The sequence below is a fragment of the Sphingobium sp. WCS2017Hpa-17 genome (genome assembly GCF_031843765.1).
GTDB lineage: Bacteria > Pseudomonadota > Alphaproteobacteria > Sphingomonadales > Sphingomonadaceae > Sphingobium.
In genome coordinates, this window is record NZ_JAVTIV010000004.1 from 1 (window position 1) to 57,671 (window position 57,671).

Annotated in this window: 47 protein-coding genes and 2 pseudogenes (1 of these 49 running past the window's edge); 10 read left to right on the top strand and 39 right to left on the bottom strand. The window is 64.1% G+C overall.

The annotated features are described in order from the left end of the window. From RQH62_RS08715 to RQH62_RS08725, 3 genes and pseudogenes are all read right to left on the bottom strand, one after another. Positions 1-412 (bottom strand): annotated as a pseudogene (locus tag RQH62_RS08715) (electron transfer flavoprotein subunit beta/FixA family protein); the annotation flags it as partial. Between the two features lie 97 nt (positions 413-509). Beyond that, positions 510-1,709, bottom strand: a complete 1,200-nt coding sequence (gene sucC, locus RQH62_RS08720) for an ADP-forming succinate--CoA ligase subunit beta (protein WP_311268378.1) — start codon at positions 1,707-1,709, stop codon at positions 510-512. 147 nt (positions 1,710-1,856) lie between these two features. Next, positions 1,857-2,178, bottom strand: a pseudogene (locus tag RQH62_RS08725) (hypothetical protein). Positions 2,179-2,248: 70 nt separating this feature from the next. Here RQH62_RS08725 and RQH62_RS08730 point away from each other — a divergent pair. After that, on the top strand, positions 2,249-2,647 hold the full coding sequence (locus RQH62_RS08730; protein WP_311268379.1) for a low affinity iron permease family protein: 399 nt from the start codon (positions 2,249-2,251) through the stop codon (positions 2,645-2,647). A gap of 9 nt (positions 2,648-2,656) precedes the next feature. Here the strand turns inward: RQH62_RS08730 and RQH62_RS08735 are convergent, their stop codons facing one another. Beyond that, the gene (locus RQH62_RS08735; RefSeq protein ID WP_311268380.1) at positions 2,657-2,830 is read right to left on the bottom strand and encodes a hypothetical protein; all 174 of its coding nucleotides are present in this window, start codon (positions 2,828-2,830) and stop codon (positions 2,657-2,659) included. A gap of 117 nt (positions 2,831-2,947) precedes the next feature. Next, positions 2,948-4,156, bottom strand: coding sequence for a Na+/H+ antiporter NhaA (gene nhaA, locus RQH62_RS08740; RefSeq protein ID WP_311268381.1), 1,209 nt, complete (start codon positions 4,154-4,156; stop codon positions 2,948-2,950). Between the two features lie 161 nt (positions 4,157-4,317). On the opposite strand from nhaA, the gene RQH62_RS08745 reads away from it, so the two are divergent. From RQH62_RS08745 to RQH62_RS08765, 5 genes are all read left to right on the top strand, one after another. After that, entirely contained in the window at positions 4,318-5,706 is a 1,389-nt protein-coding gene (locus tag RQH62_RS08745) for a glycosyl transferase family protein (RefSeq protein ID WP_311268588.1), read from the top strand. Positions 5,707-5,999: 293 nt separating this feature from the next. Continuing rightward, complete coding sequence (locus tag RQH62_RS08750) at positions 6,000-6,776, top strand: hypothetical protein (protein WP_311268382.1); 777 nt, start codon at positions 6,000-6,002, stop codon at positions 6,774-6,776. Positions 6,777-6,833: 57 nt separating this feature from the next. Beyond that, positions 6,834-7,748 carry a sulfite exporter TauE/SafE family protein gene (locus RQH62_RS08755; protein ID WP_311268383.1) on the top strand — a complete coding sequence of 305 codons (915 nt, stop codon included), beginning with the start codon at positions 6,834-6,836 and terminating at the stop codon, positions 7,746-7,748. Then, positions 7,748-8,509, top strand: coding sequence for a TIGR02186 family protein (locus tag RQH62_RS08760; protein ID WP_311268384.1), 762 nt, complete (start codon positions 7,748-7,750; stop codon positions 8,507-8,509). Before RQH62_RS08755 ends, RQH62_RS08760 begins: the two co-directional genes overlap by 1 nt. An 84-nt stretch (positions 8,510-8,593) precedes the next feature. Continuing rightward, the gene (locus RQH62_RS08765) at positions 8,594-9,916 is read left to right on the top strand and encodes a DUF3422 domain-containing protein (protein WP_311268385.1); all 1,323 of its coding nucleotides are present in this window, start codon (positions 8,594-8,596) and stop codon (positions 9,914-9,916) included. A gap of 3 nt (positions 9,917-9,919) precedes the next feature. On the opposite strand, the gene RQH62_RS08770 is transcribed toward RQH62_RS08765, so the two are convergent. The 22 genes from RQH62_RS08770 to RQH62_RS08875 all read right to left on the bottom strand — a co-directional run bounded on the left by RQH62_RS08770 (position 9,920) and on the right by RQH62_RS08875 (position 40,135). Beyond that, complete coding sequence (locus tag RQH62_RS08770; protein ID WP_311268386.1) at positions 9,920-13,246, bottom strand: glycosyl hydrolase; 3,327 nt, start codon at positions 13,244-13,246, stop codon at positions 9,920-9,922. Between the two features lie 20 nt (positions 13,247-13,266). Further along, positions 13,267-13,707 (bottom strand): hypothetical protein, encoded by a 441-nt coding sequence (locus RQH62_RS08775; RefSeq protein WP_311268387.1) that lies wholly within the window; start codon positions 13,705-13,707, stop codon positions 13,267-13,269. Next, positions 13,704-14,612, bottom strand: coding sequence for an alpha/beta hydrolase (locus tag RQH62_RS08780; protein WP_311268388.1), 909 nt, complete (start codon positions 14,610-14,612; stop codon positions 13,704-13,706). Before RQH62_RS08780 ends, RQH62_RS08775 begins: the two co-directional genes overlap by 4 nt. A gap of 13 nt (positions 14,613-14,625) precedes the next feature. Further along, a complete protein-coding gene (locus tag RQH62_RS08785; protein WP_311268389.1) occupies positions 14,626-15,930 on the bottom strand; it encodes a family 1 glycosylhydrolase in 1,305 nt (434 codons plus the stop codon). Positions 15,931-15,958: 28 nt separating this feature from the next. After that, the gene (locus tag RQH62_RS08790) at positions 15,959-16,813 is read right to left on the bottom strand and encodes an alpha/beta hydrolase (RefSeq protein WP_311268390.1); all 855 of its coding nucleotides are present in this window, start codon (positions 16,811-16,813) and stop codon (positions 15,959-15,961) included. A 62-nt stretch (positions 16,814-16,875) separates the two neighbouring features. Further along, positions 16,876-19,236: a TonB-dependent receptor domain-containing protein gene (locus RQH62_RS08795; protein WP_311268391.1), complete on the bottom strand. Its 2,361-nt coding sequence runs from the start codon at positions 19,234-19,236 to the stop codon at positions 16,876-16,878. A gap of 38 nt (positions 19,237-19,274) precedes the next feature. Beyond that, positions 19,275-20,105: a fumarylacetoacetate hydrolase family protein gene (locus RQH62_RS08800; protein ID WP_311268392.1), complete on the bottom strand. Its 831-nt coding sequence runs from the start codon at positions 20,103-20,105 to the stop codon at positions 19,275-19,277. Continuing rightward, positions 20,105-21,013 carry a VOC family protein gene (locus RQH62_RS08805; RefSeq protein ID WP_311268393.1) on the bottom strand — a complete coding sequence of 303 codons (909 nt, stop codon included), beginning with the start codon at positions 21,011-21,013 and terminating at the stop codon, positions 20,105-20,107. The genes RQH62_RS08800 and RQH62_RS08805 overlap by 1 nt, the downstream gene beginning before the upstream one ends. Next, a complete protein-coding gene (locus tag RQH62_RS08810; protein ID WP_311268394.1) occupies positions 21,010-21,441 on the bottom strand; it encodes a heme-binding protein in 432 nt (143 codons plus the stop codon). The genes RQH62_RS08805 and RQH62_RS08810 overlap by 4 nt, the downstream gene beginning before the upstream one ends. Then, positions 21,438-22,937 carry a bifunctional 3-(3-hydroxy-phenyl)propionate/3-hydroxycinnamic acid hydroxylase gene (locus RQH62_RS08815; RefSeq protein ID WP_311268395.1) on the bottom strand — a complete coding sequence of 500 codons (1,500 nt, stop codon included), beginning with the start codon at positions 22,935-22,937 and terminating at the stop codon, positions 21,438-21,440. The genes RQH62_RS08810 and RQH62_RS08815 overlap by 4 nt, the downstream gene beginning before the upstream one ends. 16 nt (positions 22,938-22,953) lie before the next feature. Further along, entirely contained in the window at positions 22,954-24,180 is a 1,227-nt protein-coding gene (locus tag RQH62_RS08820; protein WP_311268396.1) for an amidohydrolase family protein, read from the bottom strand. Between the two features lie 79 nt (positions 24,181-24,259). Continuing rightward, the gene (locus tag RQH62_RS08825) at positions 24,260-25,159 is read right to left on the bottom strand and encodes a LysR family transcriptional regulator (protein WP_311268397.1); all 900 of its coding nucleotides are present in this window, start codon (positions 25,157-25,159) and stop codon (positions 24,260-24,262) included. Continuing rightward, positions 25,159-26,148, bottom strand: a complete 990-nt coding sequence (locus RQH62_RS08830; protein WP_311268398.1) for a threonine/serine dehydratase — start codon at positions 26,146-26,148, stop codon at positions 25,159-25,161. Before RQH62_RS08830 ends, RQH62_RS08825 begins: the two co-directional genes overlap by 1 nt. Before the next feature lie 75 nt (positions 26,149-26,223). Next, positions 26,224-29,409: an amidohydrolase family protein gene (locus tag RQH62_RS08835; protein ID WP_311268399.1), complete on the bottom strand. Its 3,186-nt coding sequence runs from the start codon at positions 29,407-29,409 to the stop codon at positions 26,224-26,226. 81 nt (positions 29,410-29,490) lie between these two features. Further along, positions 29,491-31,731 (bottom strand): TonB-dependent receptor, encoded by a 2,241-nt coding sequence (locus tag RQH62_RS08840; protein WP_311268400.1) that lies wholly within the window; start codon positions 31,729-31,731, stop codon positions 29,491-29,493. A 57-nt stretch (positions 31,732-31,788) separates the two neighbouring features. After that, complete coding sequence (locus tag RQH62_RS08845) at positions 31,789-33,459, bottom strand: amidohydrolase family protein (RefSeq protein ID WP_311268401.1); 1,671 nt, start codon at positions 33,457-33,459, stop codon at positions 31,789-31,791. Further along, complete coding sequence (locus tag RQH62_RS08850) at positions 33,456-34,070, bottom strand: FMN-binding negative transcriptional regulator (protein WP_311268402.1); 615 nt, start codon at positions 34,068-34,070, stop codon at positions 33,456-33,458. Before RQH62_RS08850 ends, RQH62_RS08845 begins: the two co-directional genes overlap by 4 nt. 74 nt (positions 34,071-34,144) lie before the next feature. Continuing rightward, positions 34,145-35,620, bottom strand: coding sequence for a PLP-dependent aminotransferase family protein (locus RQH62_RS08855; protein WP_311268403.1), 1,476 nt, complete (start codon positions 35,618-35,620; stop codon positions 34,145-34,147). Between the two features lie 105 nt (positions 35,621-35,725). Further along, a complete protein-coding gene (locus RQH62_RS08860) occupies positions 35,726-36,436 on the bottom strand; it encodes an SDR family oxidoreductase (protein WP_311268404.1) in 711 nt (236 codons plus the stop codon). Between the two features lie 4 nt (positions 36,437-36,440). Further along, positions 36,441-37,649 carry a membrane dipeptidase gene (locus RQH62_RS08865; RefSeq protein WP_311268405.1) on the bottom strand — a complete coding sequence of 403 codons (1,209 nt, stop codon included), beginning with the start codon at positions 37,647-37,649 and terminating at the stop codon, positions 36,441-36,443. Between the two features lie 117 nt (positions 37,650-37,766). Continuing rightward, positions 37,767-38,213 (bottom strand): Lrp/AsnC family transcriptional regulator, encoded by a 447-nt coding sequence (locus tag RQH62_RS08870; RefSeq protein WP_311268589.1) that lies wholly within the window; start codon positions 38,211-38,213, stop codon positions 37,767-37,769. After that, positions 38,213-40,135 (bottom strand): isoaspartyl peptidase/L-asparaginase, encoded by a 1,923-nt coding sequence (locus RQH62_RS08875; protein WP_311268406.1) that lies wholly within the window; start codon positions 40,133-40,135, stop codon positions 38,213-38,215. The genes RQH62_RS08870 and RQH62_RS08875 overlap by 1 nt, the downstream gene beginning before the upstream one ends. Positions 40,136-40,303: 168 nt before the next feature. Here RQH62_RS08875 and RQH62_RS08880 point away from each other — a divergent pair, with 168 nt between their 5' ends. The 3 genes from RQH62_RS08880 to RQH62_RS08890 all read left to right on the top strand — a co-directional run bounded on the left by RQH62_RS08880 (position 40,304) and on the right by RQH62_RS08890 (position 45,004). Beyond that, a complete protein-coding gene (locus tag RQH62_RS08880) occupies positions 40,304-43,096 on the top strand; it encodes a TonB-dependent receptor domain-containing protein (RefSeq protein ID WP_311268407.1) in 2,793 nt (930 codons plus the stop codon). Between the two features lie 189 nt (positions 43,097-43,285). Next, a complete protein-coding gene (gene epsC, locus RQH62_RS08885) occupies positions 43,286-44,203 on the top strand; it encodes a serine O-acetyltransferase EpsC (RefSeq protein ID WP_311268408.1) in 918 nt (305 codons plus the stop codon). 168 nt (positions 44,204-44,371) lie between these two features. Continuing rightward, complete coding sequence (locus RQH62_RS08890; protein ID WP_311268409.1) at positions 44,372-45,004, top strand: DedA family protein; 633 nt, start codon at positions 44,372-44,374, stop codon at positions 45,002-45,004. Here RQH62_RS08890 and yaaA read toward each other — a convergent pair. From yaaA to RQH62_RS08945, 11 genes are all read right to left on the bottom strand, one after another. Further along, the gene (gene yaaA, locus RQH62_RS08895; protein ID WP_311268410.1) at positions 45,001-45,753 is read right to left on the bottom strand and encodes a peroxide stress protein YaaA; all 753 of its coding nucleotides are present in this window, start codon (positions 45,751-45,753) and stop codon (positions 45,001-45,003) included. The genes RQH62_RS08890 and yaaA overlap by 4 nt on opposite strands. A 67-nt stretch (positions 45,754-45,820) precedes the next feature. Beyond that, positions 45,821-46,618: a thioesterase family protein gene (locus RQH62_RS08900; protein ID WP_311268411.1), complete on the bottom strand. Its 798-nt coding sequence runs from the start codon at positions 46,616-46,618 to the stop codon at positions 45,821-45,823. Further along, positions 46,608-48,239 (bottom strand): AMP-binding protein, encoded by a 1,632-nt coding sequence (locus tag RQH62_RS08905; RefSeq protein WP_311268412.1) that lies wholly within the window; start codon positions 48,237-48,239, stop codon positions 46,608-46,610. The genes RQH62_RS08900 and RQH62_RS08905 overlap by 11 nt, the downstream gene beginning before the upstream one ends. Beyond that, a complete protein-coding gene (locus tag RQH62_RS08910) occupies positions 48,236-49,639 on the bottom strand; it encodes an aldehyde dehydrogenase family protein (RefSeq protein ID WP_311268413.1) in 1,404 nt (467 codons plus the stop codon). Before RQH62_RS08910 ends, RQH62_RS08905 begins: the two co-directional genes overlap by 4 nt. A 10-nt stretch (positions 49,640-49,649) precedes the next feature. After that, entirely contained in the window at positions 49,650-51,839 is a 2,190-nt protein-coding gene (locus RQH62_RS08915; RefSeq protein WP_311268414.1) for a TonB-dependent receptor domain-containing protein, read from the bottom strand. Between the two features lie 12 nt (positions 51,840-51,851). After that, entirely contained in the window at positions 51,852-52,322 is a 471-nt protein-coding gene (locus RQH62_RS08920; RefSeq protein ID WP_311268415.1) for a cytochrome C, read from the bottom strand. Beyond that, complete coding sequence (locus tag RQH62_RS08925; RefSeq protein WP_311268416.1) at positions 52,319-52,768, bottom strand: cytochrome c; 450 nt, start codon at positions 52,766-52,768, stop codon at positions 52,319-52,321. The genes RQH62_RS08920 and RQH62_RS08925 overlap by 4 nt, the downstream gene beginning before the upstream one ends. Next, a complete protein-coding gene (locus tag RQH62_RS08930) occupies positions 52,765-53,310 on the bottom strand; it encodes a methylamine dehydrogenase light chain (protein ID WP_311268417.1) in 546 nt (181 codons plus the stop codon). Before RQH62_RS08930 ends, RQH62_RS08925 begins: the two co-directional genes overlap by 4 nt. 3 nt (positions 53,311-53,313) lie before the next feature. Then, positions 53,314-53,901, bottom strand: a complete 588-nt coding sequence (locus RQH62_RS08935; RefSeq protein WP_311268418.1) for a methylamine dehydrogenase — start codon at positions 53,899-53,901, stop codon at positions 53,314-53,316. After that, positions 53,901-54,389: a MauE/DoxX family redox-associated membrane protein gene (locus RQH62_RS08940; RefSeq protein ID WP_311268419.1), complete on the bottom strand. Its 489-nt coding sequence runs from the start codon at positions 54,387-54,389 to the stop codon at positions 53,901-53,903. Before RQH62_RS08940 ends, RQH62_RS08935 begins: the two co-directional genes overlap by 1 nt. Continuing rightward, positions 54,389-55,558: an amine dehydrogenase large subunit gene (locus tag RQH62_RS08945; RefSeq protein WP_311268420.1), complete on the bottom strand. Its 1,170-nt coding sequence runs from the start codon at positions 55,556-55,558 to the stop codon at positions 54,389-54,391. Before RQH62_RS08945 ends, RQH62_RS08940 begins: the two co-directional genes overlap by 1 nt. A gap of 186 nt (positions 55,559-55,744) precedes the next feature. Between RQH62_RS08945 and RQH62_RS08950 the strand changes: the two genes are divergently transcribed. Further along, positions 55,745-56,359: a TetR/AcrR family transcriptional regulator gene (locus RQH62_RS08950; protein WP_311268421.1), complete on the top strand. Its 615-nt coding sequence runs from the start codon at positions 55,745-55,747 to the stop codon at positions 56,357-56,359. A 58-nt stretch (positions 56,360-56,417) separates the two neighbouring features. Here the strand turns inward: RQH62_RS08950 and RQH62_RS08955 are convergent, their stop codons facing one another. Then, positions 56,418-57,671 carry the 3' portion of an efflux transporter outer membrane subunit gene (locus RQH62_RS08955; protein WP_311268422.1) on the bottom strand. The gene runs 162 nt beyond the window's last position, so 1,254 of the gene's 1,416 nt are visible here — the last part of the coding sequence; its start codon lies beyond the right edge, outside the window; it ends in the stop codon at positions 56,418-56,420.

Below are 57,671 nucleotides of genomic sequence, written 5' to 3' on the forward strand. Positions count from 1 at the left end.
GGGCTGCCAGCATCTGGCCCGTCTGGTTGCTGTCGTCGTCGATCGCCTGCTTGCCCAGGATGATCAGGCCAGCGCCTTCCTCTTCCTGCACCTTGGCGAGCAGCTTGGCCACGCCCAGCGGTTCGACCTCAGAGCCAACATCATCTGGGGTCTGGATCAGGATCGCTCGGTCGGCACCCATGGCAAGCGCGGTCCGCAGCGTTTCCTGCGCCTTCGCCACGCCGATCGACACCGCCACAACCTCGGTCGCCACGCCCTTTTCCTTCAGGCGGATCGCTTCCTCGATCGCAATCTCGTCGAACGGGTTCATGCTCATCTTGACGTTCGCCAGGTCCACACCCGTCCCGTCCGCCTTCACGCGCGGCTTCACATTATAATCTATAACCCGCTTTACGGGCACAAGGATCTTCATATTCAACATCCTCCATTATAAACGCCAATACGGGCACGGGCGGACCGTTCCCGGTCCCCCCGCACCCTTTGGTGTATCGTTCAGGTTCGGTGGCGGATCAGGCCGCCTTCCTCACTTCCGCCACGATCTTCTTGGCCGCGTCGCCCAGATCGTCCGCCGGGACGATCGGAAGACCCGAATTGGCCAATATGTCCTTGCCCTGCTGGACGTTGGTGCCTTCCAGACGGACGACCAGCGGAACCGACAGGTTCACTTCCTTGGCAGCGGCGACGATGCCATTGGCAATGATGTCGCACTTCATGATGCCACCGAAGATGTTGACCAGAATGCCCTTCACCGCCGGATCCTTCAGGATGATCTTGAAGGCAGCCGTCACCTTTTCGGTGGTGGCGCCGCCACCTACGTCCAGGAAGTTGGCAGGGAATTCGCCGTTCAGCTTGATGATATCCATCGTCGCCATAGCCAGGCCAGCGCCGTTCACCATGCAACCGATGTTACCGTCCAGCTTGATGTAGGCGAGGTCGTACTTCGACGCTTCGACTTCGGCCGCATCTTCTTCGGTCAGGTCGCGCAGTTCGGCGATGTCCTTGTGACGGAACATGGCGTTACCGTCGAAACCGACCTTCGCGTCCAGAACCAGCAGGTTGCCCTGCTCGGTCAGCGCCAGCGGATTGACTTCGATCTGCTCGGCGTCGGTGTCGAGGAACGCGGCATAGAGCGACGCAGCAACCTTCGAAGCCTGCTTGGCGAGGTCACCGGTCAGGCCCAGCGCGTTGGCAACGGCACGGCCATGGTGCGGCTGGAAGCCCGAAGCGGGATCGACCGAGAAGCTGTGGATCTTTTCCGGGGTCGAATGCGCAACCTCTTCAATGTCCATGCCGCCTTCGGTCGACACGACGAAAGCGATGCGGCTGGTGGCGCGATCGACCAGCAGCGCCAAATAGAATTCCTTGGCGATGTCGGCGCCGTCGGTGATGTACAGGCGGTTGACCTGCTTGCCCGCATCACCGGTCTGGATGGTGACCAGCGTGTTGCCCAGCATGTCGGCCGAATGGGCCTTCACTTCGTCCAGGTTGAAGGCAAGGCGCACGCCGCCCTTGGCTTCGGGGGCCAGTTCCTTGAACTTGCCCTTACCGCGGCCACCGGCATGGATCTGCGACTTCACGACATAAAGCGGCCCGGGCAGCTTCTTGGCGGCTTCGACGGCTTCTTCGACGGTGAAGGCGGCGTAACCGGCAGCGATCGGCGCGCCATATTTCGCCAGCAATTCCTTGGCCTGATATTCGTGAATGTTCATGGGGCGTGCCCTTTCGCTGAAATCTGATGTCAGCGGCTAAGCACAGGCAAAAGCGAGGCGCCAGAAAATTTCGCAAAATGACTTTGCAAAATTGCAAAGTCTGTAAAGCCCATCATCCTGTTTCCTGCCCCGTTCAGGCGAGCAGGGTCAAAAAGCGCAGGCCAGGGCAGAACGGCTGGTGACCGCGAAAATCTCCGGATCCTGCAAGGCACGGACCTTGTGCAGCAATTGGTCGACGCTCAACTTGCCGCTGTGAGATTTGCGGAGCGATGCAAGCGACTGGAGCTTTCGCAACTGCATCAGGCTCAGCCGATCAGCCATCCTTTGCGCCATGCAACCGGCCATGCGCGGCGACATCCCGGCCTCCTCAAGCCCGGACCGCAGCCGTGATTCGGGGCGAGAGGGACGTGCAGGCGGGAAGGACAAGCAGGGCAGCAGCCAAAGCGGCGCGGAAGGGAGAGGATCGCATCGCCCCGTCCATGGCCTTTTCCGGCTGAACAAGGGATAAATGGCGCAACTGCATAAAGGAAGAATCGCATATGGATCGGATTTTCGCGGCCCTGTCGCACCGCGTCGCCAGTTGGGCGGGGCAGCCCAGCGCCTTCGTCCTGGCCCTTATTACCGTCATCCTCTGGCTGGTGACCGGCCCGCTCTTCCATTATTCCGACACATGGCAACTGGTCATCAATACCGGCACCACCATCGTCACCTTCCTGATGGTGTTCCTGATTCAGAATGCGCAGAATCGCGACGGTTCCGCCATTCAGGCAAAGCTGGACGAACTGATACGCGCCGTGGATGCGGCCCGGAACGATTTCATCGGCATCGAACATCTGACCGAAGCGGAGCTTCAGCGCATCAAGGCCGTATTGGAACGCGAATGCGGTGACGACGAAAATCATCGCCTGGCGATAGAAAGACTGATCGAGCGACGTTGACCCTGGCGGTCAATGCGCCCGAATTATCAGCCGCTCATTTTCACGACGATGCGCATCAATCCGGTCGGTATAACTCTGCGCCAAATTTTCGTAGGCATCACGCCCTTGCTGGGACCGCGAACTTTGCGCCCGCATCAACGACATTTGCTGGCGATGCAGCAGATAATTGACATCCATCTCCATGGTCGCCCTCCTCCCGTACAGTGGAATGTAGAGATTGGTCGATTGGCTGATACCGCGTTAGACTCGCAACATCAGCACACGGAGATTAGCACTTTCACGGCCCCTTGGCGAACCCGCTTATCGCGTCCCCAAGGCGCCCGGACCCGCTATCCAGCGCAACACGACATAGCCCGACAAAGCCGACAGCAGCGACCCCAGCAATATACCGCCCTTGGCCTCCTCCACCAGCATCGCATCACCGGGAAAGGCCAGGGCCCCGATGAACAGGCTCATGGTAAAACCGATGCCGCACAGCATCGCCATGCCATAGACCTGCCCCCAGCTTGCGCCGGCCGGCCGCTCTGCGACGCCCAGTCGCACCGCCCCCCAGACGGCGCCGAAAATGCCGACCTGCTTGCCAAGAAAAAGACCCAGCGCCACGCCAAGCGACAAAGGAGACAAAAGCGAAGCCAAGGCATCGCCGCCCAGACTTAGTCCGGCATTGGCAAAGCCGAACAGCGGCACGATCAAATACGCGCTCAAGGGATGAATGGCATGTTCCAACCGGTGGAGCGGGCTGTTCAAAGCGTCGGGTGCGCCCGGCAAGCGCCGTAACGGAACTGTCATCGCCGCCAGCACGCCCGCGACGGTCGCATGCACGCCCGACAACAGGATCAGGAACCACAATAGCAGGAATCCCAGAAGATAGGGCCACAGCACCTGCACTCCGGCGCGGTTGAAAACGACCATCAAAGCCAGCACGCCAACCGCTCCGCCCAGCGCCGCCAGATCCAGGCCATGGCTGTAGAAAAGGGCGATGATCGTGACCGCCCCCATGTCGTCCACGATGGCGACGGCCGTCAGGAACAGTTTCAGCGACGCAGGTGCCCGGCTTCCCAGAAGAGCCAGCACGCCGATCGCAAAGGCGATGTCAGTCGCAGCGGGAATGGCCCACCCTGCGCCAAACGCCGGATACCCGGTCGTGACCAGCATATAGACCAGCGCCGGCATCGCCATGCCCGCCCCGGCCGCTACTATGGGCAGCCGTCGCTTGCTCCAGCTGGACAGGCCGCCATCCAGAAACTCACGCTTGATCTCCAGCCCTACCAGAAGGAAGAAGATCGTCATCAGCCCGTCATTGATCCACAGATGCGGGGTCATCGGCCCGATGCGTGCTGACAGGATCGGTCCAAGCGGCGCGTGCAGCGCGGCATGATAGATATGTCCTGCCGCACCGGGCAGATTGGCCAGCAGGATCGCCAGCGCGGCGGCGATCATCAACAGGACTGCACCGCCGGTTTCGCCAGCAAGGAAAGCCCGCAGCACGGACGGACGTGGTCGATTCATGCTTTTTCCATTTCGTATCTTCGCCCGTCGGACAGACTATTCCGGCAATTCATCCCCCTTCCCAAGAATTTCTACAAAAAACATGCAAAAGGCTTGGAACATGGCGACGCAAATGCCATCCTCTTCCCCAAAGGGGGATAGGGGGTCAAGTCTTGGGGGACATGTTGACCGTGGGGCTGTTGGCCCTGCATCGCGAAATCCTGCTCTTCGCCGTGGTCGGATTGGCGATCGGCGGACTGGACGATCTACTGGTCGACCTGCTCTTCCTGCTCCGCCGATGCTGGCGCAACATGACCATCTATGCGCGTCACCCGCGCATGACCACCGCTACATTGCCTCCTTCTTCCAACCCCGGTTGCATCGCAATCTTCATCCCGGCCTGGCAGGAAGCCGATGTCATCGGTTCGATGCTCCGCCATGCACTTGCCAGCTGGCCGAACGACGATTTCCGGCTCTTTGTCGGCGTCTACCCCAATGATCCCGCCACATTGGATGTCGTCATACCGATTGCGACGGGCGAACCGCGGATCATCGTAGGGATTAATCCGCGTCCTGGCCCGACGACGAAAGCAGACTGCCTCAACATCCTGTGGCGTGCCATGCTGGATCTGGAAGAGCGCAGTGGCCGGTGCTTCAAGGCCGTCCTCCTGCACGATGCCGAAGACGTGGTGCATCCTGACGAGATCCGCCTGTTCGACTTCATGATCGACCGCTTCGACCTCGTTCAGTTGCCCGTCCTACCTTTGCCGGGGCGTGGCAGTTGGTTGGCGCGCGCCATCGCCAATCATTATGGCGACGAATTTGCCGAGAATCACGGTAAAGCTCTCACCGTGCGGGAAGCGATGGGTGCATCCATCCCCTCCGCCGGCGTGGCCTGCGCTTTTGAACGCAGGATACTCGGTCAGCTGGCCGACCCCGTCCATGGCGGCCCATTCGATCCGTCGTCGCTGACCGAGGATTATGAAGCCGGCCTGCGGATCGCGCATATGGGCGGGCGCGGAGTATTCGTGCGGATGCGCGACCGGACCGGCGCGCTGGTGGCAACACGCGAATATTTTCCTGACAGCGTTAAGGCTGCCGTCAAACAGAAAGCCCGCTGGATAGTGGGTATCTCTCTAGCGGGATGGGATCGAATGGGCTGGCATGGCGGCCCGGCCGAATGGTGGATGCGCATCCGCGACCGCCGCGCCACCCTGGCTGCCCTCGTCCTGTTCGCATCCTATGCAGCGTTCTTAATGTGGGGCCTGTTTGCCGCCATCAGGCTTTTCACGCCGCTGGATCAGCCGCCATTCCCGCCACTGATCGAAGCCCTGCTCTGGCTCAACCTCGGGCTACTGATCTGGCGGACGGCGATGCGCGCTGCTTTTGTCGGCCATGCTTATGGTTGGCGCTATGGCCTGATGGCTGTCCCTCGCACCCTGATCGCCAATTACATCGCCATATTGGCGGCGCGTCGGGCGATATTCCTCTATGTTCGCTCGTTGCTGGGCAAGCCGCTCACCTGGGACAAGACCCAACATAGCTTCCCCGATCTGAAGACCGAACAATGACCCGCAGCGCAAGCGGACGTCCCTTGCGTTTCTTCATCACTTTGCTGGCAGGCTGGGTCGTCCTTCGCCTCATCGGTCCCGACATGACAATGCCCCTGCGACCGCCCATTTTACTATCCTCATCGCCATCCCCTGTCCTGACGCCCCTCAGCCTTCTCGACGCCAGCGTGATGAGGGCCATCCCGACGCCTAACTCCATTGCGATGTCGGTACATCACGACGGTCGGCTACGACTGCCACAGACCCGTCGACTACATCGGTCGTCCAGCCCTCCCCCAAGGCCAAAATATGGCATGCCGCTCAGCCTCATGAACTTCATCGAAGCGTCCGCCGACTTCGCCGATCACGACGCGATCAACCCGATTCATGTCAGCGGCCTTCATGCTCCAATGGCAAGCACGCCCCCCTTGCTGGCGGCTCGGTCGACGAAAGACCGATGGCATGCGGGTGCCTGGATTCTATGGCGCCCCGGCAGCAGCCTGGACAATCCGGCCGTTCCGACGGGCCAACTCGGTGGGTCGCAGGCCGGCGTCCGACTGGACTATGACCTCCGACCCCATGCCGAGAGCAGGATGACGGCCTATGGCCGCCTCACCACCGCGCTCCAACGCCCGGCCGCTCCGGAGGCAGCGGTCGGCCTGTCGATCCAGCCGGTTCGCGCCATCCCCATCACCCTGGCGGCTGAGCGTCGCATCGCCCTGGGTACCGGCGGACGCAACGCCAATGCCGTGATGGCCGTGGGCGGCTTCGGCCCGACACCGATCACACCGTCGGTCATGGCGGAAGCCTATGCCCAGACGGGCGTCGTCGGCTTTCGCCAGCGGGAGGCCTTCATCGACGGCAAATTCTCGCTGACGACTCCGCTGTTCGGCACGCCCCTCCGTCTTGGTGCAGCCCTGTCCGGCGGTGCCCAGCCCGGCGTCAGCCGTTTGGATATCGGCCCGCAGCTACAGATTCGCCTGCCTCTACCACAGACCAACGCGCGCCTCTCGGTCGAATGGAGGGAGCGTATAGCCGGATATGCCCGGCCCGGATCGGGCCTTGCCATCACCCTGGCAGCGGATTTTTGATCTGACTGCGCCATCGCGCCTTTATATCGTCGCTGGTTGGCGGTAACCCGAACCGGCATGGACCTTTACCTGCCTATAGCCAATCTGTCGGTCAACGCGCTTGTCATCATCGGCCTTGGCGGCGTCGTCGGCCTATTATCCGGCATGTTCGGCGTGGGCGGCGGCTTTCTGACCACGCCGCTGCTGATCTTCTATGGCATTCCCCCGACCGTCGCCGCCGCCTCCGCCGCGTCGCAGGTCACCGGGGCCAGCGTGTCCGGCGTCTTTACCCATATGTCGCGCGGCACGGTGGATTTCCGCATGGGCGGCGTTCTGATCGCCGGCGGTGTAATGGGCGCCGGCATGGGTGTTTTCATCTTCCGCCTGCTGCAATATCTGGGGCAAATCGATACCGTCATCGGCATTCTCTATGTACTGATGCTGGGCGGCATCGGTGGGCTGATGGCCAAGGAATCGATTCAGGCGCTGATCGCGCTCAAGACTGGCAAGCGTGCGCCCGCTCGAAAGCGACGGCACCATCCATTGGTCGCCGCCCTGCCGATGCGCTGGCGCTTCTACAGGTCGGGCCTTTATATCTCACCGCTGGCGCCTCTGTTGCTCGGTATGGCCACCGGCATCCTTACCATGTTGCTGGGCGTTGGCGGCGGCTTCATTCTGGTGCCGGCCATGCTCTATCTGCTCGGCATGGCGACCCAGGCGGTGGTCGGCACGTCCCTGTTCCAGATCTTGTTCGTCACCATGGTGACCACGATGATGCACGCCATGACGACCAAGGCGGTGGATCTGGTGCTGGCGCTGCTGTTGCTGATCGGCAGCGTCGTGGGCGCGCAGGTCGGCACCCGCATATCCATGTCGATCCGCCCGGAATATCTGCGCATCCTGCTTGCAGCGATCGTGCTGCTCGTCGCCGGGCGCATGGCATTGGGCCTAGGCTGGCGGCCGGACGAAATCTACACGATCGAGGTTGGCTGATGGCTCGTCGCGCCGCTTTGCTCGCCCTGCCCGTCGCACTGCTGCTGATCGGTGCGGACGAACCGCAACTGGTGCCCGACGTCTCGCAACGCGACATTGAGATCCAATACAGCTTCACCGGCGCGGACCTGCTGCTGTTCGGCGCGATCGTCTATCCGGACGGACGCCGCCCGGACAAGCCGGCCGATATCGTCGTGGTGCTGAAAGGACCGGAACAGTCGATCACCATGCGCGAAAAGCAGAAGGTCGCCGGCATCTGGGTCAATGCCGATACCGCCCGCTTCCGCTCCGCGCCCAGCTTCTACGCCATGGCCTCGTCGCGCCCGATCGACCGGATCGTCGATGAACGCACCGCCGCCATCTACGAACTGGGCGTCGACAAGCTGCAACTCTCCCCCTCGTCGCTGAACGAAAGCGGCGAACTGTCCCGCTTTCAGGAAGGACTGGTCGACCTGCGCGCCCGGTCCGGCCTGTTCGTTGAGCGCCCCGGCACGGTCGAGATTACCGACGGCGTTCTCTACCGTGCCCGCCTGCCCTTGTCGGCGCGCGTTATCGTAGGGGATTATACCGCCGAAACCTTCCTGGTGCAGGACGGTCGTGTCGTCGCTGCGGCGGTGCGCGACATCACCGTGCGCAAGTCCGGCTTCGAACAGTTCATGGCCAGCGCCGCCGAACATTGGTCCTTCGTCTATGGTCTGGTGGCGATCGCCATGGCGGTCGGCATGGGATGGGCCGCCGGCGCCATCGCCCGCCGCATCTGATGCCTCATTCTTTGGATCGGGCCAATTGCAGCACGTCCAAGGGCCATTAGCATAGCGGCAAATAGATCGGGGGATCGAACCACAATGGATGCAGGCACGCAAACCGGCGACGGACCCTTCCAAAATCTGACGCAGCGCAGCCACGCCCTGCGCGCCTCGCTCTCCCGCGAAATGCACGTTCGCAAGATGCCCCGAATGGACACGCCGGCCCGCGCCGTGCAGGTCATGATGATCGTCAACGAACAGCAGGCCCGTGACAGCATCGCCGCGCTCCACAATCTGCTGCCGTTGGACGGCCCCTCCCCAGACAGCGCAGACCGCTTCTTTGCCTGCCGCATCGGCGCGCTCGGCTTTTCCTGGGAACGGCATAGCGAATTCATCACCTACAGTTTCATCGCGGATGGTTATGGCGAACCGTTCGATCTGTCCCCCTTCACACTGGTAGCCCACTGGATCGATCGCCTGCCGGGTGAGATCATCCGATCGACCCAGATCGCCCTGACACAGCAGGAGCCGACAAATATGACGGTCGCGACCTGTTTCATGGCGGACGACCTGACCATTTCCGATGTGGCGCAAGGGCGCGCGCGGGTCTGGGCCGATTTCCGCCTGCATGACAATGGCTTTGGCAGGCTACTCGTCCACGACCGGGGGCTGGAGGGAGCAGAGGCCTCTCTCCTCGTCCAGCGGCTTCAGGAATTGGGCAATTATCGCAAGATCGCGCTGCTGGGCCTGCCCGAAGCGCAACAGGCGACTCCCCTCCTCGCGACGCTGGAGCAACGCCTGACCGATGTCACCACTAGTGTAGCCGAACCGCAGGCAGACGCGGACGCCGTGCTGGAAACCCTGTCCTCGCTCAGCGCCGAGCTGGCCCAGATCGTCGCCCGCACCCGTTACCGCATGAGCGCCACCCACGCCTATGCCGAACTCTGCTTCGACCGCATTCGCCGGCTAGAGGTGGCGCAGGTCCGGGGCTATCGCTCGCTCGATGACTTCACCGAGCGCCGGTTGCTTCCCGCGATGCGCACCTGCGACGCATTCGGGCGGCGGCTGGAGGATCTGTCGCAGCGGATCGCCTGGACCAGCGCCATGCTCCGCACCCGTGTCGATACCGCGCTGGCCCGGCGCAATCGCGATCTGCTCGCGTCCATGGATCGCAGGACCGGGTTACAACTACGGCTGCAACATACGGTCGAAGGCCTGTCAGTCGTGGCGATCAGCTATTATGCGTTGGGCCTGTGGCACCATATCAAGGAAGCGATCGAGCATCAGGGCGCACATCTGCCCGGCTGGATCGACCTGGCCCTGATCCCCGCGATTATCGCCGCCGTGTTCCTGGGGCTGCGCCAGATCAAAAAGGTCAAGCGCCCGCCGCCCTTACGGAACGGCGAGACGCCTGATCATTGAGACTTATTGGGCGAGCAGTTGCACCGGCCCGATCAGGCCCGACGGACGCAGCGGCGCGTCGGGCTTGTAGGTAGGGGCGGCAGTGAAGGTGATCTTGTCTGCGCCGGGTTGCTGATCGCCGATCAGGCGATTGACCCACAAGTTGGCGACCTTGATCTCCAGCGCATTGCTGCCGGACTTCACCAGCTTGCCGACGTCGAGGCGGTAGGGCGCAAACCATGTCGTGCCGGCAGCCTGGCCGTTGACGCGCACCTCTGCGACGTCGCCGATCTTGCCAAGATCGATCCAGAGCGGCGCGCCGGGCTTTACGCCTTTGGGCAGGGTGAAACGGCTGCTGTAGGTCGTTTCGCCGGAGAAATAGCGCACACCAGCATCGGCGTTGCTTTCCAATGGCGTCAGTGTCGGCATCGCGATCTGCGCCGGGGCGCCGCGTCCGGGCTGGAAGCGGACGGTCCAGGGATTGGCGAGCGTGGCGACCGGGCGGGTTACCTTCGCTGCGACGGTAGCGGCGGGCGAAGTCGCGGGGGTGCGGAACAGGATGAAGAAGGCGTCCTCAGCCCCGACGTCGAGCGGGATCACCGTCTCGCCGCCTTCAGTGCGGTAGGAGATGGGGACCGCCGAGCCATCGATTGCGCGCCAGAGTTCGGGCTGCTTGCCGGTGACGCGGAAGCGCGCCTCGATGCGTCCCGCCTTGTCGGTGCGGTTGTTGACGAAATAGAGGTCGCCATCGGCCAGCTTGCGGTGGATGAAGCGATAATCCGCGTCCGCCGCCCCATCGGTGATGCGGAAGTCCGGACCGACGCCGGCATTGGCGAGGGCGGCTTCGGCGTCCTGGCTGGCAATGACCTTGCCCTTGCCGACCGAGCCGCCGTTCCAGAGACGGTCGGCCAGCGCCTTGAAGGCGGCGGCGTCATCCTGAAGGCCGGGCGCGCGCTGGGGCGCGGCGCCGATGACGGTCGCACCGGCCTCCACCAGCGCGGCGATGCGTTGCAGCGTCGCCAGCGTCATCACCCGGCTCGATCCACCAAGATATAGGGCCCGGTAGCGGGCCTTGCCGGCGACCAGTTCGCCCTGATCGACGCTCATGCGGTTGGCGAGGATGTCCGCATTGACGAAGTCATAAGCATAACGGGTCGGCAGGTCGGCCGGCACGCCATGTTCGAACAGCGATGTGATCGGCGCATCCTCACCATAGAAATAGGCGAGGTCGGCATGATCGCGGCCCTGCTGGAGCAGATAGCCGGTGCGGGACATATAATCGACCCAGGGCTTCGCCATGTTCGCCCAGCTTTCATGCCGGTTGAAATATTGGCCGAAGATCATGAGGCTGAGCCCCGGCAGCTTGTCATCGACCGGCTGATGGACCGAGGTGTGAACGATCGGGCGGTTGACGCCCGATACAAACTCCAGGTCGATCACCCGCTTCAGGTCCGATGGCGCAAAGGCCCAAGGCGCAAAGGCCGAGGTCATGCTTTCAGCCGAAACGATATTCTGGCCATAGATATGGGCGACCGAGGCTGCGCCTTTCATATCGCCGATCAGGGTCGGGCGCGGCGCCGCGCCGCGATTGAAGGTCCACATCGCCGCCATCGGCACATCGGCATGGGCGCGCATGGCGAGATCGTCGCCCAGCACCGGGCGGCCATTTTCCAGCGCCTCGCCATAGACGGTCATGCCATTTTCATGCGCGACCTTCGCCACCGTGCCGTAATGAGCGTCGGCGAGGAGATCGGCCAAGGTCTGGCGATAGTCATGGAGGAAGGCGTCGCTGCGGGCGGCCGATCCCACCACCGCGCCGGTCAGCGTGGGCAGGAAGGGTAAGGGATCATAGCCGCGCCGTGCCTTGAATTCGTCCACCATGTGCGGGGTCCAGTTGGATGCGCCGACCTCGATACTGTCGGTCAGCAGGGCACGGATGCCCTTCCTGCCAATCCAGTCCGCGCCCACCGTATCGCGATACATGCCGAGATAGGTTTCGAGATAGCGGCGGACGGCGGCGGCATCATATTTGTCGACTTCAAGGCCGGTGGCTTCAGGCGTGGCGGGATGGTTGGTCTTGCCGGTAAGGGAATAGCCCATGCGCACGATGCGCCAGTCGCTGCCCTTTGGCGCGGTCCAGTCCAGCGTACCGTCCGGGCGCAGGCGGTCGGTGAGATCGACGACCTTTGCCGGATCGATCGCCGGGGCGGACGGCGCGACGCCGTCGCTCAGCCGGTTATAGTCGGGGACGATCGCATAGCCGGCCTTGGCTTCAAATTGATCGATCTTCGCTTCGGTCGAGAGGCGCAGGTCGCCGATGCCTAGCGTCGCGCTGTCCGGGCGGGCAAAGACGTCCATCATGATCGCGCCGGGCGCGCCATCGCCCAGACCAGGCGATTTGGGCGCATCATTGGGCGACAGGACCAGACGGAAACGCCGCGCGGTGACGGGCGCGAAACCGATCGTCGCGGACACTTCGGTCAGGGTGAAGCGGCCGACCGGCTGCCAGCCCTGCGCCGTCTCCGCCTCCAGCGTCGGGCGATAGGCCGGATCGCCGAAGGGCGGACGGGCATGAGGGACGAACAGGCTGGCGGAGCGGATGGTGACGGGCTTGCCATAATCGAGGACCAGCGCGCCGGGGTTGGTGGCGTCGCCCTTGACGACCTGCGCCACGGTTTCGAGGTCATGGTCAAGCAACGGCGCGGCGGTGAGCGCATTGCCGTCGGCTTGCATCACCTTCGGCTGTGGCAGCGGCGTGGCGCTGACCGGATAAGCGAGGACGTGGGCATCGGCATAGAAACCGGGCAGAGCGGCGGTATCGGCACCAGCCGCGAGCGGATCGCTGAACTTCGCGCTCTGGAACGGGCCGGTGACGGCGGGCGGCGCGGGGAGCGCACCCTTCACCCGCTGGCCGCCGCGCAGGTCGGTTTCGCTCCAGACCAGCTTCTTCATCGCATCCTGCGGCTTGACCCATGGACCACCCGTCTCGCTCCAGCCGGGCGACGCGGCGATGGCAAATTCCAACCCCTTTTCGTCGGCCGTCTGCACGGCATGGCGAAACGCGTCCGTCCAGCCGTCAGTCATGTAGATCAGCCGCTCCTTGACGATCTGCGGCGTCATCAGGCTGGCGTCGAAATTCTGGACCCCGCCAATGCCCATTCGCGCCATCCAGTCGAGATCCTTGTCGATCCCGTCCTTGGTGACATTGCCGTTCATCCAGTGCCACCAGACGCGCGGGCGCGCCGACTGGGGTGGATTCCGGAAGCCGCCGGCCAGCTCATCCGCCAGCGCGGGCGCGGCGAGGAGCGTGCAGGCCAGCAGAGCGGACAGGCGAAGGGTGCGGGATGTCATGGTCGGCAATCCTCTGTTTATCAAACAGCGCGAGCGGCGGACAACAACCGCCGCAGCGCTAAGGTGGCGACCAGCGCACCGAGCGCGCCGCCATAGGCAATCTTGATCGTCAGCGCGGTGCCCCAGGCGATAGTCGGAAAGGCGATGCCGCCGATCGAAAAGGCGAGCGCACCGCCCAGAGCGCCACCGGCCAGCGCAAACAGCGCCGCGTGGATCAGGACGGACCCAAGCCCCGGCGCGTTGCCCAGCCGCTTGCGCGCAATCAGCGCCGGGACCAGCGCGCTCATCAAGGCAACGGCGATGCTCTGGGGTATGAAGTCCAGCGCCAGATTGTCTGGCGCTGCCCAGTTCAGGGGACGCGGGGTCATTCCAAAGACGCCGAGGAAGAAAGCAAGGCTCAGCACGCCATTGATGACGATGCTGATCCCCGCTTCCCGCCGGATTGAGACGGGCTGCGTCATTGCCCGACCTTTGCGCTCAGCAGGCCGCGCATCTCCATCCAGGATAGATATTGCAGGAGCAGCCCCATGGTCGTGGTGCCGGGCTTGCCCATGCCGAAACCATGGTCGCCGCGCTCATAGGCGTGGAGTTCGACCGGTACATGGGCGCGCCGCCAGCTTTCGACCAGCGCATAGGAGGGATTGGGAAACAGGCTGTCGTCATTGGCGATCGCGGCGAACATCGGCGGCGCGTCGGCCGGCACCTCCCGCGCGAGCATCGGACCATAGACATAGCCGATGAAGGAGGGGCGGGCGGCCCCCTGCCCTTCCAGCGCCGCGTTGAGCGTCGTCATCGCGCCGGCGGAGAAGCCGATCATACCAACGCGCTGCGGATCGACGCCCCATTTGCCGGCGCCTGCCCGGACCAGCTTGAGCGCGGCCAGTGCGTCAAGCGTGGCGCGTGGTTCCTTGATCGACGGCGGCGCAGCAGGATCGCGAAGGGATTCCGACATGCGCTTGCCCATATAGGCGGAGGCTTCGGCGGTATCGGCCGGGGTCGGGTTCAGCCGATATTTGAGGACGAAGGCGGCCACGCCGTGATCGGCCAGCCAGCGGGCGACGCTCCAACCTTCATGCTCCATCGACAAGAGCATGAAGGCACCACCCGGCGCGACCACAACCGCCGCGCCGGTGGCCTTGGCGGGATCGGGCAGGACGGGGGTAATGGTCGGTACGGTGACATTGCGGACGGCCAGATCATTTCCGAAACGCACCCAGTTTTCGGCCGATCCCTTGGGCGCTTTCATGTCCGGGTAGAGCGGAATGGCATCGGATTCGGCCGGTGCCTGAGCGGGGACCGGAACGGGCATCTGCGCGGCCACCGGGGCGGCGAGCAACAATAGTGCGGTAAGGGCGAGACGCTTCATGGCAGATGCTCCCTTAAAGCGCGTTGCGGCGGGCGATGGCGCCATAGACGGCAGCGCTCGGCTTGGGCGTGCGGACGAAGGTGACGGGATCGACGCTGTGCAGCCCGAATTTAGGCTTGTAGCCGAAAATCCATTCGAAATTGTCGAGCAGCGACCAGTGACAATAGCCCAGCACCGGCACGCCATCGTCCATGGCCGACTTCAGACCGGCCAGCGCTTCAGGAATGAATTTCGCGCGGATCGCATCATCCTCCGTGCCGACGCCATGTTCGGACACCAGGATCGGAACGCTGGTCGCTTCATGGGCGTAACGGACGGCACCCGCGAGCGATCCCGGCCAGACTTCGGTGCCCGACCAGTTGACCGTCGATCCCTTGGGCGCGGGCAGACGGCCCTTGTCGCCCCAGAGCGCGCGCTCGTAATTCTGCACGCCGATGAAATCGTCGCCCTTCGCGATGTCGAGCCACTGACCGTAGAGTTCGCTCCGCATCCGGTCGCGGATGGACGCCTTGCCCACGGCCTGATCGTCCATCATCGCCAGCGAAATGCCGACCGGCAGGTCGGGGCGCACTGCCTTGATCGCGGCCTTGCCCGCCCTGTGCGCGGCCAGCAGTCCCTTCTGCAACGCCGGCAGGTCTTCGACATCGGCGACATTGGCGCTGACGAATTTGGCAACGCCCAACCGCTTGGCCGCCGTTTCGAGCGTCAGCTTCTGAATAGCCCAAACCTGCGGAGGCAACATGGGCTTGAGCAGCAACAGGATATTGGGTTCGTTGAAGGTGATGACGCGATCGATTCCCTGCCCCAGCGCGCGGGTCGCCTTGTCGCAATAGCGAGCGAAGAGCGCAGCGCTTTCCGGGTTGGTCCAGCCGCCCTGCGCGCTGAACCAGCGCGGCGCGGTGAAATGGCTGTAGGTGACGATGGGGGTCAGGCCGCGCGACCGGCAGCCGTCGATCACTGCCTTGTAATGATCAAGCATCGCCTGGGAGAAGAGCCCCTTTTCCGGCTCGATCCGCGCCCATTCGATGCCGAAGCGATAGCAGTTGAGGCCCATCGCCTTCGCGAGATCAAGGTCCGTTTCCCACAGCGCGAAGCTGTTGCAGGCATCGCCCGATGGCTGGCTGAAGACGGTGGGCTGCTGATTCTCCAGAAACCACAGATCGCTGGCGATATTATTGCCCTCGATCTGATGCGGCGCGGTGGCCGTGCCCCAGAGAAAGTCCTTGGGGAAAGCCGGGTCGGCATTTTTGCGCGCGGCAAAGGCGGGGGCAGCCATGGCGGCTGCGCCAGTGGCCAGAAGGGTTCTGCGGTCCAGCATGATATCCGTCTCTCCGATTATGTGATTGTCAGGCAGTGGTTTCGCGCACGAAGGCGCAGATTTCGTCGGACAGCCGTCGGTCGCCGGTGCCCAGATGCATGGCCATGCTGTAATGATTATGGCCCGAATGGATGAAGGCGCGCGGCATCGTGCCATGGCGGGCAAGGCGATCCTGCATCAGGCCGAGAAACTCAGCCTGAAAGCGTGGCGGATCGAATTCGGCGCAGGCCAGCAACAGCGGCAGGCTGGTCGACGCGACCGCCTCCAGTGGCATGCGGTCGGGATAAAGCGCCGGATCGCCATAGTAGAGCGTGTCGCGCTGATCGAGCGGGGTATAGCCATAGAGGCCTGACAGCAGAATGGCGGCGCGAATATCGGCAGCGCCCGCCAGCTTGAGATAGCCGGCGACATGCACGGCCCCGGCCGACGTGCCCATCAGCACGATCCGCTCGGGATCGCCGCCATGCTGCGCGATATTCGCCTTGAGCCAGCCGACGACGGAAGCGACATCTTCCGTCCCGGCGGGCCAGACATGGTCCGGGGCGAGACGATAATTGAGGACGACGCCGACAAATCCTGCCTGCGCCGCCATGCGGCCGACATTGGCATTGGGCCAATCGTTGGTCCCACCCTTGTCGCCTTTCAGGAAACCGCCGCCATGCACGAAGACGATGATCGGCGCGGGGTCGTCATCCTGCGGCCGATAAAGGTCGAGGCAGTGACGTTCATGCGGACCATAAGAAACGTCCCCAGCCGTCACCGGCACCTGCGCCAGCAGCGCCGACTGTTCGGCATCGAACAGCGCACGACATTGACCAAGTACATCCGGACCAAGGCCGGTGCCCAATGCGCTTATGGATTGTCTGACGCCAGCCTGCTGCACGTGCTTCTCCCCTACCGTCATAAAACAAGGGAGGGCGTTGACGACGCCCTCCCTCCTGACGCTCAGAAGCGGCCTTCGAGCGTTACGCCGAAGGTACGCTCGGCTTCGCGCGTGCGCCAGTTCACATAGCCACCGTCGGAGAAGGGCAGGCCCAGAATCGCCGAGTTGAAATCGGTGTTGAACAGGTTGCGGACGAAGCCGCCGATCCGCCAGGCACCGTCCGCATCACCCAGACCGACATTGAGGTTCACCACCTCATAGGCGGGCTGCACGGTGTTCTTGTCGGCCACCGCATTTTGCGTCTTGCTGCGGAAGGAGATGTTCGCCGAAGCATCGAAGGTCAGCGTGTCGGTGATCGGCCGCTCCCAATTGGCGCCCATGACGATGCTGATTTTTGGCGAACCGGGCAGAACATTGCCTGCCGCCTGATAGAGCGGCGTCGCGGTTGTCGAGCCGGGCGCGGTACATTGCGTCGCCGCATTGCCCGCCCGCACGATCACGCCGGGGCACGCCGTTATATAGTCGGTGAACTTCGCATCCGAATAGGTCAGCGAGCTATTGAAGCTGAAGCCCTGACCCGGACGGACCACCGCCTCGATCTCGAAGCCCTTCACTTCCGCGCCACCCGCATTTTCGGTCAGGAATTCCTGGCCGTCGAACACGGAGGTCTGGAGATCCTTATATTTGTCCCAGAAGCCGTTGAGGTTCAGCGTCAGGGTGCGGTTCAGGAACTGCATCTTGGCGCCGGCCGTGATGTCGTTCACCGTCTGCGGTGCGACCGAACTGCGCGTGCCAGTTAAACCGGAGAAGGTGACGGTCGGGCCGAGATAACCGCGCGCATAGGTGGCGTAGAACAGCAGGTCGCGATCCGGCTTATATTCCAGACCCGCGCGGCCGGAAATGTCGGTCTTTTTGGCGGTGCCGGTTTGAAGGGCACGCGCGGCGTAGGGTACCGTGCCCGACGGGGTGAAGCCGTTGGACGGCATCGGCGGCACGAACGGATCGAGGTCGGGATCGACATAGGAGAAGTTGCTGGCCTTCACCTTGTCGCGGGTCAGGCGGCCGCCGCCAATCAGGCTGAGTGTATCGGTGATGTGATATTTGCCGTCGAAGAACAAGGCTGCGCTGTCCGATGTGGTGCGCGTAACATTATAGCCGCCAGTGATCGAGATGGTCGGGAAAGCCGCATAGGGCAGTGCCGGGCTTAGCGTAGCACTCTGGCCGCCGCCAAGGCCGCTCTTCTGCCGCGACAGATAGAGGCCGGCAATATATTCGAGCGGCTGGCCCGATGGCGAGGTCAGACGCAGTTCCTGCGAATAGAAGCGCTTGGTTTCCCCCTTCGATTTGGCGAAGAATTTCTGATAGGGCAGACCATCGATCGCATAGGTGAAAGGCGCTTCGCTGAACTCGCGATAAGCAGTGATGGACGAGAGCGTATAGTCGCCCAGTTCCAGATCCGCCTGAAGCGACGCGCCATAATTTTCGACGTCATAATAGCCTGCACCGTCCTCGATCGACACATTATTGTGCAGGCCCAGCGTCACGCCCAGCGCGGCGAGGTTGACGAAGGGCAAGCCGGCGATGCCACCGGGCGCGGTTTGCGCGTCGGACAGCTTGTTGAGCGTCCAGGTCTGGCCCGGCCCCTTCTGCTTCTGACGCGAATAATCGCCAATCACGTAGACGGAGAAGCCGTCAGTCGGCTCGATCAGCAACTTGGCACGGGTGCCGTAGAAATGCTGACCGCCCCAGCTTTCGTCGCGGACTGTATTCTTGATGAAGCCATCATAGGCGCGATCGAAGGCGTAGATGTTGAGCGCGGCTTTCTGGCCGAGTGGAATGTTCACCGCGCCATGGATATCGCGCTCGTTGAGCGAGCCATAAGACGCGAAAGCGTTACCGTTGAACGCGCCCAACTCGGGCTTCTTGGTGGTAATGTTGATGACACCGGACGACGCGTTCTTGCCGAACTGGGTGCCCTGCGGCCCCTTGAGCACTTCGATCCGCTCCAGATCTCCCAGGCTGTTCACCGGACTGCCGAAGCCGACGACGACGTTATCGACCACCAGGCCGACCGGCGCTTCCGACGCGCTGGTGAAGCCGCCCAACGTGCCGACACCGCGCACGCGGAAGCCGGCATCGTTCGGGGTCGTGCCGAACTGCACGCCCGAGAAGGTATAGGCGATGTTGGTCAGATCCTTAAACCCGGTTGCCGCCAGTTGCTCCGCGCCGATTGCCGACACGGCCAGCGGTACATCCTGCAAACGCTCGGCACGGCGGGTTGCGGTGACGACGATATCGACGCCGCTGGACGGCACTTCGGCCGCTTCCTGCGGCGCGGCGGCGTCCTGCGCAAAGGCGGGCGCGGCGATGGCGAGCGTACTGACGCCCGCCATCGCCAGTATGGACTTGTGGAACTTGCGCATGATTACTCCTCCCCTTCTTATGATTGGGTCGATTGGGCTTATTGTTCGTCGATGATGCGGTTGGTGAGTGTGCCGACTGTGCCGATGCTGATTTCGACCTTGTCGCCGGCCTTCATGTAGAGCGGCGGGGTCCGCTTATCGCCGACGCCGCCGGGCGTGCCGGTGGCGATGACGTCGCCGGGAGCGAGCGGGGTAAAGGCCGTCACATATTCGATCACGGTCGGGATATCCCAGATCATGTCGCCGACCGGCTGGTCCTGAAGCAGTTCGCCGTTGAGGCGAGTCTGGACGCGCAGGGCGTTCAGGTCGTCAATTTCGTCCGGCGTCACCAGCGCGGGGCCGAAGCCGCCGGTGCCGGGGAAAGTCTTGCCCGGCGTGAACTGGATATTGTGCCGCTGCCAGTCGCGCGCGCTGCCATCGTTGAAGGCGGCATAGCCGGCGACATAATTCCACGCCTCGGCAGCTGCGACCTTGTGCGCAGGCTTGCCGATGACGATCGCCAGTTCGCCTTCATAGTCGAACCGCTCGGTCACGGCCGGCTTCACCATCGGCTGACCATCGGCGACCAGGCTGTCGGCATAGCGTACGAAGATCGCCGGATGGGCCTTCTGCTCACGCCCGGTTTCCTTGACATGCTCGGCATAGTTGAGGCCGACGCACAGGATCTTGGCGGGATCGGAGATGACCGGCAGCAGCACGATGTCGGCGGCGGCGAAGGTCGCGCCATCGGCCAGCGCAGCCAGACTGCCATCGGCCAGCGCGGCTTTGAGGCTGGGCGTCGCGTCGGTCGCCAGTTCGACAATGGTTTTGCCATCCAGACGGCCAAAGCTGGGAGTGCCGTCGGGGCGGCGGAAGCTGACATAACGCATTAGTGATTTTCCTCTGTCAGAACATCGAGGGGCTGGGGTTCCCAGTCGCGGCGATGGCGGAACTTCTCTTCAGCGGCGCGCAAGCCGTCGAAATCCTTGTCGGACATGCCCCATTGGTCGATCCGCTTGGCGGGCCAGGTCCAGTCTTCGGGCGCACCCGCCTGATAATCATCGGGCACCTTGTTCACGGCGGTCGAAAATTCGATGACGGGGCCGAAGGGGGCGATAAAATAGGCGAAGACATTGGCGCCCGGACCATGGCGGCCCGGCCCCCAGGCCGGCGCCATATCCTGATCGCGCAGGCGGCCAATGCCACGCATAACGGCGTCCAGATCCTCCATCTCAAAAGCGATATGGTTGAGGCTGGCGAAACCAGCACGAGCAAAAGCCGTGCTGTGGTGCGAGTCATTGCAGCGTACGAACACCATGCCCTTGGTCCGGTCCGACACGCGGAAACCAAGCGCGTCCTCGACCAGATGGCCGGTCGCTTCGGCGTCCGCGCTGTTGAACACAACATGGGTGAGCTTTACCGGCAGATCGGCGCCCTCGATCGGCGCGACTTCGGCCGCATCGACCAGAAAGCGGAGCAGTTCGCCTTCGGCCAGTTCCACGATGATGCCATGACCGCCGCCCAAGTCGTCGGACTTGACGGGCGCGGCAGGCAGACCTGCTTCGATCACGCTGCGCTTCAACTGCTCCAGCCGGTCGGCGGTGCAGACGAAGGTGGTGGAGCGGACATAAGGCTGCGCCGACTCTTCCAGCGCGATCAGGTAGGGGAAGCTGCCCGATCCGCGCAGATAATGGATATCGCCCACGACATCGGCCGGGGCCATGCCCCAGATGTCGGTCAGGAAGGCCGCCGCCGCCGCCGCGCCGGGCAGCGCCAGTTCGATGCTGCGCAACTTCATTTCACATCTCCATGGGAAAGGCCGGCAGCCGATATGCCGGCAATCGCGCAGACTTCGTCGCAATCACCGGTATCGCCGCTGATCCCGACGGCGCCGATCACCGCGCCTTCCACGTCACGGATCAGGACGCCGCCGGGGGACAGAGCGAGCCGACCGCCGGTGGCGGCGGCGACGCTCTGAAAGAAGACAGGGTTGGAGGCGGCACGCGCGGCCAAGACCCGCGTATCCGCCCCCATCCCCAGCGCACCCGACGCCTTCGCCTTCGCGATGTCGAAACGGAACAGGCTGGCGCCGTCCTCCCGCACCATGGCGACCGGATGCGCGCCGGCATCCAGCACCACCACGGCCAGCGGTTGGGCGCCGTCGGTGCGCCCCTTGGCAAGGGCAGCGTCGATGATGGTCCGCGCCTGATCGAGCGTGAGGCTCATGCGGCAATCTCCTGATGAGCGGCACCGGCGATCAGGGCATTGCGCCGGGCGATGAGGTCGGCTGCCTTGCCGGTGCCGAAGACATAATGGTCGGGCCGGACCAGCACTGATTCGACGTTGCGATCAGCCAGCCAGTCGGCGATCGCGCCATCATCGGCCAGTTGCGCAAGGTCGATGACGGTTACGTCGTCGCTGTCGATCACGGTCCGGGTGAAGAGGCGCCAGCCGCCGCCGGTCACATCGTCGAGCAACAGGTCGCCTACGCGCGGCTGGATGAAGCGCTCGCCAGCCCCCGCCGTGCCGGTCGCTACGATGCCCGTCGCGATGGCGGGGATCAGGTCGGCGGCGGTACCCTGCTGCGCGCCCTTGGCGGCTTCGCGCATCTTCGCATCGCGCTCGGCGGCGGCTGCCGGATCGAGCATGCAGATATAGCGGCCAGCGCCCACGGCGGCGGAAATGACAGCGCGGACATGGGGATCGCGCTCAGGCTGATAGCTGTCGAGTAGCGTATCGGGCGCCCGCCCCTTCAGCACCAGATCCAGCTTCCATGCGAGATTGGCGACGTCGCGCAGGCCATGGCACATGCCTTGTCCAAAAAAGGGCGGCGTCTGGTGCGCGGCATCGCCGGCCAGAAAGACACCGCCCTGCCGCCACCGCTCGGCGATCAGACCGTGGAAGCGATAGGTGGCCGCGCGCACCACCTTGTGCGGCACACCGGAGAGATAGGGTTCGACAAGGGTCGCGACTGCCTGCGGCTCCATCATCGCCTGGTCGTCCTCACCCGGCAGCAACATGAATTCCCAGCGGCGATGATTGCCGCGCCCCGGCACGATCGTTGCCGGCCGCCTGGGGTCGCACATCATCACCGACAGCTTCTGAAGGTCGGCGGCTTCCGGCACGCCCCACAGATCGGGGAAGCGGACCGGGCCGTCGACTTCGGCATCGACCACCAACCAGGGTTCTTCGAAATCGAGGTCATTCAGTCGGATATTCAGCGCCTTGCGCACCGCGCTGCGCGCGCCGTCGCAGGCGATGACATAGCGGGCCTGTTCGCTGCGACCGTCCGACAGGCGCAGGGTGACGCCATTGACCTCCTGTTCCAGCCCTTCAAATGCGACACCGAGTTGGACAGTTATATTGGGGTAATCCTTCAGCGCGTCGCGGAGGTGATCCTCCAGTTCGGGCTGATAGAAGAAATAGTCGTTCGACCAGCTGAACGGCCGCGCCCGGCCGACCGTACCCATGTAGCGGATGACGCCATGGTCGGCGCCGACATGCAGATGCCCTTCGGTATCGCGCATGTCGCCAACGACCCGATCGATGACCCCGGCCGACTGGAACAGGCGCATCATTTCATGATCCAGATGCACCGCGCGGGGCAGCGGATAGGGGTGCGCTTCCTGCTCGATCACCAGAACCGAGGCACCGGATTTTCCAAGTAAATTGGCCGCAAAGGCCCCCACCGGCCCGCAGCCGATGATCGCAACATCGAACATGAAAGCGTCTTTCCGGTCAGGCGGTCACAGGCTGGATGACGGGCGCTTTATGCAGCTTCCCGCCAAGCATTATCATATTGATTTTATTTGAGTTTTGCATGATCCGAATGTCCTTGGTAGGATCGCCTTCGATCAGCAGCAGGTCGGCCAGATACCCGGCTTTTACCTGTCCAACTCGTTGTCCCATTAGCTGTCCACCCAGCATGGTGGCGGCGCTCAGGGCTTCGGCCGGGGTGAAGCCGTAATAAGTGACGAAATGCTCCAGATCACGGGCGTTGCGGCCATGGGGATTGAAGGGGAAACCATAGTCGCCACCGGGCAGGATGCGCACGCCCCGTGCCTTGAGCTTGGGCACCAGCGCCTTTTCCAGTTCCAGCCGCTGTGCGCCACTGGCCTTCATCGAGGACATGTCGATATGCGGCGGGGGCGATGCCTCCAGCGCGGCAACGGAGACACCGGGGCCGGGGGCGTAGAATATCTCGTCCTTCTTCGCCGCCATCGCGTCGATCGCGGCATCATCGGCAAAGGAGCAATGATAGAGGATGCGCGCGCCCGCTTCGAGCGCCAGAGTGATGGCGCGCGGCGAATAGGCATGGGTCGCGATCCAGAGGCCCGCGTCCTTCGCCGCCTCGCCAGCCGCCAGCATTTCCTCGTCCGTATAGAGGATATCACCCGACGAACCGGGCTTGAGCGCATCTTCGCCGGAAATGACCAGCTTCAGCGACTTGACCCCTTCCGCCGCGCAATAGGCGACGAAGGCGCGCATCGCCTCGGGACCACGCCCGTTGAACACATCACCCGTCTCGACACCCTCTTCGCCTTCCGGACTACGCTCCAGCGTCGAGGGGACGAGGCGCGGGCCGGGCGTTTCGCCGGCGTCGATCGCGCGGGCCAGTTCGGGTTCGATCTGATCACCCAGCGCGCCGGCCGAATAAAGGCTGGTATAGCCATGGTCGAGTAGCACGCGGGCATTGCGCCAGGCGGCGACCTTCAGCTCTTCGGGCGGCAGGATGAACTGGTGATAGATTTTCTCGACCGAGCTGCCCCAGGTGAGATGGGTATGGGCATCGACCATGCCGGGCATCAGCGTGCCGCCTTGGCCATCGATCACTGTGTCAGCCGTTGCATCGGTGTCAGCGGGCAGGATGGCGGCAATGCTGTCGCCTTCGATCAGGACAGCGCCGGGGACAGAAGCACCGCCCGTTCCGTCGAATATCCGAACATTGCGGATAAGCTGTCGCACCTGAAGTCTCTCCCGTTGTCGTTGTGGAGACGTTATGGACCCGCCCGATCGGAAAGAAAAATAATGATTTTTCGATATGTCATAGCCTAGAACTATGGATAAGCGTGTCGAACAATTCCATTCCCAAGCGGGACAGGCGACCGCCCGACAGTCTGCGCACGCCGATGCTGCGGGCGAATTGCGCTTCCTCAATCGTGATGGCGCGCAGCACGCCGATCGACAATTCGGCCGAGGCCACCTGCATCGGCAGGATGGTGACGCGCTGGCTGCCACGCACCATCGCCTTAGTGGTGAGCAGGGAGTCGCAGCGGATGATGTCCTGCGGCACCGGAATGTCGGCGGCCATGAACAAGGCGTCGACCTGACGGCGGAAGGCGCCGCGTGCTTCGGGTAGTACCCAGCGCATATGTGCCGTGTCGCGCAACGAAAGGCGCGCGGGCATATGATCATTCTGCTTACCCACGATCAGGGCGAAGGGATCGCGGGAGAAGGTGCGCTCCTCTATCCCTTCAGGCGGCTGTTCTATGCCGGTGGTGACGAACGCCAATTCGATTTCGCCGCGATGGAGCATGGCGGCGAGGTCATGGTCGGGCCGTTCCACGACATGCAGCGCGAAGCGGCCGATCCGCGCCTCCATGCGACGCACGGCGTCGGGTAGCAGGCTGACCAGCGCGCCGGGCGTACCGCCCACGCGTAGCGGGCCGGTGACACCAACGCTGGCCAGTTGCACTTCAGTCTGCACATCCGCCATCAGGCTGTCGATCGCTTCCGCCCGGCGCAGCAACGCTTCGCCTTCGGGCGTCAACTGGATACCGCTGCGCGAGCGTTCGAACAGGGATATGCCACCCAGCGACTGTTCCAGTTGCGCGATCGCATTGGAGACGGATGGTTGGGAAATATTGAGCGCCCGCGCGCCGCCGCTGATGCTGTTGGCGCGGCACACCGCCAGGAAGGTGCGGATGGCGCGCGGGTCGATCATCAGCCGGCGGCCCCCACGATGGCGGCATAGGTTGCTGGGTCGACATTGCTGCCTGACATGACCACCACGCTGGCGCCCTCGCAGGACGGCGCGAGGCCGCTGAGTATGGCCGCCAGCGCGACCGCGCCGCCCGGTTCCACCACCAGCTTCAGCGTAGAGAAAGCGAAGCGCATGGCGTCGCGCACCTGATCGTCGCTGACCACCAGACCGCCGGACAACAGCGCCTGATTGATCGGGAAGGTCATGGCGCCGGGGCTGGGCGCCATCAGCGCGTCGCAGATGCTGCGCGCATCGGGCGACACCGTTTCGCGCCGGCCGCTGGCGAGCGAGCGGGCGGTATCGTCAAAATCCCCCGGTTCGACCGAGTAGAGCGCGATGCCCGGCGCGCGCGTCTTGACTGCCGTGGCGATACCGGCGGTCAGGCCGCCGCCGCCGCAACAGACAAGGATCTGGCTGACATCCGCGCCTGCTTCCGCCGCCTGATCCAGGATTTCAAGGCCGGTCGTCCCCTGCCCTGCGATGATGAAGGGATCGTCGAAGGACGGCACCAGCACCGCACCCCGCTCCTGCGACAGGGCTGTGGCGATTTCCTCGCGACTTTCCTTATGGCGATCATAGGTCACGATCTCCGCGCCGAGCACACGCGTGTTGGCCAGTTTGATCGCGGGCGCATCGGCCGGCATCACGATAGTCGCCGGCATACCGAGCAGCTTCGCAGCGGCGGCTACCCCCTGCGCGTGATTGCCCGACGACCAAGCGACGACGCCCGCCGCCCGCTCACGATCGTCAAGCCGCGCGAGGCGATTATAGGCGCCGCGAAACTTGAACGATCCGGTGCGTTGCGCTCCTTCGAACTTCAACAAGACGCGACGCCCCACCCGTTCGTTAAGCGCATCATTTTCAAGCAAGGGCGTGCGGATCGCGGCAGGCGCGATGATCCGGGCGGCATCGGCAATATCGGCGAAGGTGATGACGGGCGACTGGTCCATGCGCTGCTCCTGTTTGCACCCTCGGCTCTAGCCGCAGGCCGGGTCGAGGAGAAGCGCCAACCTTGCGCCAGTGGCCTACTCGCCCTTACCCTCGGCGGCGAACCAAGTCTCCGGCGCCTTGTCGGAGCGCGGCGCTATCTCGTCCAGCGTCATCGGATCATAGAGGCGGCCATTCTTCATAACTGCGCTGATCTTCATGGCATTAGCGATGTCCACGAGCGGATCGGCGTCGAGGATCAACAGGTCGGCGAACTTGCCCGGCTCCAGGCTACCGACGTCATCGCTATGGCCGATGACCTCTGCCGATCCGATCGTCGCAGCCTTCAAGGCTTCCATCGGCGTCGCGCCGCCGGCGACGAGGGCCTGCATTTCCCATTGATAGCCCAGCCCCTGCATTTCGCCATGGCTGCCGATGCCGACCAGGCCACCGGCGCGCTGGATGGCGACGGCGTCGGCCGCGATCTGCTGCCAGCTTTGCGCTTCGGGCGGCATCCAGTGGCGATTACGCAACTTCTCGCTGACGATGCCGGACGGCACGAAATGGGTGAATTTCGGATCGTCCTGCGGGCGTTTGTTGATAATATAGTCAAACAGCATCGGCGTGGTGCCATAGGCGACGATGATCGTCGGCGTGTAGCTGGTGCGGCTCTGCGCAAAGAGGCGGACGATATCCTCATGCAGCGGTGCAACCGGGATGCTGTGTTCATTACCCGAAAAGCCGTCGATCGCATGGGTGAGGTTGAGCACCATGTCGCTGGCGCCTTCGGTCGTGGGCATCATGCCCAGATCCTTCGCGGCCTCGACCATATATTGCCGCTGGGCGCGGTCGCCGATCATGTAGCTCTTGATATTCCGCGTGCGATAATGGTCGCGATAGCGGGTGAGGACGTCGATCGCGTCCTGCTTGCTGTGGATTTCGGCGTTGACGAAGACGCCCGGCCCGGTCGACCAGGCGCGCGGACCGCGCATCATGCCGGCGTCGATCATGTCCTGATAGGCGAAGACATCGGTGGTGAAGGGCTGGACGTCCAGCCCGGATGTGACGCCATAGGCCAGATTGGCGGCGAAGTCCCAATGGCCGCGCTCCTGAATAGCGCGCCTGATCTCAAACCAATGGGCATGGGTGTCGATGAAGCCGGGGACGATATATTTGCCGCTGACGTCGCGGACGGTGGCATCGGCGGGAATGGCGACCGAGCCGGACGGGCCGACCGCGACGATGCGATTGTCGGTGATGACGATATCGGCGTTGGCGATCGCGTCCTGCCCGCCGGCCATCGGCATCACGGTCGCGCCGCGCAGGACAAAGCTGCCCTTGGGTATATCGCGCGGTACCTCGACCGGGAGAGCGAAGCTTTGCGCGGTCGTTTCACTGCCGCCGGACAGGGCCTGCACGGTGGGGAGGCGGCGGAAGGTCGCGCCGACCGACCAGGTGACGGTCGCGCCCTTGTCCGCCCAGTCTGTGAAGTCGGCGCCGATGCGGGTCAGCTTCGCCCTGGCGACAATGGGCGCGGACAGGTTGATCGTCGACGGTTCGCTGCCATTGGCAGGCGGGACGTCGAGCAGATAGACCTGACTGAAGGATTTGACGAGCGCATGATGGCCATCCGGGCTGAGGCGGACTTCCTCGACCGGCGCGGGGCCGGGGAAATATTGGCCGAGGCCGGGGGCGAGCACGCGCAGTTCGACCTGCGGGTCGCCGCCCGATAGCGGCACCGAGTTGACGCCGGCGGGGCTGTAAAAGAGCAGCCGGCCATCGTCCGCGAAATGCGGCAGGCGTGCGCCCATGGCGTGGGTGATGAGGGCGGCGGGGCCACCCTGCGCCGGCAGGCGGATGACGTCGGTCGGGCGTGACGGGTCGATTTCCGACACGGCGCGCAGCCGGTCATAGTGGTTCGCCCTGAGCGCGACCACGTTCCTGCCGTCCGGGGTGAAAATCGGTTGCGTGTAATAGGCCGGCAACTGGGTCAGCCGCCTGGGCTTGCCGCCGCTGGCCGGGATGGTCCAGACATGGCCGCCATCCTTTGCGGTCCAGCTGACATAGGTGATGGTGCGGCCATCGGGCGACCAGGCAGGCTGGAAGGCGTCTTCAGCGATGATCTTTCGTGGCGTCGCACCGGTTGCCAGATTTTGGACGTAGAGGCCGCCCAGCGCGGTGAAGGCCACGTTCTTGCCATCCGGCGACTGACGTGGCGCCTGCACCACGCGGACGCGGACCGGGCCATCCTCCTCCTTCTGGCGGACGCGGGTGAGCGGGCCGAGGCCGAGTTTCACTGGCGCGGTGAAGGGAATGTCCGTGCGCACGCCGCTGGCGATGTCGAGCCGGACCAGCTTGCCGTTCACGCTCATCAGCAGCGCCTTGTCGCCCGGCATGAAGGTGAAGCGCGGCAGAAGATCGGCATAATAGCCGCCATCCTGCCCGTCCCGATCGATCGGGAAGGCAATCCATCTGTCGTCGCCCGTGTCCATATTGCGCAGGCGCAACCCGTCCGTCTGCCCTTTGCGGCTGGCGTAGGCGAGCAGCCTGCCATCATGCGACAAAGCTGGACGCATCGCGCCGCCGGCAGACTGGATGACGGTTTCATCCTGCCCGGTCTTCAAGTCGCGGCGCGAGATCGACCAGTTGGGCAGGTCGTTTTCGGTCCAGGTATGGCCGCGCTTGGTGGCATAATAGAGCATGCGGCCATCGGGCGCGGCGACGGCGCCCATGGCGTTCATCTTCGCATCCCAATTGTCGGGCGAGCCAGCCTTGGTGATCTGGATGCCGCTGCCGGCGTCCTTGTCATACATGAACAGTTCGAAGGCGAGGATGGCATGGACGGTGCGCGATACGGTGACGAACCGACCATCCGGCGACCAGGCGGGCGAGGTGTAGATGGCGACGGTGGTGTCGTGGGACAGTTGCTTTAAGCCAGTGCCATCGACATTGGCGATCCAGAGGTTGGTGACGCCCGACCGGTCGGAGATGAAGGCGAACTGCTTGCCGTCCGGCGAAAAGACGGGATTACGCTCGAACGCCATGCCGGTGAGCAAGGGCCGCGCGGTGCCGCCTGCGGCATCCAGCGCATAGATGTCGCCGAGCAGATCGAACAGGATCGTCCTGCCGTCCGGCGATATATCCGGCTGCATCCATGTGCCTTCCTGCGCGTCATAGCTGAGCGTGCGGGTCGGCTGGAGGCTGAGGCTGTCCTTGTCCTGCGCGTGGAGGGCGGGCGCGGCGATGGAGGCGGCGGACAGGAGCAGGGCGGCAAGGAAACGCATCTCGGCCTTTCTGGCAGGAAGGACAGACAGAAGAAGGGACCGCCCGCCGATTGGCAAGCAGTCCCGTCTCCTTTTCGACTATTACAGGCCCCAGTCGAAGCGCAGGCCGATGGTGCGCGGACGGATGATCGATCCCTGCGGCACGAAGGCGTCGTTGGCGAAGGGCGCGTTCAGCACGCCATATTTGTCGAACACATTGTTCGCGAAGGCCATCAACCGGACCTTTTCGCCCACACCCACCGACGCACGCAGATCGAAGACGTTGAAGTCGCCGCGCCGCGACACGTCATCGAAGCTGGTCGGCGCCGACGACAGATAGCGATGCGCGACGTCGAAGGTCGGCGCGCCGGAGACATCCGCGAAGGTCAGGGTCAGATTGTTCGAGATCGACCATTTGGACGAACCCGGCAATGTGGTACCCTTGGGATAGCCCCCCAGCCCGGCCGCATCGAAGGGATAAGGCAGGAAGGTGGTGATCTTCGCGTCCTGCCAGGTCACGTTGCTGCTGAAGCGGACCATGCGGTTGACGTTGACCGTGCCGGAAAATTCGACACCCTTGATCCGCGCGCCACCAGCGTTGACGACATAGGAGAAGTAGGACGGCGCCGGGCCGAACAGACGGGCCTGGATATTGTCCCAGTCGATCTGGAAACCAGTGAGGTCGATGGCGAAGCGGCCGTCGGGGGTCTGCGCCTTGATGCCCGCTTCGTAATTCTTGACCTTGTCGCTTTCATAGGCCTGCGGGATGCTGGGCAGCAGGCCGGCATTGGGGTTGATGCCGCCGACGCGGAAGCCTTCCGAATAGGTGGCATAGGCCATCAGATTCTTGGACGGGCGATAGGCGAGCGTCACCTTGGGGGTGAAGCCGTCTTCCTTCTGGTTCACGCTGCCGCTGCTGTCGGTCGGCGTGTAGCCGCCGGGATAGCCGCCCAGCGCACCGGCCTGATTGAGGACGTCAGCCTTGGCCGTGGTGTCGAAATAGCGGCCGCCCACGGTGATTTCGAACTGTTCGATCGGCTTGAAGGAGAGTTCGCCGAAGATGCCAAAATCCTCGTTCGTGCTGGTCGTGTAATAGCCGTAGAGGCGGTCACCCGGCGTCAACTGCGCGCCGCTATAGCCGCCGAACAGGTCGGGATTGGCGTCGATGAAGGCGCCCGCGCCCGACTGGAAGATCTGATCGTAGCTGTTCTTCTTCGCCTGCATATAGCTGATGCCGACCAGCCATTTGAACGGCCCTTCGCCCGCTGAGGCTAGGCGTGCTTCCACGGTCTTGATCAGCGCATCGGCGTCGCCCACCGAATAGGCTGCGCCGTCGCCGGTGGTGACGCCGGTGACATAGGCATAGGGGTAGGAGAAGACGGTCGTATTGTTCTTCTTCGTGATCGATCCCAGCACGGTCAGGTTAGCGATGTCGCCGATTTCCTGATCGAGGCGCAGGCTGCTCATCCAGAAATCGGTCTTCTGGGTTTCAGCGCGCGGCAGGTCGCGAATGTAGGGGTTTTTCAGGTCGAGATAGGTCTGATCGTCCAGCTTGCTGTCCTGATAGCTCGACAGGAAGGTGACCTTGGTGGTTTCGCCCAGATGAGCAACGATCGAGCCGCGCAGGCCACGGCTGCGGAAGTCGTTGGAGCCGTTCACGCCGATGCCGGGATTGTCGAGATAGCCGGCGTCCGAGCGCTGCATGGCGACGAGGCGCAGGGCCAGTTGGTCCTGTACCAGCGGCACGTTGATCATCGCCTTGGCGGCATAGTTGAGTTCGCCGCTGGCATTCTTGGTCGTGCCGATCAGACCGGAGGCAGCGGCGTCGATCTTCGACGCATCGGCGACATTGGCGACATAATTGACGAGACCGCCCAGCGTGGACGAACCGAACAGCGTGCCCTGCGGGCCACGCAGCACTTCGACGCGCTGGAGATCGAACGTGTCGACGTCGGGGATGCCGATCGGGAAGCCCGGTTCCACGATGGGCACTTCGTTCAGATAATAGCCGACCGTGGTCTGGCCCTGCTCATGATAAGTGGTGGCGGCGACGCCGCGGATCACGACTTCGGAAATGCCGGGCTGATAATCGTTGAAGACGACGCCGGGTAGGCGCGTGATATAATCGGACAGGCTGTTGGCGTTCATCGCCTTCAACTGATCGCCGGTCACGGCGCTGATCGACAGGGCGACTTGGCGGATATCTTCATCGCGCTTCCCAGCGGTGACGATGATGGTGTCACTGTCTTCGGCGGGCGCCTGCGCCATTGCCGGGGCACTCAACAGGGTCGCGGCCGCCAGTGCGGCAAGGCTGACCGACTTCACATGCGTAATCGTCTTCATGTCTTTCCCCTTATGTTGGGAAGGCCGCCGTGTTCGGTCGACCTTCCGAAATTCACCTCATGCGCTGAATCGTTCCATACCGTTGACGATGGTACGGAGAATCTTGGTGTTGCCGGTCTTTGCCGGGTCGATGGCGAACAGATTGGCGTCCATGACCACGAAGTCGGCCAGCATCCCCGGCGCGATCTGGCCGAGACGGTCGTCCTGGAAGCCGGCAAAGGCGTTGGTCGCGGTGTAGGAGTGCAGCGCCTGCGCCATGGTCAGCTTCTGATCAGGCAGCCAGCCGCCCGGATTGGCGCCGTCGATGGTCTGGCGCAGCACGGCGGCGGCTACGCCGGTCAGCGGATCGAGCGGGGCGACGGGCCAGTCCGATCCGAAGGCGACCTTTGCCCCGGCATCGAGCAGCGACCTGAAGGCATAGGTGCCCTTCAGCCGTTCCGCGCCGACGCGCTGGATCGCCCAGCGGCCATCGTCGATCGCGTGATAGGGCTGCATCGAGGCAATGACCTGCTGTTTGGCGAAGCGCGGGATCGCGCTCGGCGCCAGATGCTGGGCATGTTCGATGCGGAAGCGGCGATCGCGGGCGCCATTCTTCGCGACGGCGGCGGCGAAGATATCCAGCGCCTCGTCATTCGCCTTGTCACCGATGGCGTGGATGGTGATCTGAAGCCCCGCCGCGTCGGCGTCATTGGTCCATTGCTGGACGTCGGCTTGTCTGTGGATCGGCATGCCCCTGTTGCCGGGTGCATCGTCATAGGGCTGGTAGAACATGGCGGTGCGCGATCCCAGCGATCCGTCATATTGCAGTTTCAGCCCGCCCCAGCGGACCCAGTCGTCGCCGCGTCCTTCGTCATCGACCAGCGCCTTGACCTTCGCCCAGTCCTGCAACGGCAGGAAGGAATAGAAGCGCATGTCCGTCTCGCCCTTGGCACGCAGCCGGCGCAGCGCGTCATGGGTCATCCAGTCCAGTTCGGTGGTGTGGACCTGGGTCACGCCCTTGGATAGGCCATGGGCGATGCCCTTGCGCACGGCCGCCTCCCGATCGGCTTCGGTAGGCGCAGGAATGGCGCGCTTGACCAGATCCATCGCCGCGTCCTTGAGGATACCGGTGGGATTGCCATCCTTGTCACGGACGATGACGCCACCGGGAACGTCCGGCGTGTTGCGGTCGATGCCGGCGGCCTTGAGTGCCGCGCTGTTGAGCGCCAGCATGTGCAGGTCGAGCCGCTGCACTGCGACCGGGATGTCGGGTGTCACCGGGTCCATCCAGCTGCGGTCGGGCAGTTCACCGCCCCATAGTTCCGCGTCCCAGCTGCCGCCCTGCACCCATTGGCCGGGCTTCAACTGGCGGGCCGCTTCGCCGACGACGCGAGCGAATTCCTGCGGGCTTTTCGCCTCGCGCAGATTGGGTTGGGTGAGGAGGTCGGAGCCGATCAGGAAATGGGTGTGGCAGTCGATGAAGCCGGGCATGACGAAGGCGCCAGCCAAGTCGATCACGCGGGTTGCCTTCGTCGTGTACGCCTTGACCGCTGCGGCGCCCAGCGCCGCGATCCGGCCGCCGGCGATGCCGATGGCGGAAAGGGTCGGCGCGCCCTGCCCGGTCCAGACCAGCGCATTGACATAGGCGCTGTCGAGCGCCTGTCCTTTCGCCCAGCCCCGTGCCGACACCAGCGCCAGCACGACGCCCCCCGCGCCCCCGGCCAGCAGATCGCGACGGCTGATGCTCATGCCTGTGTCTCCTCTTCAAGGCGGTCTTCATTGTAGAGCCGCATCCAGTCGCGCAGCGGCCCGCGATCCATATTGCCGACGATCTGATTGATGCCGGTGCGCGATTCGTCGCGGCCCAGCTTGAAGCGGCCGTCGATGCTGCGGACATGGGCGCGGAAGGCGATGATGTGCGGCAGCATGGCAGGCAGCCGGTCTTCGGCGTCGCTGACCTGCCATGGCGCGGCGCGGCCCTGTTCCATGCGATCGGTCAGTCGCTCGATCGATTCACGGGTTTCTTCGGGCACGAATGAGACAACGACTTGGACAGTTGCAGCGGCGTAATTCCAGGTCGGCACCCATATAGGATTAGCCTGATACTCTGGCGAAATATAACCCTGCGGACCATTAACCAGAACCAGTGCTTCGGGCTGTTCGCGCAGCAGGGCGACCTGCGGATTGGACATAGCCATATGGCCGAACAGCGCGACCAGCGCGCCATCGGCATCACATTCGGCCAACAGCGGCAACGGGCTGGCGCCGAAGCCGGATGCGCCGGCCGATACCAGCCAGCAGAGCGGGTACTGGTCGATCAAGGCGATCACGTCGTCCGGGGTGCGCGGCGGATATTTCATGCTGGTCACAATGAGTCGCACTGGACCCGTCAGAAACATCCAACTCTACAAAGTGGAGGGGTCCAAGTGGATTTTTATGGCGCCGTGCAATCGTGCAACGCCGCAAGCACGACACGCGCTTCCGCTTCGTCCAGGCTGGCGAAGCCGAGGCGCAGGCCGCGTTCGGCGCTGTCGTCGGCGGCATAGCTGTGGGAGGAGGCGAAGCTGAGGCCCAGATCGGGCGCGCGCGCCTCGATCCGGTCGAGCGCGGCGGGATCGCGAAAGCGCAGCCAGAAGGCAAGACCGCCATCGGGGATGCGATAGTCGATCAGGTCGCCTAGTGTAGCGTCCAGGCTGCGGGCGAAGGCATCGCGCCGGGCAGCGTAGATTTGCGCAGTCTTGCGGATGTGGCGGCGCACCTCCCCGCTTTCCAGCAGATGGGCGGCGACCCCTTCGGTAATGCTGTTGCCCATGCCGTCGATCATCGAAATCTGATAGGCGAGCGCGTCGATCATCCGAGGGGCGGCAGCGATATAGCCGATGCGCAGCGCCGGCACGAGCAGCTTTGACAGGGAGCCGGCATAGATGACCCGCGCCGGCGCATAGCTGGCCATCGGCAGCAGCGGCTTTGCGCCGAAATGAAATTCATGGTCATAATCATCCTCGATGATCGCGAAGGCGAATTGCCGCGCCAGTTCCAGCAGGCGCAGGCGCCGGTCGGGGCGCATCGAGACGGTGGTAGGGAATTGATGATGCGGGGTGACGAAGATCGCGCGCACGCGATGCTTGCGACAGGCGCGCTCCACATCGGCGACGTCGACGCCATCCTCGTCCAGCCCGACGGTGACGATCTTTGCCCCGCAAGCGCGGAAGGTGGCGACGGCGGGTTCGTAAGTGAGCCGTTCCACCAGCACGGCATCGCCCGGCCGGATCAGGACGCGCGCAGTCAGGAAGACGCCCATCTGGCTGCCGCGTGTGATGCAGATATGGTCGGCGCCGACCATCAGGCCGCGCTGGCGCCGCAGCATGTCGGCAATCTCGCGCCGCAGATGCGGCGATCCGCGCGGGTCGCGATAGGACAGGCTGTTGGTGCGGGCGGCATCCTCCGCCGCCTTGCGGTAGGCGCGCGGGAGCAGGTCGGCCGGCAGCAGGCGCGAGTCCGACACGCCTTCATCCAGCTTGCGCCAATGGCCGACGGGAATGGCGATCGGCCGGTCGGGCGCGGCGAGGAAGGGATATTCGGTCTCGTCCGCCGCGATGGCGGGCGCGGCAGCAAGGTGGACGGCATCGGCCGCTTCGCTGCGCGGCAGGGAGGTCGACACCCGCGTGCCGCGCGTGCCCGCACTCGCCAGCCAGCCCTGGGCGATCAACTCCTCATAGGCGGTGACGATAGTCTTGCGATTGACGTCCAGCGCGTCGGCAAGATCGCGGCTGCTGGGCAGATATTCGCCCGGCAGCAGGCGCCCACGCTCAATCTCATGGATCAGGCCATGAGCGATCTGCATGTAGCGCGGGCTGTCCGGCGCGATTTCGACACGTTCCTTCAGCAGAAGGGTCCAAGGGCGCAACATCGGCCGCATCATGCCGGGAGCGCGTGTAAAAATCCACAGGTCTGAGAGTCTTTTGCTTTCCGTATTTTGCAAGCCGTCGTCTGTGCCTGCTGACTGCAAAATGCTCTAGCGAAAGCTGTAGCCGCCATCGCAAAAGAGGGTGGACCCGGTCATATTGCCATTGTCGAGCAGGAACAGCGCCGCATGGGCCTGTTCGTCGACATGGGCGGGCCGCTGCACCAGCGTGAGGCGGCGCCAATGGTCATAGGCCCCTTCGCGCTGATCGGCCGGACGGGCGCGCCACAGGTCGCTGTCGGTGGTGCCGGGCGACAGGCAGTTGACCCGGATCGGCGCGAGTTCGATCGCAAGGCCGCGCGCCAGTCCTTCGAGCGCCGCGTTACAGGCCGCATAGGCGGGCGCGCCGATCGGCCGGGCCGAGGCCGCGCCGGACATCAGCACCACCGAGGCACTGGGCAGGAGATGCGGAAGCGCTTCGAAGACCGTCCAATATTGGCCCCAGAATTTCGCCTGAAACAGGGCCTCGCTGGTGTCCAGATCGCCGTCGCGAAAGTCGCCGGTGCGGTAACTGGCGGCCGGTGTGAACAGGCCGGACAGCGCCGGACCGGCCGCAAAGAAGGCGGCGAGCGATGCCCGGTCGCCCGTGTCGACGACCTGACCGGAGGCGCGGCCGCCCAGAGTGGCCAGTGCGGCGGCCAGCCGATCCGGCGACCGGCCGCCGATCCGCACGGTATCGCCACGCGCCACCAGGATGCGGGCCAGCGCAAGGCCGATGCCCGATGTACCGCCGACGATGGCATAGCTGGCCGTCTGACTCATTGCGTCAGCTCCGGTTCGCGCGGGCCTGCGCCTCGCCCCAGACGCGCAGGACATTGCCGCTCCACAATTTTGCGATGGCGGTGGCGTCATAGCCATGGCGCACCAGTTCTTCGGTCACGGCGCGCGCCTGCCCTTCATCCTGCCAGCCGTCGATGCCGCCGCCATGGTTGAAGTCGCTCGACAGGGCGACATGGTCGATGCCGATCCGCCGGACCGCATGATCCACCGCATCGACCAGATCCTTGACGCTGGCCAGCGGTTCGGTGGCGCGCAGTTCATGATAGCGGCGGTCATAGTCCTTCGCCTTGTCTGCCGGCAGCACCGGCTTGGCGTCGCCGGTCAGGCCATATTCGCGTTGCAGGGCAACGATCTTTTCAGCGAAGGCCGGATCGCGCGGGCGCAAATAGGCGCTGAAGGCATTGATCGCGACCACGCCGCCCTTTGCTTTCAGCGCGTCCAGTTGCGCGTCGGTCAGGTTGCGGCCATTGTCCACCAGCGCGCGCAGATCCGAATGGCTGGCGATCACCGGCGCGGTGCTGAGCGCCAGTACATCGGCAAAGGCCGCGTCGCTGAGTTGCGAGACATCGACCAATATTCCCGTCGCGTTCAATCGTGCCAGCACTGTCTTGCCTGTGTCGGACAGGCCGCCGCTTCGTGAAGGCCCCTCCCCCCGGACCAGCGCCGGGCGTGAACTGTCGGCCAGCTTATTATGCCCGGCATGGACGAAGCCGAAGATGCGCACGCCGCGCGCTGCCCAAACATCGACATCGGCTGGGCCAGCGACGAAGGCGCCGCCATTGACGATGCCCTCCACGATCGCGAACTTGCCCGCTGCCGTGATGCGCCGATAGTCGGCGGGCGTCAGGGCGATTTCCGCCCGCGCCGGGAAGGCTTTGGCGATGCCGGCGATCGCGGCATATTTGCGATCGGCTACTTGTTTCGCCTGGGCAAATGCCTCTGCCGTATCGGCATCCTGTGGTGCAAAAATGGCGAGCGCGGCGCCGCGCAATCCCCCGGCGTAAGCCAGCGACAGGTCGAACTGGCCCTGCCCATGGGCATCGGCCTTTGCCGGGTCGAACCCGTCCTTGAGATCGACATGAGCATCGAAGGGCAGTGCGGCGGCATGGATGGCGGCCACATCCTCCGCCGCATGCGCCGACTGGGTGGCGGCCAGCATCAGTCCGACGCAGAGTCCGAGAGCAAGAGGCTTCATCGCAATATCCCGCTGTTGTTTTCGATGCAGCGGATATTCCCGACGCAGGCGCGCCTGTCCTATGATTGCGAGCCGGGCATCTATTGAAAATAAGCGGGGGTGGTCGTTACAGCGATGCTAACGCTCCAGCTTCGTCGCCAGCAGCACCAAAGTCGTCGTCTTTTCGATGCCGTCCAACTGGCCGATATCGTCGATGATGTCGTTGAGTTCGGCGCCGCCTTCCGCCTCCAGCACGGCGATGATGTCATATTCGCCGCTGATGGCATGGACGGCCTGAACATGGCCGATGCCGACAAGGGCGCTTTCCACGTCGCGGCGATGGCGGGGCAGCGTCTTGATCATCATATGGGCGCGCATGCGGCTGGCGGAAAACTCGGTGCCGAGGCGGATGGTGTAGCCCGCGACGATGCCTTCCTCCTCCAGCCGGGCGATGCGCGAGTAGAGATGGCCGCGCGAAACGCCCAGTTCCTTGGCAAGCTGGGCGATCGGCTGGCGCGAATCCTGCCGCAGCAGCGTCAGCAGCCGCTCGTCCACTTCGTCAAGGCGCTGGCCGCCATGGGGCATCACGGGGCCATGGCTTCATCCGCAAACATCGCGGTTTGTGGTTCGGTATCTGCCGACAGGCGACCACGATACATGCCAAGGTCGTTGATGGCGAAGGCGGGGACGCCATCGACGCCCATGGCGATCAGGCCGCCATCGCCACCGATCGCGCCGACCGCGTCTATGGTCGATTGCGCCGCATCGGCGATCGTCTGGCCATGCCAGGCGACCCGGTCGCACAATTGGCGCGCGGCGCTTTCGCGGATGAAATATTCGCCCGATCCGGTGGCGGAGACGGCGCACTGGCCATTTTTCGCATAGGTGCCGGCGCCGATGATCGGGGAATCGCCGACCCGGCCCCAGCGCTTGCCGGTCATGCCGCCGGTCGATGTCGCCGCCGCCAGATTGCCCTGCTGGTCCAGCGCCACCGCGCCGACGGTGCCGAACAAATGGGTGCGATCGACCGCCGCCGCCTGCTTCCTGCGCCAGGCGAGCAGTTGCTGCCAGCGCTCCTCCGTCCTGAAATAAGCGGGGTCGACCTGCTCCAGGCCCTGTTCGACCGAAAAGCGGTCGGCGCCCGGCCCGGCCAGCATGACATGGCGGCTCTTGTCCATCACGGCGCGGGCCAGATCGACCGGGTGGCGGGTACGGGTGACGCCGGCGACCGCGCCGGCCTTGAGCGTGGCGCCGTCCATGATCGCGGCGTCCAGTTCGTTGCGCCCCTCCGCCGTGAAGACCGCGCCGCGTCCTGCGTTGAAGAGCGGATTATCCTCCAGCACGCGCACGGCCGCTTCGACCGCGTCGAGCGAGGTCCCGCCCTTGTCGAGGACGGCGCCACCGGCGCGGAGTGCAGAGTCCAGGCCAGCGCGATAGGCCTTTTCCTTTTCGGGCGTGAAGCTGCTGCGCTGGATGACGCCCGCGCCGCCGTGGATGGCGAGCGACCAGCGGGGCGGTTGTGCCACCTTGCCGCCCTGCGCGCTGTAGATGCGTTCGAACAGGGGCCGGTCGACTGTGCCCTGCGGCAGATGCAGAACCGAGTTGGCGCCGATGCCCGTCACCTTGATGCGGGCGACATTGAGCGGCCCCTTGGGATCAAGGCCGCGCAGGCTGCTGCCGTCGACCAGCCAGGCGCTGCCCTCCGGATCGGTGGCGTAGATGTGGCTGCTACCGTCCGGCTCGACCGCCAGCGCGGCACTTTCATCGACGCCAAGGCCCAGCATGGCGGGCTGGTCGGCCGGGCGACCGGCCTGCGCCTTCGCCACGAAGGCGAAGAGGCGGCCGAGGCGATCGCGTTCCTTGAAATGGGTGTCGGTGACGATGCCCTTGAGCAGCGCGAGATGCAGGAAATCGCCCTCGATCGTGTTGGCGGGACCGAAGGGGGCGGCCAGCGCTTCCGGGCTGGTGATGCTGCCATCGTCCATCGCGCCGTAGAGCTTCTCGCCCAGCATGGCGAGACCGGCGCTGGTCCCGGCGATCGGCTTGCCCGCCGCGACATGGGCGTCGAGCAATTCGGCGACCGGCGTGCCCTTCCAGAAGCGGACATAGCGGGCCTGATCGCCGCCGGCGATGAAGATGCCGTCGGCGCGTTTAAGGCTGGCGAGGATCTTGGGATCGGTGGCGGCGGCGCGGTTGGTGAAGACGAAGGTTTCGGCGGACTGGATGCCGCCAATTTCGCGCATGAACTCCTCGCCGATCTGCCCTTCCTGCGAGGCGCGCAGGATGACGATATGGCCATGGCCCGCCTTGGCGAAGAACCATTGCATGGCGTCGTGATTGCGATCGCCCCCGCCCATCAGCAGCAGTCCGCCCGACACCGGATCGGGCGTGGGCGTGGTCAGCTTGCCAAGGCTATAATGACGATAGGCGGCTTCCTTCGCCTGCGCTGTCATCATGGTGGTCGCCAAGGCGGCGAACGCGATCAAGGCCTTCAGCCTGCGCCGCATATCAATCTCCTTCACTCGATATGCGCATTTTCATGTCACATATTGTCCACAGCGCAAAACAATATGTTCCTGATAGCGATCAGTCTGATTGAAACGGAAAGCCATTTCTGTTGTAATATGCAGAAATATGGGGACATGCGGCATTTAGGGCCGCGAACAGGGGGTTATATGCGGTTGTCGGGAACGATACGTCTGGCGCTGGGGCTGGGATGCAGCCTGCCGGCGCTGGTCGGCGGGGCGATGGCGCAGACAGCCGCTGAGCCAAGTGGCGAGAGCGAGATCATCGTCACCGGATCGCGCATTCCCCGCGCCGCGCAGGAAGGGCCTGCGCCGGTCACGACCATCACCGCCGACACGATCCGCGCCAATGGCTATACCAGCGTGCCCGACATATTGCGCGCCGTGACGCAGAATGGCGGCGAGACGCAAAGCCAGCAAAGCTTCAGCGGCGCCAGCTTCACGCCGGGCGCGCAGCAGGTCGACCTGCGCGGGCTTGGCCCCAATCATACGCTGGTGCTGGTCAATGGCCGCCGCATCGCCGACTTCCCCCTGCCCTTCAACGGCCGCAGCAACTTCACCGACGTATCCAACATTCCGCTGGGCCTGATCGAGCAGGTGGAAGTGCTGAGCGGCAGCGCGTCGGCCATTTACGGGTCGGACGCAATCGCGGGCGTCATCAACTTCAAGCTGAAGGACAAGGTCGACGGTACGACGATCGACTATCGCCATGGCCGTACCGAACATGGCGGCGGCGCGTCGCACCGCATCACTGCGACGACCGGCTGGTCGAACGATCGCTTCCATATCGTCGCGGGCGCGGAATATCTGCTGCAAAAGCCGCTCTGGGCCTATCAGCGCAAGATTCAGGATAGTACGGCGGACAATCCCGATACTGCCGTGCCGCTCGCCCGTCGCACCTTCCTGCGCTACAATCCCGATGCGGACGAGTATGTCGATCCGGGCGCGGCGACCTGTGGTGCGCTGTCTTACCTGAATGGCGGATCGACCTATTATGCCTCGCGCCCGCGCTATGGCGCCTACGACGATGCGCTGGAAGATTATGGTCCCGGCTATTTTTGCGGCAGCAATACGTCGATCGGATACGGCACGGTCATTTCCCGGCGCGAGGGGCTCAACAGTTTCGCGTCCGCCGGCTATGAGCTGTCCGACGCGGCGCAGCTGTTCGTGGACGCGCAGTTCGGCATCAGCAAGGTGGCGCTGATGTCCGACGTGCTGAACTGGGGCTATCAGAACGCGTCAGGCAGCAGCGACACGACCTTCTACAATAGTTTCGACGGACAGCTGGACGATTGGTATCGCCAGTTCACGCCGGAGGAATCGGGCGGCTTTAGCAATGTCATGACCCGCAACCGGCAGCAGACCTTCAGCATCACGCCGGGGATCAAGGGCAGCTTCGCCGACAAATGGTCCTATGAACTGTCCTACAATCACAGCGAATATAAAGCGAAGGTCAAATTCCCGCAGATCATCGCGGCGAAGGCCAATGCGCTGTTCCTGGGCGAGCAGCAGGGCGTGGACGAGGGTAGCGGCTATCCCATCTTCAACGCCGATCCGGCCCGGCTCTACACGCCGCTGACCAAGGCGGAATATGACAGCATCGCGGTCTATAGCGTCTATAATCCCAAGAGCTGGACCGACAATCTGTCCGCCACGCTGACCAGCACCGAATTGTTCAGCCTGCCGGCCGGGCCGGTCGGCTTTGCTGCGGTCGGGGAAATCGGCAAGCAGGGTTATGACCTTAACCCCGATCCGCTGGCGCTGACCGACTATTATTATGGGCTGAAGGACAGCGCGGGCAAGGGCAAGCGCAGCCATTGGGCGCTGGGCGGCGAATTGCGCGTGCCGGTGACCAGCTTCCTGCAATTGTCGGGCGCGGCGCGCTTCGACCATTTCCGCTTTGCCGGCAATGGCATCGGCAAATTCACCTATAATGCGGGCGCCGAATTGCGGCCGACCAGCACATTGCTGCTGCGCGCCGCTTATGGCACCAGCTTCCGCGCGCCCGATCTCCATTATGTCTTTACCGGGCCGGGCAATACCCATCCGTCGGCCACCGATTATTATAGCTGCCGCGTCGAGGAACCGGACGAGGATCTGGGCGATTGCAGCTATGCCGGCGAAGGCATCGTCGCCCAGAGGAACGGCAATCGCGCATTGAAGCCGGAAACGGCCAAGTCGCTCAACGCCGGCATCGTCTGGTCGCCATCACGCCATTTCGACGTGTCGGTCGATTATTTCCGCGTGTCGCTGTCCAATCAGGTGCAGGATCTGGATATCGACACGCTGCTGCGCGACGAGGCGGACTGCCGGATCGGCACGACCATGGGCGGCGCAGCGGTCGATATCAATTCGCCCACCTGTCAGGACGCGCTGGCTCGCGTCCATCGCTTCGCCAGTGGCGTGAATGAAGGCTATCTGGACTCCGTGTCGATCAACCCGATCAACATCGCGCATGAAAAGACCAGCGGCATCGACATTGCGGTGCATGGCAGCGTGCCGACCAGCTTCGGTGAGTTCAGCCTGTCGGTGGCACATACCCATGTGTTCGACCACAAGTTCCGCCAATATCCAGGCGACGCGTCGATCAACAAGCTGGCGGCGACCAGCGGCTATTATATCCCGCGCGACAAGAGCACGGCCAGCATCACCTGGGCGGTCGAGGGGCTGAAATGGACGCTGGAAGGGCGGCGTCTGGGCAAGCTGCCCAATTATGACGAGGACGCCTATATCAAGGCCAGTTACCTGTTCAACACGACCGTGCAATATGATTTCACCGATCATCTGCGCGGGTCGCTGTCGGTCACCAACCTGCTCGACCGCAAGCCGGTGAAAGATCCGAGCTATTCGGCCTATCCCTATTATGACATCAGCTGGTTCGACAGCGTCGGGCGCAGCATGTTCATGCAGCTGACCTACAAGCTGGGCGGATCAGCGCTGTAAAATAGTGGACGCCCCATCCCCTGCCCAACGACCGGGCGGGGGATAGGTTTTTCTGCATCTTTACAACCTGTTTGAAACCCCAGCTTTCGGCGCGGAAAAGAAAGCTGAATTTCACTACTGAATGAGTAGATATATGGCCGTCGCCAACATTTCCGGCTGACTTTGGCCGATCACCATTCAGGATATGGCATGACCCTTTCTCCCGATCCGCTGCTGTCCCAGGAGGGCATCCAGTTTCCCCAGCAGATCGACCTGGTGGTCGAGGGCCTGCATCAGGCGCGGCTGGACTGGCGTGCCGGCCATGCGCGCCATGCGGAACAGGGCGTCTATTTCCCGTCGCGCCAGTCGCTCAAGCGCATTGCCAACGAGTTGATGATCGCGCTGTTTCCGCTGCGCTTCGGCCCGCCGGAACTGACCGCGCAGAATGAGAATAATTATGTCGCGGCCTCGCTGGAATCGACCCTGTCGCAACTGGCGGCGCAGATCAGGCTGGAGCGCGGCTATGATGCGCCGGGCAGCGACCAGACCGCGATCGCGCTGGACGTCGAGCGAGCGATCGGCCTCTTCGCCGCGCGCCTGCCTGATCTGCGCCGCCTGCTCGATACCGATGTCGAGGCCGGCTATGCCGCCGATCCCGCCGCGCGCAGCGTGGACGAGGTGCTGCTGGCCTATCCGTCGCTGACCGCCGTGATTCATCATCGCATCGCCCATCTTCTCTATCGGCTGGGCGCGCCGCTGGTCGGACGGGTGATCGCCGAGATCGCGCATGAACGCACCGGCATCGACATTCATCCCGGCGCGACCATCGGCAGCCATTTCTTCATCGACCATGGCACCGGCGTCGTGATCGGCGAAACGGCGATCATCGGTGACCGGGTGCGACTGTATCAGGGCGTCACGCTGGGCGGCGATCCCGATGTCGACGGCCGGCATGACGTGCCGCGCCATCCGATCGTCGGCGACGATGTCGTCATCCATGCCAATGCCAGCATCATCGGCCGGGTGACGATCGGCGCGGGCGCGCGGGTTGGTGGCAATGTCTGGCTGCGTCAGGATGTGCCGGCCGGCGGCATCGTCGAAGCGCCGGCCCCGATAATTCGCACCTGACGCGATGAAGGCTGGTCAGCATCACATCCGATCCTTATCGTGGCCGGGATGAAGGCGTTCATTGCCGGTCGCGCCAGGGATAGGGTAGCGGGTCGGGGATGGGTTTTCGTTAACCAAAGGCTCATCCAAACCGGCTAAGCTGACCATCCCTTCATCGATCGATCGCGCATGTCCGACCCATCCGACCTCCTCCTCGACACCTTGTCCCGCTATGCCGGGTGGAGCGGCCCGATCATCGGCCTGCTGGCCTTTTTCGAATCATTGGTATTGATCGGCCTGTTCGTGCCCGCCATCGCCACGATGATCGCGGTCGGCGGACTGATCGGCGCCGGGGTGCTTGATCCTGCCCCTGTATTCGCCTGCGCGATCGTCGGCGCCATATTGGGCGATTGGGTTTCCTATGCGCTGGGTCGGCGGATCGGCCCAGCCATCTATCGCCATCGCTGGTTGAAGGGCCAGCAACTGGCCTTTGCGCGGGCCCGGCTGTTCTTTCGTCGCTATGGCTTCCTGTCGGTGCTCATCGGGCGGTTCCTGGGGCCGGTCCGTTCCACCGTGCCGGTCGTCGCCGGCGTGGTGAAGATGCCCCCGCGCCTGTTCCAGACCGCCAATATCCTGTCCGCCCTGCTGTGGGCGCCGGCTCTGCTGCTGCCGGGCTATTTCGCCGGTGGCAAGCTGGCGCAGTTCGATTTGCAGGCCGAGCATCTGATGCTGATCGCGGTCGGCCTGTGCGTCGTGCCGATGCTGCTGGGCTGGATCGCCCTGCGCATCGCGAGCAAGCCGCGCCGCGTGCGCACGGTTTAGGATCTGGTAAAGCGCCAGCGATTATCGTCGCTTTCCGCCGCATCGAAACGATAGCCGTCACTGTCGAAGCCGCGCATCGCATCAATATCCGTGACATGATGCTCGCACATCCAGCGCGCCATCATGCCGCGCGCCCGCTTGGCATTGAAGCTGATGAAGCGCGGGCCGTTCGGGCCCGGCTCGCGAAAATCGACGTCGATGATGCGGGTGCCGGCCAGCTTGCCCTCGACTGCTGCATAATATTCCTGGCTGGCAAGATTCAGGATCGTGCCTGATCCTTCCTCCGCCAGTTGCGCGCGCAGCAGAGCTGCGATCCGGTCCCCCCACCAGTCGGTCAGGCGCTTCTGGCGTGGCGCCCAGCGCGTGCCCATTTCCAGCCGATAGGGGCGGATGGCGTCGAGCGGACGCAGCAGGCCATAGAGGCCCGAGAGCATGCGGACATGATCTTGCGCGAAGGCGACGCCGGCATCATCCAGCGTATGCGCTTCAAAGCCGGTATAGACATCGCCGGCGAAGGCGAAGAGCGCCGGCCGATCGGGCAGGTCGGCAAAGTCACGGAAACGCTCGGCATTGAGTTTCGCCAGCTTGGGCGAGATGTGCATCAACTCCGCCAGCTTCTTCTGCGTCAGGTTCGCGGCCGATCGGGCGAGGCTGCCTGCTTCCTCCGCGAAATGCGGGGTGGTCGGAGTGAAGGACGGCAGCACGCTTTCAAAATCAAGCGTCTTGGCGGGGGACAGGAGGACGATCATGGCACTGCCGGTAGCGGCGGCGGACGGTGGCGTCAAACGGGTCGCCCGCTGCCGTCCGCAATCGGCGTCAGGGTCTGGGGCGCATCGTCAGCGACTGGGAGACGGTGGCGAAGGGGCCGTCACCATCGTGCAGGATGCTGTGGGTGATGCCGAGGCCGGTCGTGCCGCCGGATACGGACACATCGAAGCCCAGCCAGTCGCCCGCTGGCTGTCGAAAAAGATGGGCGGTAAGATCAAGATTGGGGAAGGCCGCGTCCTTTGGCGAGGCCAACGGGGCAAGCCCGTTGGCGATGTCGGCCAGTCCCATCAGCCGTGCGGTCGGCGACACTATTTCGCCCTCCAGCAAGGCGAAGGGCGAACGAACCCAGCAGCGGGCACGCCCCTGCCCTTCTTCTTCCCGCCGCGCCTGTACGCTGGCGATGAAGCCGCCGTCCCACAAGGCGGATGGATCGCCGGCGGGCAGGGCTTCGGGCGGTGGCAATGGAGGAAAGTTGACGGCCGCGAGGGTCCTACTGTCATAGGCCTGGGTTAGCCAGGCGCGCAGGACGATGGCGATGCGGCTGCCATGGCTGAGGCGCGCCTCCACCAGTTCGATCGTCCGGCCGGGGCGCAGCACGGCGACCTCGATCTCGACCGCGTCCATCGGGATGACGCCCCATATGTCATAGGACAGGCGGGCGAGCTGCAAGCGGTCGGTACGGCGTGCGGCATGATCCGCCTCCACCGCATGGACCAGCAGGCCGATCGCTGGCGCGACATGCTGTTCCGCGACATTCCAGGCACCACCGACATGCGCCGTGGGCATGAAACGGCCGTCGTCCATCCGCAGGAAATAGGCCTGCGCGCCGCTCTCTTCAGACCCCAATGCCCAGTTCCCGTTCCATGATCGCCCGCATTTCGAACTTCTGCGCCTTTCCTGTCACCGTCATTTCGAACCGGTCCACGATACGCACATAGCGGGGGATTTTGAAATGGGCGATCTGTCCTTGGCAATGGTCCAGCACATCCTGTTCCGACAGGATGGCGTCCGCCTTGGGGATGATCCAGGTGCAGACAGCCTCACCGAACTTGTCGTCGGCGACGCCGAACACCTGCGCGTCGGCAATGGCGGGGTGGCGGAGCAGATATTCCTCGATCTCACGCGGATAGATATTCTCCCCGCCACGGATGATCATGTCCTTGATCCGGCCGGTGATGCGGACATAGCCGCGCGCGTCCATCGTCGCCAGATCGCCCGAGTGCATCCAGCCATCGGCGTCGATCGCGTCAGCCGTGCGGTCTGGATCATTCCAGTAGCCGAGCATCACAGCATAGCCACGCGAACAATATTCGCCCTGCTGGCCGATGGGCAGGATCGCGCCATCGGGGCCGACCACCTTCGCTTCCGCATGGGGATGGACGCGGCCGACCGTGCTCACCCTCTCCTCCAGCGGATCGTCGGTCGCGGTCTGGGTAGTGAGCGGGCTGGTTTCGGTCATGCCATAGCCGATGGTAATCTGGCGCAGGTTCAGCCGGTCCATTACCTGCCGCATCACCGTTTCCGGGCAGGGCGACCCCGCCATGATGCCGGTGCGCAGGGTCGATATGGCAAAGGCGTCGAGGTCCGGCCGGTTCAAGATGGTGATGAACATGGTCGGCACGCCGTGCAGCATGGTGCAGCCTTCCGCCTGCACCGTGTCCAGCACCAGCCGGGGATCATAAGCTTCCCCCGGATAGACCATCGCCGCGCCGCTGGTCAGCGCCGCCATATTGCCCAGCACCATGCCGAAACAATGATAGAGCGGCACGGGGATGCAGAGCCGGTCGGCGGCGGTCAGGCGCATCGTGCGGGCCGAGAAATAGCCATTGTTGAGCACATTGCGGTGGGTCAGCGTCGCGCCCTTGGGCTGGCCGGTGGTGCCGCTGGTGAACTGGATGTTGATCGCGTCGTTGCGGTCGAGTGTCGCCTCGATCGCGGTCAGGCGGTCGGGATCGGCCTGCGCCAGCAGGTCGGACCAGTTCAGGCAGCCGTCATGCCGTTCATTACCCAGCACGACCACATGGCGCAGCGCGGGCAGCCGGTCCGGCCCGATTTCCCGCAGCATGGCGACATAGTCGCTGCTCTTGAAGCGCGGCGCCGTGACCAGCAGGCTGCATCCGACCTTGTTCAGGGCATAATCGACCTCGCTGGTGCGATAGGCCGGGTTGATGTTGACGAGGATGGCGCCGATCCGCGCCGTGGCGAACTGGACCACCGTCCATTCGGCGCAATTGGGCGCCCAGATACCGACCCGATCGCCCTTGCCGACGCCAAGGTGCAGCAGGCCGGTGGCGACGGAGTCCACCTGCGCCAGCAACTGCGCCCAGGTCCAGCGGATGGACTGGTGTCGCGACACCAGCGCCAGTCCGTCGCCATGATCCGTGACGATGTCCAGCAGCGCCTGACCAATAGTGGTTTCCAGCAACGGGACGTCGGTGGCGCCCCGTGCGATCGACAATGCGCTCATCGTTTGATGTTGATGACTTGCAACTGGCTATATTCGGCAAGCCCTTCTTCCGCCTGTTCGACGCCAAGGCCGCTTTGCTTGAAGCCGGCCATGGGAATATGCGGGCCGATGGCGATATGCTGGTTGACCCAGACCTGCCCGCTTTCGATCCGCGCGGCGATGGCGGCGGCGCGATCGACATCGGCGGACCAGACCGAGCCGCCCAGCCCATAGTCGGATGCATTGGCGCGCGCGATCACATCCTCCACATCGTCGAATTTGATGAGGGGCAGGATCGGGCCGAATTGCTCTTCATCGACGATCTTCATGCCATCGGTGACGTCGCGCACGATGGTCGGTGCGATGAAATAGCCGGCGCGTTCCATCGCCTGCCCGCCCGCGACAATCGTACCGTCGGCCCGTGCGGCGTCGAGGAAGCCCTTCACCTTCTCATATTGGGCGGCGTTCTGGATCGGGCCGATCTGCGTTCCCTGTTCCAGCCCGTCGCCGACGATGGCAGCTTGCGCCAGTTCCGCCAGTTCGGCGCACATGGCGTCGTAAATGTCGGCATGGATATAGGCGCGCTTGACCGCGAGGCAGACCTGCCCGGCGTTGAGGAAGGCGTTGCCGAAAATCGCCTTCGCCGTTTCGCGCACGTCGACATCCTCCAGCACGATCGCCGGGTCGTTGCCGCCCAGTTCCAGCGTCACGCGCTTCAGCCCGTCGGCGCTGCCGGCGGCAATGCGCTTGCCGGTCGCGGTGGACCCGGTGAAGCCGATCTTGGCAACATCGGGATGGGCGGTCAGTTGCGGGCCAAGGTCGTTGGCGTCGGTGATGATGTTGACGACGCCCGCCGGGAAGATGTCGCGGCAGAGCGCGCCCAGCGCCAGTGCCGTGACCGGCGTGGTGGGCGCGGGCTTCAGCACGATAGCGTTACCCGCCAGCACCGCCGGTCCGATCTTCCAGCAGGCGACCAGCAGCGGGAAGTTCCAGGCGATGATGCCGACGACGACGCCCAGCGGCCGGTGCTTGACCGCGATATAGCCGGCGTCATCGTCCTGAATGATCCGGTCGGGCAGGTCCAGCGTGGCATAATGGCGCAGGAAGCCTTCGGTCCAGGCGACCTCCCCCTGCGCTTCGGGCAGCGGCTTGCCCTGCTCCAGCGTCAGCAGCCGGGCAAGGTCGTGGGCATTGGCGGCGATGGCGTCGGCCAATGCCACCAGCTTGCCCTGCCGGTCGGCATAAGGCACGGCCGCCCAGCCGGGCTGGCCCGCCTTGGCGGCGGCGATCGCCTGATCCGCCTGTTCGGGCGAGGCACGCGCCACGGTGACGAAGGGCGCGCCGGTCGCGGGATTGACGACCTCCATCTGGAGGTCGCCATCGACCAGATCGCCGCCGATCAGCAGCTTATAGTCAGCCATCATCCTCTCCTTAAAATTTTGCGCCGACGCTCACGCCATAGGTGCGCGGATTGCCGATATGATTGTAATCGAAGCCAAAACCCGCGAGCAGATCGACCCGCGAGGTGAAGTAGAATTGCTTCGTCAGATTCTTCGCCCAGAGGGAGGCGGTGAACCGTTCGTCCGCGCTTTCCCAGTCGATATGGCCGCTCAGCAGCGCATAGCCCTTCTGCTTCAGACGGGGGATGTTGAGCACCTCGAAATATTGGCTCGACTGATAGGCGACTTCGGGGTGGAAGGAGAGGCTGCCGAAGCTGCCCTGCGCCACCGTCCAGTCGACGCCGCCATTGAGCGTCAGGCTGGGCGCGTTGGACAGGCGGTTGTCGGACACGTCGACGCCGCTGACGGTGCCCTGCCTTATCTTTGCCGACAGCACGCCCATGCCGGCGCGGACGGTCAGCATGTCGGCGGCCCGGACGGTCAGTTCCGCTTCCCCGCCATAGATGCGCGACCTGGGAATGTTGAGCAGCGTCTGGGCGGCGCTGGCGGGATCAACGTTGATGAACTGCTGGTTCTTGTAGTCATAATAGAAGCCGGCGACGTTCAGCGTGACGCGGCGGTCCCAAAATTGCGTCTTGGCGCCGACTTCATAGGATGTGACCTGCTCCGCCTTCGCCACCGACAGTTCGGACGGATCGAAGAAGGCCTGGGCATTGAAGCTGGGCGCGCGATAGCCGCGGCTGACGCTGGCGTAGAGGAGATTGCCGTCGGCCAGCTTATAGTCGAGGCCGATCTTGCCGGAAAAATTATTCTTCTTGAAGCGCAGGTTGGACAGCGGGATCAGGGTCGCGACGACGCTGTCGTCCACGCCCAGCGCCTGCGAAATGAAGCCGGTCTGGCGGCCGGTGTCATGGGTGTAGCGCAGGCCGCCACGCAACGTCACTGCCTCGCCCAGCTTATATTTGAGGTCGGAATAGATGGCGACGCTCTTCTTCACCTGCGTGAACTGGTTCTGGACCTTGCAGGCGAGCGGCAAGCCGTCGGAGCAATCCTGCGCGTCGATCGTGCCGTCCTCATTCACATCCACGTCGGTCGCGATCTCGAAAGCGGTGCGGTTGAACACCTTCTCCCGATTGAAATAGACACCCAGGATGAAATCGAACGGGCCGCCCGTGTCGCTGGTCAGGCGCAGATCCTGCGCGAACTGGTTCGCCTTGTCATAATAGGGGATTTCCAGCAGCTTCGTCGCCGTGCCGTCCGTATCTTCGCGGAAGAAGAGCGTGCCCTTGTCATAGGAGGTGATGCTGGTCAGCGCGATCGCGTCAGACAGGTCGATATTGGTGGTCAGCGCCACCGACGTCGTGCGGGCGCGACGACGGGTAGCGACGTCGGACGCGATTTCCCAGCGCGACAGGCCGGCGCGATGGTCCGCCTCCGGCTGGGCATAGATGCCGTAATTTTGGGGGTTCTGGAAACTGGTGGAGGCGCGCAGCACGAAGGTCAGGCCCTCGACCGGCTCCGCCTTCAGCGTACCGCGAAAGGCATATTCGCGGGTGCTGGCAAGGTCCGGCATACCGGGCTCGACATTTTTGAACCAGCCGTCCGCGCGGGCGAAGGTGCCCGCCACGCGCAGCGCCGCCTTCTCGCCCAGTGGGACATTGACCGCGCCGTTCGCCTCATAGCGGTTATAATTGCCATAGCCTGCGTTCAGATAGCCGCTGGTTTCGCCCAGCTTCGCTTCGCGGCTGATGATGTTGACCGCGCCACCGGTAGTGTTCTTGCCATATAGTGTGCCCTGCGGCCCGCGCAGCACTTCGACCCGTTCCAGATCATACATGGCGACGCCCAGAAAGGCGAAATTGCCCTTATAGACTTCGTCATAATAGGTCGCGACCGGGCTGGACTGGTTGAGGCTATAGTCGGACATCGACACGCCGCGCAGCGCGAAGATCGGGGTATTGTCGCCTACGATCGAGGTGAGCTGGAGATTGGCGACCTTCGTCACCAGACTGTCGACGCTGCTGACGCGGGACTTGGCCAGCGCGTCGCCGCCGATGGCGGAGACGGAAATGGGAACGGATTGCACATTTTCGGATCGCTTGGCGGCAGTGACGACGATGTCGCCTTGTGATGCCTCCTGCGCTGACGCGGGATGTATCCATGCCAGTCCCGTTAATAGCGTACCGCTCAGCGCCAGCATTTTCGTGGAGATGTTCCCCATGTCTCTTCCCCTTCAATCTTGTGCTTGTCTTGCCTCTTGTGAAGAAAAGCCCTCCACCAACCGCGCTCTTGTGGCGACACGGTCCAGACGGATGGGATTGCGCCGCAGGGCCGCGATTTCCGCCGCCGAATAGGGCCGAAAATCGCGTGGCAGATGCTCCGCGTCGAAACTGTGCAGTGTCCAGTTGACCAGGTCGGCGAGGCGTTCGTCGTTCAGATCAACGGTCGCGACGCCCGGCACCCGGCCGATAAAGGCCCGGCCGCCCGGCACGGTCAGGAAACGGGCGACGACACCGCGCATCGGCGGATTGGAGCGATCGTCGCCGCTGCCGTCCGGCCGGTGGCAGCCCTGGCATTTCAATATATAATCCTGATGCGCCTGACGCGGGTTGGTCACGCCCGGCATCGCCCGCTCGCTGGCCCGGGCTGCAAGCGTCGCGAACAATGCGACAAGACCGGCCAGAGCGAGCGGGACCAGTTTCATTTGCCGCCTACCCCTTCATGGAGTTTCGCGACATCGGCGGAACCCAGGGCTTTCGCCCCGGCCCGATAGCCGGCTACCTCCTGATCGGTGAAGGGCTTGAAGGCCGGCCCGACCTTGCTGATCGTGCCGCCGACATGGTTGAGCACGGCCGCCACGCCCATATCGTCCAGCCCGCCCTGTGCCGGCATCATGCCGCGATAGGGCTTCCCCTCCACGCTGATCGGGCCGTTCAGCCCTTTGATGACGGCCAGCGCCAGATAGCGGCGGCCGCCCGGTTTCGCCGCCAGCGCCCGGAAATCGGCGCCGAGCGGTGGATAAGCGCCCGGCACGCCGGCGCCGGTGCGGGTATGGCAGGCGGCGCAGCGATTATAGATGGTCGCGCCATCGGGCGCGGCCTGCGCCATGCCGGCACCCGCCAGCAAGATGAAAGCGAAGATCGCCTTCATTGCGGCTGGTCCAGCGCGGTGCCGACGATCGCGGCGACCGAGCAGTTGTAGATGCTGCTTTCCGTGCCCAGACACCAGTTATAGTCGTTGTTCGATTGCGGCCGGACCTGCGGCCGGTCGCCTTCATTGCGGTTGCACAGGCACTGGCCGCAGGAGGACACGCCGCAACAGTCATTATAGCTGATGATATAGGCACGGCCGTCCGCAGGGTTGGTGCAGGTGCCGATCCAGGTGATGGGCGACATTTCCGTGCCGGGCGGGCAACTGTTGACCGTGCCGCCGCAGCAGGAACACAGGAAGCCGTCGATCGCGCAATAACGCCAATAGTCGCAGCTGGCCGGATTGCCGGGATCCTGCGCCGTGCCGGATGTCATTTCCGGGCGAGCGGCGTCGGGATGGGTGGCGGCGCGCGCCACCGGCAAGGCAGGCAGCATGGCCGTGCCTGTCATGCCTGCCCCCAGCCAGGCCAGCAGGGAGCGGCGGGAGGTGCCGCGTGCCACGCTGCGCGCCATTCGTTCCGTGAATTTATCGAAACCGGCCATGGCTCAGGCCTCCTTCCGACGGGCGAGATAGTCCTGGAGCGAGGCGACGCCGCGTTCCTTCGCTTCGAACAGGCTCTCCAGATGCTCGCGGCTGTTGATGAGGCCGAGCGAGGCGATCCTGCCGCTTTCGTCCAGCAGCACGGCATAGGGCAGCTTTGCGACGCCGAAGGCGCGGCCCAAGGCTTCGGACAGGATGATCGGCAGGCCGTCCAGCCCATGGTCCGATGCCATGGCCCGATAGGCGGGCTTCGTGCCGTCACCGGCGATCACTACGTCGATCCAGTCCGCCTCCGCGCGGGCGGCGGAGCGTAGGACCGGCAACAACGACTTGCAGACCGAACAGTCGGGCGAGGCGAAGAAGAGCAACTGGCTGCGCCCGTCCCGCTTACCGCCGACGCGCAGCTTGGCGTCGTCGATGGTGAGGAGATCCATGGACGTCGCCACCTCGCCGATCTTCACACCCTGATGCAGGGTCAGTGCGCCGGCGGGGGCGATCCGTTCATGCAATATGCCGACCTGCCGGGCGAGTGCAGCGATGAGCAAGGCCTGGGCGATCACCGCCGCCCACAGCAATATCTGGGATGTCAGCATCAGTTGTTCCTCCAAACAGGCCGGGGGATGGCAAGGATTTCGGCTGCGCCGAACCAGAGCGCCAGAAAGCCGGCGGCGGCGAAGGGCGCATCGAGGGTGAAGGGCGTCGGCGGCAACAAGGCCGCCAGCGCGGCAAGACCGGCGAGCAGTGCCGGGCGGGCGATCTGGACCCAGCCGACCGGCCGGTCCCGCGCGACGAGATCGCAGCCGCAGTCGAGCGACTGACCACGACGGCGCAGCAGCAGCAGGGCGTAGAGCGCCCAGAGCAGCAGCGCGATAAGCGCGCCGGCCGGCCGCAACGGAGCGAGCAGCAGGCAAAGGGCGGCCGTGCCTTCCGCAACAGCCGCGGCGATCAGCAGCAGCGGGCCTGTCGACGCGGGGGTTCCGGCAAGCCGCGCTGCCGCGCCGCTGAGCCGCTGGCGATCAAGTGCCTTGTGCAGCGCGGATGTGCCGAGCAGCAAGGCGAGGAAAAGAGGGAGCGCCGCCATCAGGGCACCGTAATGACGATGGGGTTGGCCGCGACCGTGGCGCCCAGCGTCCGCACGAAGGCGCCGGTCGCGGCGTCATGCACGTCGACCACGCCATCCGCCCGCGCCACGATCAGCTGCGGTGCATCCTCACGCGTGACGGCAATGGCCAGCCCCTGCCCCTTGAGCGCGATGCGGGAGAGGCGCGCTTTCCTGACCGGATCGACGACCCAGACTTCGGTGCCGCCATCCTTGTGACTGCCTTCCTTGCCGTTGGGGCTCATCAGTACATAGAGCAGCCCTTTCGCGTCGGACGCGATGACCTGCCAGCCGCCGGGGCGCCATTGCGGGGCGCCACCATCCGCCTTGCCAACACTGAAAGCACCGGACAGCGGCTTGGCGACCGGGCCGGACAGGTCGATGCCCTGGACCATGCCATAGTAGCTGACGAACCAGGCGGTGCGGCCGACCATGGCGGGCGTGCCGAACAGCGGTTGCCGATCGATATCCTGCACCCCGGCGACGCTGCCGGAAGAAGCCGCCTGCCCCTTTTCATCCAGCGTCACGCTGAAGACCGACCCGTCGGCGCACAGGCTGCTGAAACCGCGCTGGCCGCTGGGATAGATTTGAGTGCAGCCGGGCAGGTCGATCTCTCCCAGCACCTTGCGCGCTTCCAGATCGACCACCGTGACCGACTGGGCCGGGGTGAAATTGGCGACCAGCGCCCATTTGCCGCCATTGGTGAACTGGAAGACATTGGGATAGGTCACGGATAGCTGCCGCTTGCCGTCCGGCAGGACGATCTCTCCCTTAGGCTGGAGCGTCTTCATATCCCATATGGTTATCGCGTCGGTGCGATCACCACGGGTCAGGCGGCTGTAGAATGTTTCTGCTGTGTAAATCTCACTACGGTCTGGAGCCACCAGTTCATTGGCGAACTGGGCCGCGCGCACCAGCCCCTTAAGCGGCCGGTCGACAGCATGGGTGTCCACCAGTGCCAGTTTCCCGTCGAGGATCGATGCGAAGTTGAGGTCATGGATCAAAACCCAGCTCTTCGGCCATTTATCAGGCAATTTCTGGACGCTGGGCAACGTCTCTTCCGGCAATGGGGCAGGAAATGTCTGCGTGTCGGCGGACGCCGGGAAAGGCATTGCCGCGCCAAGCAGCAAGCTCACGATGATGGAGCGCATGTCATTCTCCCTGTTGCGGCTATCGTCCGCTTGCAGGGAAATATGACGAAGGAGCAACAAAACTGTCAAGTGACCTAAATTTGTCGCTCGACATATTTTTTACGAACCCATATGATCCATCGTCCGGAACGGGAAAGGATGAAAAATCAGATGGATGAGGCAGAGGCTCAACCCGCAGTCCTGATCATGGCGGACCGCGATGGCGGCTATTCCAAGGGGCATGAGACACGCGAGATGATCCTGCACACCGCGCTCCATATCCTGATCGAGGAAGGCTATCGGGCGATGAGCATGCGCCGAGTCGCGAATGACTGCGGCATCAAGTTTGGCAACCTGACCTATCATTATCGCACGCGGGAGGATCTGGTTCGCGAACTTCTGGAAGCGGTGATCCGCAGCTACGAGGTGGAGTTCGACCAGATCATCCATTTGCCCGGAACGCCGGCGGAGCGATTGCAACATATCTGCCGCTTCATTCTGGAGGATATCCGCAGCAAGAAGACGACCCACCTGTTCCCCGAACTATGGGCGCTGTCCAATCATGATGCCTTTGTGCTGGGCCGGGTGCAGGACCTGTATGACCGTGCGCGGGCACCATTGAGCGAGATCGTCGGCGAGATGCGGCCGGACCTGTCCGCCGAAGATCGAAGGGCGATCGCCCTGTTCATCTCCGCGTCGATCGAGGGCATGACGCCCTTTGCCGGCTTCGAGAAACCGTTCGAGCCGTTGATGCCCAAGCTGGAGGAGATCGCCCTTTATTCTTTCGTCACGCTGGTCGAAACTTACGGCAAGAAAACCTGACCGTCCGGCAGGGGTACGTGCCCTGCCGGACTGCCCTTCTTACCGGACTATATGACCATCAGGCTGGCGGATCGCCCTGCCCCGCCCAGCCGCCGCCGAGCGCCTTGAACAAATCCACCCGCAGCGATGACAGGCGCTGGAGCGAGGACGCCTGCGCCGCCCGCGCGTCCAGCAACGCCGTCTGAGCGACCAGCACATCGAGCTGACCGACCGATCCCGCCCGGTAGCGCGCATTGGCAAAGTCGAAGGCGCGTTGCGACCGGGCCTGCGCTTCATTCAAAGCAGCCAACCGCTCCTGTTCACGGGCGACATTGCTGAGCGCCTGCTCCACCTGCTTGAGCGCGGTGACGACCGCACCGTCGAAGGCTGCCAGTGAGGCGTCCCCCTGCGCCTCCGCCTGACGGATGCGGGCGCGCGCGACGCTGATATTGGGGAAGCTCCAGCTGAGCAGCGGGCCGACCGAAAAGCTGAGGCTGTCGCTGCCGCGCACGCTGTCGTTGCGGAAGAAATTGCCCGATCCGCCGAGACTGATCTTCGGATAGAGGGCGGCCGTCGCCACGCCGATCCGCGCCGTATCCGCCGCCAGTTGCCGCTCCGCCTGCCGCAGGTCGGGGCGACGGCGCAACAGGGATGCGCCGTCGCCCACCGGCAATGCTGCCGCGGGGGCGGGCGGCGTGCTGCATTGCCGGGCAGCAAGGGGAATGTCGGCAGGGGTTCCGCCCAGCAGGGCGGCGAGTTCAAACAGGGCGGCCTGATGCTGCGCCTCCAGTGACGGGATGGCGGCGCGGGCGGTAGCGGCAGCGGCGGCAGAACGCTCGACATCGAATTGGCCGACCGATCCGGCCCTCTCCTGCGCGCTCACCAGTTTCAGGCTGTCGCTGCTGGCGCGGTAGCTGTCCTGCGCCACGCTCAGGGCATAGGCGTAGGAGCAGGCGTCGAGATAGGCGCGCGTCGTTTCCGCCGCGACCGTCACGCGGACGGCATCCCGCGCCGCCTCGACGGCTTGAGCATCGGCGCGAGCGGCCTCCACCGCCCGGCTGACGCGGCCGAACAGGTCGACCTCCCAACTGAGCGCCAGACTGCCATTTTGCGACCATTGGGCATTGTCCTGGGTGAAGGCGCCACCAGCGCCCTGCATGCCGTCACCATAACTGACCCCACCATTGATGTCGGTGCCCGGCAGGCGCGCCGTCTTTGCTTCGCGCAGGGCAGCACGGGCCTTTGCGAGGTTGGCAGCGGCGACGCGCAGGTCGGTGTTGGCCGTCAGCGCCTGCGTCACCAGTGCGTCGAGCGCCGGGTCATTGTATAGCCT

What these genes read in the sequence shown, in the direction of transcription:
- sucC (WP_311268378.1), bottom strand. Translation starts at nt 1,709, where the DNA reads ATGAACATTCACGAATATCAGGCCAAGGAATTGCTGGCGAAATATGGC.
- RQH62_RS08730 (WP_311268379.1), top strand. Translation starts at nt 2,249, where the DNA reads ATGGATCGGATTTTCGCGGCCCTGTCGCACCGCGTCGCCAGTTGGGCG.
- RQH62_RS08735 (WP_311268380.1), bottom strand. Translation starts at nt 2,830, where the DNA reads ATGGAGATGGATGTCAATTATCTGCTGCATCGCCAGCAAATGTCGTTG.
- nhaA (WP_311268381.1), bottom strand. Translation starts at nt 4,156, where the DNA reads ATGAATCGACCACGTCCGTCCGTGCTGCGGGCTTTCCTTGCTGGCGAA.
- RQH62_RS08745 (WP_311268588.1), top strand. Translation starts at nt 4,318, where the DNA reads ATGTTGACCGTGGGGCTGTTGGCCCTGCATCGCGAAATCCTGCTCTTC.
- RQH62_RS08750 (WP_311268382.1), top strand. Translation starts at nt 6,000, where the DNA reads ATGCCGCTCAGCCTCATGAACTTCATCGAAGCGTCCGCCGACTTCGCC.
- RQH62_RS08755 (WP_311268383.1), top strand. Translation starts at nt 6,834, where the DNA reads ATGGACCTTTACCTGCCTATAGCCAATCTGTCGGTCAACGCGCTTGTC.
- RQH62_RS08760 (WP_311268384.1), top strand. Translation starts at nt 7,748, where the DNA reads ATGGCTCGTCGCGCCGCTTTGCTCGCCCTGCCCGTCGCACTGCTGCTG.
- RQH62_RS08765 (WP_311268385.1), top strand. Translation starts at nt 8,594, where the DNA reads ATGGATGCAGGCACGCAAACCGGCGACGGACCCTTCCAAAATCTGACG.
- RQH62_RS08770 (WP_311268386.1), bottom strand. Translation starts at nt 13,246, where the DNA reads ATGACATCCCGCACCCTTCGCCTGTCCGCTCTGCTGGCCTGCACGCTC.
- RQH62_RS08775 (WP_311268387.1), bottom strand. Translation starts at nt 13,707, where the DNA reads ATGACGCAGCCCGTCTCAATCCGGCGGGAAGCGGGGATCAGCATCGTC.
- RQH62_RS08780 (WP_311268388.1), bottom strand. Translation starts at nt 14,612, where the DNA reads ATGAAGCGTCTCGCCCTTACCGCACTATTGTTGCTCGCCGCCCCGGTG.
- RQH62_RS08785 (WP_311268389.1), bottom strand. Translation starts at nt 15,930, where the DNA reads ATGCTGGACCGCAGAACCCTTCTGGCCACTGGCGCAGCCGCCATGGCT.
- RQH62_RS08795 (WP_311268391.1), bottom strand. Translation starts at nt 19,236, where the DNA reads ATGCGCAAGTTCCACAAGTCCATACTGGCGATGGCGGGCGTCAGTACG.
- RQH62_RS08800 (WP_311268392.1), bottom strand. Translation starts at nt 20,105, where the DNA reads ATGCGTTATGTCAGCTTCCGCCGCCCCGACGGCACTCCCAGCTTTGGC.
- RQH62_RS08805 (WP_311268393.1), bottom strand. Translation starts at nt 21,013, where the DNA reads ATGAAGTTGCGCAGCATCGAACTGGCGCTGCCCGGCGCGGCGGCGGCG.
- RQH62_RS08810 (WP_311268394.1), bottom strand. Translation starts at nt 21,441, where the DNA reads ATGAGCCTCACGCTCGATCAGGCGCGGACCATCATCGACGCTGCCCTT.
- RQH62_RS08815 (WP_311268395.1), bottom strand. Translation starts at nt 22,937, where the DNA reads ATGTTCGATGTTGCGATCATCGGCTGCGGGCCGGTGGGGGCCTTTGCG.
- RQH62_RS08825 (WP_311268397.1), bottom strand. Translation starts at nt 25,159, where the DNA reads ATGATCGACCCGCGCGCCATCCGCACCTTCCTGGCGGTGTGCCGCGCC.
- RQH62_RS08830 (WP_311268398.1), bottom strand. Translation starts at nt 26,148, where the DNA reads ATGGACCAGTCGCCCGTCATCACCTTCGCCGATATTGCCGATGCCGCC.
- RQH62_RS08835 (WP_311268399.1), bottom strand. Translation starts at nt 29,409, where the DNA reads ATGCGTTTCCTTGCCGCCCTGCTCCTGTCCGCCGCCTCCATCGCCGCG.
- RQH62_RS08840 (WP_311268400.1), bottom strand. Translation starts at nt 31,731, where the DNA reads ATGAAGACGATTACGCATGTGAAGTCGGTCAGCCTTGCCGCACTGGCG.
- RQH62_RS08845 (WP_311268401.1), bottom strand. Translation starts at nt 33,459, where the DNA reads ATGAGCATCAGCCGTCGCGATCTGCTGGCCGGGGGCGCGGGGGGCGTC.
- RQH62_RS08850 (WP_311268402.1), bottom strand. Translation starts at nt 34,070, where the DNA reads ATGAAATATCCGCCGCGCACCCCGGACGACGTGATCGCCTTGATCGAC.
- RQH62_RS08855 (WP_311268403.1), bottom strand. Translation starts at nt 35,620, where the DNA reads ATGTTGCGCCCTTGGACCCTTCTGCTGAAGGAACGTGTCGAAATCGCG.
- RQH62_RS08860 (WP_311268404.1), bottom strand. Translation starts at nt 36,436, where the DNA reads ATGAGTCAGACGGCCAGCTATGCCATCGTCGGCGGTACATCGGGCATC.
- RQH62_RS08865 (WP_311268405.1), bottom strand. Translation starts at nt 37,649, where the DNA reads ATGAAGCCTCTTGCTCTCGGACTCTGCGTCGGACTGATGCTGGCCGCC.
- RQH62_RS08870 (WP_311268589.1), bottom strand. Translation starts at nt 38,213, where the DNA reads ATGCCCCATGGCGGCCAGCGCCTTGACGAAGTGGACGAGCGGCTGCTG.
- RQH62_RS08875 (WP_311268406.1), bottom strand. Translation starts at nt 40,135, where the DNA reads ATGCGGCGCAGGCTGAAGGCCTTGATCGCGTTCGCCGCCTTGGCGACC.
- RQH62_RS08880 (WP_311268407.1), top strand. Translation starts at nt 40,304, where the DNA reads ATGCGGTTGTCGGGAACGATACGTCTGGCGCTGGGGCTGGGATGCAGC.
- epsC (WP_311268408.1), top strand. Translation starts at nt 43,286, where the DNA reads ATGACCCTTTCTCCCGATCCGCTGCTGTCCCAGGAGGGCATCCAGTTT.
- RQH62_RS08890 (WP_311268409.1), top strand. Translation starts at nt 44,372, where the DNA reads ATGTCCGACCCATCCGACCTCCTCCTCGACACCTTGTCCCGCTATGCC.
- yaaA (WP_311268410.1), bottom strand. Translation starts at nt 45,753, where the DNA reads ATGATCGTCCTCCTGTCCCCCGCCAAGACGCTTGATTTTGAAAGCGTG.
- RQH62_RS08905 (WP_311268412.1), bottom strand. Translation starts at nt 48,239, where the DNA reads ATGAGCGCATTGTCGATCGCACGGGGCGCCACCGACGTCCCGTTGCTG.
- RQH62_RS08910 (WP_311268413.1), bottom strand. Translation starts at nt 49,639, where the DNA reads ATGGCTGACTATAAGCTGCTGATCGGCGGCGATCTGGTCGATGGCGAC.
- RQH62_RS08915 (WP_311268414.1), bottom strand. Translation starts at nt 51,839, where the DNA reads ATGGGGAACATCTCCACGAAAATGCTGGCGCTGAGCGGTACGCTATTA.
- RQH62_RS08920 (WP_311268415.1), bottom strand. Translation starts at nt 52,322, where the DNA reads ATGAAACTGGTCCCGCTCGCTCTGGCCGGTCTTGTCGCATTGTTCGCG.
- RQH62_RS08925 (WP_311268416.1), bottom strand. Translation starts at nt 52,768, where the DNA reads ATGAAGGCGATCTTCGCTTTCATCTTGCTGGCGGGTGCCGGCATGGCG.
- RQH62_RS08930 (WP_311268417.1), bottom strand. Translation starts at nt 53,310, where the DNA reads ATGGCCGGTTTCGATAAATTCACGGAACGAATGGCGCGCAGCGTGGCA.
- RQH62_RS08935 (WP_311268418.1), bottom strand. Translation starts at nt 53,901, where the DNA reads ATGCTGACATCCCAGATATTGCTGTGGGCGGCGGTGATCGCCCAGGCC.
- RQH62_RS08940 (WP_311268419.1), bottom strand. Translation starts at nt 54,389, where the DNA reads ATGGCGGCGCTCCCTCTTTTCCTCGCCTTGCTGCTCGGCACATCCGCG.
- RQH62_RS08945 (WP_311268420.1), bottom strand. Translation starts at nt 55,558, where the DNA reads ATGCGCTCCATCATCGTGAGCTTGCTGCTTGGCGCGGCAATGCCTTTC.
- RQH62_RS08950 (WP_311268421.1), top strand. Translation starts at nt 55,745, where the DNA reads ATGGCGGACCGCGATGGCGGCTATTCCAAGGGGCATGAGACACGCGAG.